Source organism: Brachybacterium sp. Marseille-Q7125 (assembly GCF_023062615.1).
Taxonomy (GTDB): domain Bacteria; phylum Actinomycetota; class Actinomycetes; order Actinomycetales; family Dermabacteraceae; genus Brachybacterium.
Genome location: NZ_JALLAL010000026.1, coordinates 1 through 40,707 on the forward strand (window position 1 = coordinate 1; position 40,707 = coordinate 40,707).

At 71.7% G+C, this 40,707-nt stretch carries 37 protein-coding genes and 1 tRNA gene; 13 read left to right on the top strand and 25 right to left on the bottom strand.

The annotated features are described in order from the left end of the window. Positions 1-213: 213 nt before the first annotated feature. Positions 214-540, bottom strand: coding sequence for a DUF4229 domain-containing protein (locus MU407_RS08040; protein WP_246956632.1), 327 nt, complete (start codon positions 538-540; stop codon positions 214-216). A gap of 162 nt (positions 541-702) precedes the next feature. On the opposite strand from MU407_RS08040, the gene MU407_RS08045 reads away from it, so the two are divergent. Further along, positions 703-1,059 (top strand): PLD nuclease N-terminal domain-containing protein, encoded by a 357-nt coding sequence (locus MU407_RS08045; RefSeq protein WP_102235425.1) that lies wholly within the window; start codon positions 703-705, stop codon positions 1,057-1,059. Between the two features lie 232 nt (positions 1,060-1,291). Here the strand turns inward: MU407_RS08045 and ccsB are convergent, their stop codons facing one another. The 6 genes from ccsB to MU407_RS08075 all read right to left on the bottom strand — a co-directional run bounded on the left by ccsB (position 1,292) and on the right by MU407_RS08075 (position 7,004). After that, positions 1,292-2,494, bottom strand: a complete 1,203-nt coding sequence (ccsB, locus tag MU407_RS08050) for a c-type cytochrome biogenesis protein CcsB (RefSeq protein ID WP_246956633.1) — start codon at positions 2,492-2,494, stop codon at positions 1,292-1,294. Then, positions 2,491-4,242, bottom strand: a complete 1,752-nt coding sequence (locus MU407_RS08055; RefSeq protein WP_246956634.1) for a cytochrome c biogenesis protein ResB — start codon at positions 4,240-4,242, stop codon at positions 2,491-2,493. Before MU407_RS08055 ends, ccsB begins: the two co-directional genes overlap by 4 nt. Beyond that, the gene (locus MU407_RS08060; RefSeq protein ID WP_246956635.1) at positions 4,242-5,072 is read right to left on the bottom strand and encodes a cytochrome c biogenesis protein CcdA; all 831 of its coding nucleotides are present in this window, start codon (positions 5,070-5,072) and stop codon (positions 4,242-4,244) included. The genes MU407_RS08055 and MU407_RS08060 overlap by 1 nt, the downstream gene beginning before the upstream one ends. Next, on the bottom strand, positions 5,069-5,623 hold the full coding sequence (locus MU407_RS08065) for a TlpA disulfide reductase family protein (protein WP_246956656.1): 555 nt from the start codon (positions 5,621-5,623) through the stop codon (positions 5,069-5,071). Before MU407_RS08065 ends, MU407_RS08060 begins: the two co-directional genes overlap by 4 nt. Positions 5,624-5,712: 89 nt before the next feature. After that, positions 5,713-6,360 (bottom strand): histidine phosphatase family protein, encoded by a 648-nt coding sequence (locus MU407_RS08070; protein WP_246956636.1) that lies wholly within the window; start codon positions 6,358-6,360, stop codon positions 5,713-5,715. A gap of 80 nt (positions 6,361-6,440) precedes the next feature. After that, positions 6,441-7,004: a MarR family transcriptional regulator gene (locus tag MU407_RS08075; RefSeq protein WP_246956637.1), complete on the bottom strand. Its 564-nt coding sequence runs from the start codon at positions 7,002-7,004 to the stop codon at positions 6,441-6,443. Positions 7,005-7,150: 146 nt separating this feature from the next. Here MU407_RS08075 and MU407_RS08080 point away from each other — a divergent pair, with 146 nt between their 5' ends. Further along, complete coding sequence (locus tag MU407_RS08080; RefSeq protein WP_246956638.1) at positions 7,151-7,681, top strand: YceI family protein; 531 nt, start codon at positions 7,151-7,153, stop codon at positions 7,679-7,681. A gap of 98 nt (positions 7,682-7,779) precedes the next feature. Further along, positions 7,780-8,085 (top strand): glutaredoxin family protein, encoded by a 306-nt coding sequence (locus tag MU407_RS08085; RefSeq protein WP_102235433.1) that lies wholly within the window; start codon positions 7,780-7,782, stop codon positions 8,083-8,085. 123 nt (positions 8,086-8,208) lie between these two features. Here MU407_RS08085 and MU407_RS08090 read toward each other — a convergent pair whose 3' ends face one another. The 4 genes from MU407_RS08090 to MU407_RS08105 form a co-directional block, all read right to left on the bottom strand. After that, positions 8,209-8,307: an AURKAIP1/COX24 domain-containing protein gene (locus MU407_RS08090; protein ID WP_019174583.1), complete on the bottom strand. Its 99-nt coding sequence runs from the start codon at positions 8,305-8,307 to the stop codon at positions 8,209-8,211. A 135-nt stretch (positions 8,308-8,442) separates the two neighbouring features. Continuing rightward, complete coding sequence (locus MU407_RS08095) at positions 8,443-10,137, bottom strand: dynamin family protein (protein WP_246956639.1); 1,695 nt, start codon at positions 10,135-10,137, stop codon at positions 8,443-8,445. Beyond that, complete coding sequence (locus tag MU407_RS08100) at positions 10,134-11,909, bottom strand: dynamin family protein (protein WP_246956640.1); 1,776 nt, start codon at positions 11,907-11,909, stop codon at positions 10,134-10,136. Before MU407_RS08100 ends, MU407_RS08095 begins: the two co-directional genes overlap by 4 nt. Positions 11,910-11,970: 61 nt before the next feature. Beyond that, positions 11,971-13,245, bottom strand: a complete 1,275-nt coding sequence (locus MU407_RS08105) for an acetoin utilization protein AcuC (protein ID WP_246956641.1) — start codon at positions 13,243-13,245, stop codon at positions 11,971-11,973. A gap of 217 nt (positions 13,246-13,462) precedes the next feature. Between MU407_RS08105 and MU407_RS08110 the strand changes: the two genes are divergently transcribed. Beyond that, positions 13,463-14,818: a potassium transporter TrkG gene (locus MU407_RS08110; RefSeq protein WP_246956657.1), complete on the top strand. Its 1,356-nt coding sequence runs from the start codon at positions 13,463-13,465 to the stop codon at positions 14,816-14,818. 112 nt (positions 14,819-14,930) lie between these two features. Then, positions 14,931-15,596: a TrkA family potassium uptake protein gene (locus tag MU407_RS08115; protein ID WP_246956642.1), complete on the top strand. Its 666-nt coding sequence runs from the start codon at positions 14,931-14,933 to the stop codon at positions 15,594-15,596. A 65-nt stretch (positions 15,597-15,661) separates the two neighbouring features. Here the strand turns inward: MU407_RS08115 and proC are convergent, their stop codons facing one another. From proC to MU407_RS08140, 5 genes are all read right to left on the bottom strand, one after another. After that, complete coding sequence (gene proC / locus MU407_RS08120; protein WP_246956643.1) at positions 15,662-16,516, bottom strand: pyrroline-5-carboxylate reductase; 855 nt, start codon at positions 16,514-16,516, stop codon at positions 15,662-15,664. A gap of 22 nt (positions 16,517-16,538) precedes the next feature. Next, positions 16,539-17,474, bottom strand: a complete 936-nt coding sequence (locus tag MU407_RS08125; protein WP_246956644.1) for a DUF368 domain-containing protein — start codon at positions 17,472-17,474, stop codon at positions 16,539-16,541. Further along, a complete protein-coding gene (locus tag MU407_RS08130; protein ID WP_102235440.1) occupies positions 17,471-17,659 on the bottom strand; it encodes a hypothetical protein in 189 nt (62 codons plus the stop codon). The genes MU407_RS08125 and MU407_RS08130 overlap by 4 nt, the downstream gene beginning before the upstream one ends. Then, positions 17,656-22,254, bottom strand: a complete 4,599-nt coding sequence (locus MU407_RS08135) for a hypothetical protein (protein WP_246956645.1) — start codon at positions 22,252-22,254, stop codon at positions 17,656-17,658. The genes MU407_RS08130 and MU407_RS08135 overlap by 4 nt, the downstream gene beginning before the upstream one ends. Before the next feature lie 87 nt (positions 22,255-22,341). After that, positions 22,342-23,130, bottom strand: a complete 789-nt coding sequence (locus tag MU407_RS08140; protein WP_246956646.1) for a DeoR/GlpR family DNA-binding transcription regulator — start codon at positions 23,128-23,130, stop codon at positions 22,342-22,344. A gap of 246 nt (positions 23,131-23,376) precedes the next feature. Between MU407_RS08140 and MU407_RS08145 the strand changes: the two genes are divergently transcribed. Beyond that, positions 23,377-23,577, top strand: a complete 201-nt coding sequence (locus MU407_RS08145) for an antitoxin (RefSeq protein ID WP_102235557.1) — start codon at positions 23,377-23,379, stop codon at positions 23,575-23,577. Between the two features lie 92 nt (positions 23,578-23,669). Here the strand turns inward: MU407_RS08145 and MU407_RS08150 are convergent, their stop codons facing one another. Both MU407_RS08150 and MU407_RS08155 read right to left on the bottom strand, forming a co-directional pair. After that, on the bottom strand, positions 23,670-24,389 hold the full coding sequence (locus MU407_RS08150) for a copper resistance CopC family protein (RefSeq protein ID WP_246956647.1): 720 nt from the start codon (positions 24,387-24,389) through the stop codon (positions 23,670-23,672). 9 nt (positions 24,390-24,398) lie between these two features. After that, positions 24,399-25,835 carry a nitrilase-related carbon-nitrogen hydrolase gene (locus tag MU407_RS08155; protein WP_246956648.1) on the bottom strand — a complete coding sequence of 479 codons (1,437 nt, stop codon included), beginning with the start codon at positions 25,833-25,835 and terminating at the stop codon, positions 24,399-24,401. Positions 25,836-25,917: 82 nt separating this feature from the next. On the opposite strand from MU407_RS08155, the gene MU407_RS08160 reads away from it, so the two are divergent. Beyond that, positions 25,918-25,993: transfer RNA gene (locus MU407_RS08160), tRNA-Arg, on the top strand. A 261-nt stretch (positions 25,994-26,254) separates the two neighbouring features. Here the strand turns inward: MU407_RS08160 and MU407_RS08165 are convergent. The 5 genes from MU407_RS08165 to MU407_RS08185 form a co-directional block, all read right to left on the bottom strand. Continuing rightward, complete coding sequence (locus MU407_RS08165) at positions 26,255-27,961, bottom strand: AMP-binding protein (protein ID WP_246956649.1); 1,707 nt, start codon at positions 27,959-27,961, stop codon at positions 26,255-26,257. 102 nt (positions 27,962-28,063) lie between these two features. Continuing rightward, positions 28,064-29,755 carry a long-chain-fatty-acid--CoA ligase gene (locus MU407_RS08170; protein ID WP_246956650.1) on the bottom strand — a complete coding sequence of 564 codons (1,692 nt, stop codon included), beginning with the start codon at positions 29,753-29,755 and terminating at the stop codon, positions 28,064-28,066. A gap of 43 nt (positions 29,756-29,798) precedes the next feature. Then, positions 29,799-30,911, bottom strand: a complete 1,113-nt coding sequence (locus tag MU407_RS08175; protein ID WP_199173864.1) for a hemolysin family protein — start codon at positions 30,909-30,911, stop codon at positions 29,799-29,801. Continuing rightward, positions 30,911-32,425: a hemolysin family protein gene (locus MU407_RS08180; RefSeq protein ID WP_199173865.1), complete on the bottom strand. Its 1,515-nt coding sequence runs from the start codon at positions 32,423-32,425 to the stop codon at positions 30,911-30,913. Before MU407_RS08180 ends, MU407_RS08175 begins: the two co-directional genes overlap by 1 nt. A 168-nt stretch (positions 32,426-32,593) precedes the next feature. Next, positions 32,594-32,797, bottom strand: coding sequence for a helix-turn-helix domain-containing protein (locus tag MU407_RS08185; protein ID WP_102235448.1), 204 nt, complete (start codon positions 32,795-32,797; stop codon positions 32,594-32,596). A gap of 144 nt (positions 32,798-32,941) precedes the next feature. On the opposite strand from MU407_RS08185, the gene MU407_RS08190 reads away from it, so the two are divergent. Beyond that, entirely contained in the window at positions 32,942-33,910 is a 969-nt protein-coding gene (locus MU407_RS08190) for a hypothetical protein (protein WP_246956651.1), read from the top strand. Positions 33,911-34,006: 96 nt separating this feature from the next. On the opposite strand, the gene MU407_RS08195 is transcribed toward MU407_RS08190, so the two are convergent. After that, positions 34,007-34,378: a MerR family transcriptional regulator gene (locus tag MU407_RS08195; RefSeq protein WP_246956658.1), complete on the bottom strand. Its 372-nt coding sequence runs from the start codon at positions 34,376-34,378 to the stop codon at positions 34,007-34,009. Between the two features lie 277 nt (positions 34,379-34,655). Between MU407_RS08195 and MU407_RS08200 the strand changes: the two genes are divergently transcribed. From MU407_RS08200 to MU407_RS08220, 5 genes are all read left to right on the top strand, one after another. Beyond that, complete coding sequence (locus tag MU407_RS08200; protein WP_246956652.1) at positions 34,656-36,179, top strand: SulP family inorganic anion transporter; 1,524 nt, start codon at positions 34,656-34,658, stop codon at positions 36,177-36,179. A gap of 25 nt (positions 36,180-36,204) precedes the next feature. Continuing rightward, a complete protein-coding gene (locus MU407_RS08205; protein WP_102235451.1) occupies positions 36,205-36,516 on the top strand; it encodes a hypothetical protein in 312 nt (103 codons plus the stop codon). A 216-nt stretch (positions 36,517-36,732) separates the two neighbouring features. Further along, positions 36,733-37,110, top strand: a complete 378-nt coding sequence (locus MU407_RS08210) for a hypothetical protein (RefSeq protein ID WP_246956653.1) — start codon at positions 36,733-36,735, stop codon at positions 37,108-37,110. Positions 37,111-37,308: 198 nt separating this feature from the next. Further along, entirely contained in the window at positions 37,309-38,472 is a 1,164-nt protein-coding gene (locus tag MU407_RS08215) for a calcium:proton antiporter (protein ID WP_246956654.1), read from the top strand. A 49-nt stretch (positions 38,473-38,521) separates the two neighbouring features. Beyond that, positions 38,522-39,271 carry a dienelactone hydrolase family protein gene (locus tag MU407_RS08220; RefSeq protein WP_102235454.1) on the top strand — a complete coding sequence of 250 codons (750 nt, stop codon included), beginning with the start codon at positions 38,522-38,524 and terminating at the stop codon, positions 39,269-39,271. Between the two features lie 21 nt (positions 39,272-39,292). On the opposite strand, the gene MU407_RS08225 is transcribed toward MU407_RS08220, so the two are convergent. Beyond that, positions 39,293-40,381, bottom strand: coding sequence for a Gfo/Idh/MocA family oxidoreductase (locus MU407_RS08225; RefSeq protein WP_246956655.1), 1,089 nt, complete (start codon positions 40,379-40,381; stop codon positions 39,293-39,295). Positions 40,382-40,707: the final 326 nt, after the last annotated feature.

Here is a 40,707-nt window from a genome sequence, read left to right on the forward strand (position 1 = left end):
GCACCGGAACGCCCGACCACCGCGACCGACACGCGGCGGACCGTCACACCCTCATGCCACAATCAGCTCGCGCACACCGGCAACGACGCCGGACACCGCCGCTCAGCAGCACCATGAAAGATCGAGGCTAAGCAGAAACGGCTACGTTTGCGTGGAAATAGCCCCCGCATTCCCACGAAAACGTAGCGGTCTGCGCACAGGAGGCAGAGCTCTTCAGCGCCCCCGGCTCTCGTCAGCCCGGTCCTCGGCGTCCACCCGGTCCTCGGAGTCCACCCGGTCCTCGGCGTCTAGGAACTCGTCCTCGTACTCGGCGTCCTCATCGCGCTGCTCCTTGCCCGCGGCACGGCGCTCATCGGCCTTCCGCCACTGCTGCGCCGCATCCTCCCGCAGACGCGCGAGGAAGAGGATCGAGATCAGCATCGCCAGCGCCGCCGCGAGCACCGCGGCGAGGGCCAGGCCCACACCGAGCTCGGCCAGAAGCCACCACAGCGCCAGCCACAGGGCAAGGCGGATCACGGCGTAGAGCAGGAACGAACGCATAGGTCGAGGGTATCTGCCGCTGCGGCAAGGAATCTGCGAGCTCGGCGCGGGCCAGCGCATCGGCCGAGCCCACGCCTCACCCACCGCCTCCGCGCCCAGCCCCGCGCACGCCGCCCGGGGCTCTCTGCGCACATCCCCAGGTGCAGTGCCTACACTCGGGACATGCTTCGCGTCGTCCTGCCCGTGCTCTCCGTGGCCCTCACGGTGTTCGCGCTCGCCGACTGCGTCCAGACCCCCGAGGACAAAGTGCGCGGCATCCCGAAGTGGGCGTGGATTCTGCTGGTGGTTCTGCTGCCCTGGGTGGGGCCGATCACCTGGCTGGTCGCGGGCAAGGAACGGGCCGACGGGGGCGGTGGCGGGCATCGGCCGCGCCGCGAAGGGCCCCTGGCTCCCGACGAGGATCCTGACTTCCTGCGCAAGCTCGATGAGGACATCCGCCGCGAGCGCCGCGAACGGATGCGTCAGGAGCAGGAGCGCCGCAAGGACGACGGCGAAGACGGCACGCCCCCCGAGCGCTGACACGCCCGCACCGCTCCGCGCCCCGGGGCTCGCCGTGAAGCACCCCGCACCTCCCGCCCAAGACCGCTACGTTCTCGTGGGAATAGCACGCTCATTCCCACGCAAACGTAGCCGGATCCGCTGACGGGGATGAGGGGCGGCACGAGGCCCCGCACCGGTCAGGAGCGCATCACAAACGCACGCTGAGCGCGCGTCCCTCAGAGCCCCGGCCGGCCTCTGCGCGCCCCGCGGCTCAGAGCCCGGAGTAGGAGTGCAGGCCGTTGATGACGGTGTTGACGATCGTGTAGTTGAAGACCACGGCCACGAAGCCGGCGATCGCGAGCCATGCCGCGCGGGAGCCGCGGAAGCCGCCGGTGGTGCGGGCGTGCAGGTAGGCCGCGTAGATCACCCAGATGATGAAGGTCCACACTTCCTTGGGGTCCCAGCCCCAGAAGCGGCCCCAGGCCTCGCGCGCCCAGATCGACCCGAAGATCAGGGTGAAGGTCCAGCACACGAACGCGACCGAGTGGATGCGGAAGCTCAGGGTCTCCAGCACGGTCGAGGACGGCAGCCGGTCCAGCACATGCCCGAAGCGGCCCCAGTGCTCGGGCATCTCCTGCACGGCCTGCGCCTGCTCCACGAGGGCCCGCTCATGCCGCGCCTGCAGCAGCTGCAGACCCGCGATCACCGCGCCCAGGATCGACAGGGCAGTGGAGATGATCGCCACGCCGATGTGGATGTAGATCCAGTGCGAGTTCTGCAGGCTGGGGGTCAGCTGCGCGGCCGGCACGATCCACACGGTCTGCGCGAGCAGCAGCACCAGCAGCACCGGACCGACGACGAAGGTGCCCAGCGCCCGTAGCTCGACACGCTTGATACTGAAGACCAGGAAGGCGAGAGTCACCACGGCCGTGGACGTGGTCGCAAACTCGTACATGTTCGCCCACGGCACCCGCTGCGTGGCGGTGGCGCGGGTGATCACGCCCAGCAGGTGCATGAGCGTCGCCGCGGACACCAGCAGGAAGGCGAAGCGCTGCGCAGACATCCCCTGCCGCGCACCCGCATCCCCCGACGCAGCACCAGCATCCCCCGACGCAGCACCAGCGCCTGACACGGCCCCAGCGCCCGCCGCAACAACATCGGCGCCGCCCGACACAGCAACCCCGGCATCACGCCCGGCTCCCCCGGCACCGCCAACAGCCATACCACCGCCGACGGCCGCGCTGCCCCCATCGGCCCCGGCCACGGCCACCCCGCTCCCGCGGCCACCGGTACCGGCCGCGACGGTCTCCCGTTCGAGGGCCTCGGCGCGGTCCTGCGCGGCCAGGCGCGCATCCGAGCGGCGCTGCGACGTCCCCGCAAGGTCGGCGGCGAAGCCGATGAGTGCGAGCACGTACAGCACGATCGCGAGCACGACGGCGAGGTTCGAGACCTCGGCGAGCTGCTGGTTGATCACGAGGGATCTCCTCCGGGGGTGTCATCGGCCGCGGGCGCGGGCCGGGAGCCATTCGTCCTATCCTGCTCCTTCGCGAGCGTTGCCGCCAGTGCACGCACGTCATCGGCGAGAGCGGGGTCATCACTGCGGGCCAGACCCGCCACCTCGAGCACCGCTCCCCCATCGCCCGGACGCACCCGCACCCACACGCGGCGGCGCGGGATGAACAGCGAGAGCATCAGCCCGCCGGTGGCGGCGAGCGCGAAGCCGAGGGTCCAGGCCTCGAAGGGGTTGTGGGCGAGGTCGAAGGCGGCGTAGCGGCGCAGACCATCGAAGCTGACGGTGGTGCCGTCGGGCAGCTCGTACTCCTGCCCGGGGTACAGCCGAATCAGCACGGGATTGCCGTCCTCGCCGACCACAGGCGTGAGGGTCTCGAGGTCCACTTCGTACACGTTCTGCGGGATCCCGGAGTCCAGGCCCAGGTCGCCCTGGTGGACGGTGAGGGCGAGCTGCGGATCCAGCGCGTCGGGGTACAGGGAGTGCGGGCCCTTCTCGTCGATCGTGCCGGTGGGCAGGAAGAAGCCGACGACGGCGGTCTGCTCGGGGCGTGCATCGGGCGCTTTGATGACCACCTGCGAGGTGTAGCCGGTATCCCCCATCGGCACGGTGATCACGGGGCCCTCAGCGACGACGGTGCCCTCGGGGTCGGTGACGGTGATCTCGGGCGCGTAGCCGTTGCCCAGCAGGTACATCGACGCGCCGTCCAGGTGCAGGGGCTTGTTGACCTGGACGGTGCGGGAGATCGTCTCGCCGTCCTCCTCGGTCACGACGACGTCGGCCTCGAAGGAGCGCGGTTCGCCGACGGTCCCGGCCTCGCCGGGCTGGACGTAGGTGGCGCGGAAGTCGTCGAGGGTGACGCGGAAGGGCGGCAGGTCTGCGGGGTCGAACCAGGCGCCGGGGGTGAAGGAGTCGTACTGCGTGAGGGAGTTCGAGAAGCTATCGCCTTCGATGATGGTGACCTGGCCGCGATAGGTGGTCAGCTGCCCGCCGGCGATGCACACCAGCACCCCGACCAGGGCGATGTGGAAGATGAGGTTCCCGCTCTCGCGCAGCAGACCGCGTTCGGCGCTCACGGAGCGGGCGCCACCGCGCTCCTCGCGGATCTCGGTGCGGTAGCGGGTCCGACGCAGCCGCGTCTGCGCGGCCTCGATGACCTGCTCGGCCTGCTCAGCGGGCAGCACGGTGCGGGTGTAGCCGGTGAAGCGGCGCAGCCGCGAGGGGGTGCGCGGGGGCCTCGCGCGCAGCTGCTTCAGGTGCACGCCCACGCGCGGGACGATGCAGCCGATCAGGGAGATGAACAGCAGCAGGTAGATCGCGGAGAACCACGGGGAGGAGAACACCTCGAAGAAGCCCAGCGCATCGAGGATCTCGCCCCAGCGGCCGTTCTCGGCCAGGAACTGGTCAGTCAGCGCCGGGTTCACGCCGCGCTGCGGGTACAGCGATCCGGGCACCGCCGCGATCGCCAGCAGCATCAACAAGATCAGGGCGGTCTGCATGCTGGTCAGCTGCCGCCACAGGAACAGCAGGGTGCCGCGCAGTCCGAGCGCGGGGGCGTTCACGCCCGCGCCATCGACCTCCGGCTTGCTGCTCCACTCCTGCGTCGGCTCCGCCGTCTGCGGCCCCGTCGGCTCCGCGGGTCGCTGTCCCGTCGGCCCCTGCGTCTCGTGCTCCCCTGCCCCGCCGGGGGTCTGCTGCTTCTTGCCCGTCATCACACCACCGGTTCAAAGGTCGCGATCATGCCCTGCAGGGCGGCCATCCACTGCGCCCACACCCCGGTCATGAGCAGCACACCGATGGCGATCAGCAGCGCGCCGGAGAGCAGGCCGATGGTCCGACGGTGCCGGGCGAGCTTGCGGCTGAGCCCGAGCGCCCGGTCGAACAGCAGGGCGAACAGCACGAAGGGGATTCCGAGCCCGAGGGAGTAGGCGAGAGCGAGGATGCCACCGCGCAGCGCCGCGCCGCTGCCGCCGCCATCCAGGGACAGCGCCACGATCGCCGCGTAGGTGGGGCCGATGCAGGGCGTCCAGCTGAGGCCGAAGATGAGGCCCATCAGCGGGGCGCCCCACAGGCCTGCGTCAGGCTTGGTGGAGGTCACGGGCCGATTAGCGCCGAGCCCCGGGAACACGCCGAGGAACACCAGGCCCATGAGGATCACGAACGCGCCGGCGATGCGGTTGATCCACACCTGATGCTCCTGCAGCAGGTAGCCGATGGTGCCCGCGAACCCGCCGAGCAGCATGAACACCACGGTGAATCCGGCGACGAACAGCGCGGACCCAGCGACCATGCGCCCGGAGTGCGAGCGGGAGCTGGCGGCGGGCCGACGGGCCCCGGCCCCGACGGTCCCGCTTGCGGCGGTGGCGCTCTGCCCGGCGAGCCCGGAGACGTAGCCGAGGTAGCCGGGCACGACGGGCAGCACGCACGGGGAGAGGAAGGCGACCAGGCCCGCGGCGGCGGCCACGGCGATCGCCAGCAGCAGGGAGCCGGACAGCGCCGTGGCCTGGAACGCGGCGCCGATCCCCTCGTCGGCCAGGATCATTCGTCGATCACCGTGTCGATCATGGTGCGCAGCACGGAGGGGTCGATGGCGCCGGAGATGCGGGCGGCCACGCGGCCGTCGCGGTCGATCACCAGGGTGGAGGGCACGGCGTTGGGGGCGACCTGGCCCCGCAGGGCGTACATGATCTCGGCGCCTTCGTCGGGGATCGACGGGTAGGTGATGCCGTAGGTCTTCTCGAAGGCCTGCGCGGGACCGGCGTCATCGCGCACGTTCACGCCGATCATCACGACGTTCTGCGCGCTGTAGTCCTCGTGGATGGCCTGCAGGTCCGGGGCTTCCTTGCGGCAGGGCGGGCAGGAGGCGTACCAGACGTTCAGCACGAGCACCTCGCCGCGCACATCGGCGGCGGAGAACTCCTCGCCGTCGTAGGTGGTGCCGGTGATGTCGACCGCGTCCCCGCGGTCGGCGGGCGGGATCTCGGTGGCCACGCCGTCGCCGGAGACGTAGCCCGATTCGTAGCGCTCGGAGGTGTCGGAGCCGCACGCGGCCAGCACCGCGCCAAGCGGCAGGGCCAGGCCGGCGGCGAGGATACTGCGCCGCGCAGCGGGCCGGGCCGGGCAGGCAGCGGGCCGGGCTGGATGGGCGAGGTGAGCAGCGGGCCGACGGGTGGGCTGGGGGCTCACGTGAGCTTCCCCCCGGTGGCGTCCACGGCCCCCGCGTACAGGGCGGCGGCGGGCTCGGCGTAGTCCACGCCGGACAGGTGGGGGCCGATGAATCGCAGGCTGGTCACCGAGCACAGGCCGCACTGGCGCCGACGGGGGTCGTGCACGAGCGACTTACCCTCGGCGCTGCGGCGGGTCAGCCAGATCGGCAGCTGGTGCAGCACGAGCACCGCCTCGCGGCCCTCGGCCTCAGCGCGGGCCTGCTGCACGGCGGCGATCACGCGGGTGACCTGCTCGCGGTAGGGCTCACCCCAGGAGGGGCGGAAGGGGTTCAGGAAGTACCGCCAGTTGCGGGGGTCGCTGAAGCGGGCCTCTCCGTGACCCATCCGGTGACCCTCGAAATGGTTGCCGGATTCGATGAGGCGCTGATCGGCGCTGACCTTGAGGCCGTGGGAGGCGGCGATCGGCGCGGCGGTCTGCTGGGCGCGCAGCAGCGGGGAGGCGCGCACGAGGGCGATGTCGTGGCCCTCCAGGTGCTGGGCGGCCAGCCGCGCCATCTGCTCGCCGCGCTCGCTGAGGCGGTACCCGGGCAGGCGGCCGTAGAGGATCTTCTCGGGGTTGTGGACCTCGCCGTGGCGTACGAGGTGAACCGTCGTCGCGGTCATCGGCGCGTTCCTCCTGATCCCGTGCTGCTGCGGCCCGGCCGGGCGCCGAGCTGCCTCACGGTACCAATCGAACCTCCATATCAGCGGTGGAGGTCAGCGGCGGTGGGCGATCCCACGCCCACGGGCGCATCGGGGTCGATCGCACGGCCCAGGATGCGGCCCAGCTCGAGGAAATCGTCGTGGCCGATGACATCCAGCAGGAGCTCACGCACCGAGCGCACGTGCACGGGGGCGGCCCGCTCGAGCAGCTCCCGGCCGGCGGCGGTGAGCTGGGCCTGGCGGCCGCGGCCGTCATCGGCGCAGCGAATCCGTTCCACCAGGCCCCGTCGCTCCATGCGGGAGATGGTGTGGGTCAGGCGCGAGCGGGAGTGGACGACCTGGTCGGCGAGCTCGGACATGCGCAGGAAGCCGCGTTCGGCCTCGGACAGGCGCACGAGGATCTCGTACTCCCCGAGGGCGAGGTCGATCTGCGGATCGGCCTGCAGCGCCTCGGAGAAGCGATCGGACAGTCGCGTGGTGGCGTACAGGAAGATGCGCCAGGCCTCCTGCTCACCGGGGCTCAGCCACAGGTCCTCCGGCGTGGAGGGGCGGTCCGGGGCGGGCTGCTGGGGCGGGGTCTGTTCACCGCTCGGCGTTGACTTCATGACGCACATCACGCTTTCCTGAGTCTGGCTCGTTCTGCAGTTGCCATCCTGCCCGAGATTAGTTTATCTTTCAAGCAAGACGGTGGTGACCCCGGGCCACGAGCCCGGAGCGCCCCGAGAACAATCCATCGATCACGGAGAATCTTATGAGCGACCTGACCCCCGGCACCTGGACCCTGGACCCGACCCACACCTCCGCTGCCTTCACCGTTCGCCACGCGGGCATCTCGAAGGTCCGCGGCCAGTTCACCGAGCCCTCCGGCACGCTCACCGTCGGCGAGGGCGGCAAGGACCTCGCGGTGAACGTCACCCTGCAGACCGCCTCGATCGACACCGGCAACGCTGACCGCGACAACCACCTGCGCAGCGCCGACTTCTTCGACGCCGAGCAGTTCCCCACCGTCACCTTCGTCTCCACGACGATGGAGGACGGGGAGATGACTGGTGACCTCACTCTGCACGGCGTCACCAAGTCCGTGACTGTCGACTACGAGTACGAGGGCGCGGCCACCGACCCCTTCGGCGTCTACCGCGCGGGCTTCACCGGCTCCACCAAGATCTCGCGCAAGGAGTTCGGGCTGACCTGGAACGCCGCTCTCGAGGCCGGGGGCGTGCTGGTCTCCGATGAGGTGCGCATCCAGATCGAGGTGGAGTTCACCGCTCCCACCGCGGCCTGATGAGCACCACCTGATCTGCTCTGTCGCCCCACCGGGGCGCCGACGGGCCGTCCGCATGCTGCGGGCGGCCCGCTCGCATGCCCGCTAGAGTCCCGGCCATGAGCACCGAGCGCCTCCCCCGCCCCACCGACCCCGACGCCCGGGTCCTCTACCTCACGCGCGAGGGCTGCCACCTGTGCGAGGAGGCGCTACCTGTGGTGCGTGCGGAGGCCGATCGCGCCGGGACCACCGTGGAGGTGCGTGATATCGACGCGGACGAGCAGCTGCGCGAGCGCTTCGACTATGACGTGCCGGTGATCATCATCGACGGGCAGATCCACGCGAAGTACCGCGTCGAGGCGGAGGCGCTGCGGGCGGCGCTGCGGCATCGGCCCTGGTGGAAGCGGCTGCTCGGGCGCGGTTGAGCGGAGCGCCCCGCAGCGTGCCCCGTCGGCCCCAGCACCCCGCACACAGCGACGACGAAGGGCTCCTGCCGGATCCGGCAGGAGCCCTTCGTCATGCGCGGCGCGCACAGGGCGCGCCACTGCTCACTTCTTGTTGCGGCGCTGGTGGCGGGTCTTGCGCAGCAGCTTGCGGTGCTTCTTCTTCGACATGCGCTTGCGGCGCTTCTTGACGACAGAGCCCATAGGTGCCTCAGTTCTGCAGGCGGCCGCCTGCGATGGTCAGCGGATCTGGAGTGCGCGGCCCCGCGGACGGCGCACGATGCGCGTGCGGGTCCGGCGCCACGGTCGACCCACGATTCTACACGCCCGCCCCGCACCTCACCCGCGGGCGAGTGCGAGATCTCTCGCAGCGTCGGCGGCGCGGGCGAGCTCGGCATCCACCGGATCCACCACGAGATCCTCCGCGACAGCCCGCACCCGGGCGGTGAGCACGCGGCGGGCGCGGCGCCGGTGCGCCGCCCCGATGAGCGCGGCGATCGCCGCTCCGGCGGTGCCGAGCAGGATCCCGACGGCGATCCCCAGCACGATGAGCACCGTGGGCAGCGGCAGGGGGATCCACAGGCCCTCAACCATCGGCAGTGGCAGCGGGGGCACCCCGAGAGAGATCAGCAGCGTGTTCAGCGCGAGCCAGCCGAGCCCCACCACCCAGGTGAGCAGCGCAAGCCACTGCAGGATGTCCAGGAGCGGCCACCACCAGGAGCGGTCCATGGCGCACAGGTCCGCTTCGGCGACCGCCTGGTCCAGGGCGTCGGGCAGCTCGTCTTCGTAGGTGCGGGCGGCGCGGCGCACGGCGGAGCGCCAGGCGTCCCCGCCGCCGGCGGAGGATTCATCGGCGAAGCGGCGCAGCCCTCCGGAGGCGCGGGCGGCCGCAGCGGCATCGGGGGCGGGCAGGGAGGTGCGTTCGAGGCCTTCGCCGTCGCGTTCCTGTCCGATGCCGAGGCGGCGCAACGGGTCGGCGCGCAGTCCGCGCAGCCAACGCACGGGCGGCCAGCCCACGCGCCGCGCGGCGCGCATGCGGTAGGAGGCGCCAACGGCCTGCGCGACCGGCTCCACGCGGGCCGCGGTCGCGAGGTCGTCGACGAGGGCATCGACGTCGGCGGGGGCAGAGCGTTCGGGCAGCCCGGCGGGGTCGGCGGCCTGCTGCAGCTGCTCGGCGGCCGAGCGCACATCGGCGCGCTGGCGGGCGGCGCTCGCCTCCTGGCTGCGGGCGATGCCGATCAGCAGCTCGCGCAGTTCCTCGAGCCCCTCCCCTGTGGTTGCGGAGACCGCGAGGACCGGGGCCTGGTCGAGTCCGTCGGCCCGGGCGATCAAGCGCAGGGACTCGAGCACGGCCTCGCGTTCGTCCTCGCGCACGAGGTCGATCTGGTTCAGGACCAGCACGGTGACGGCGTCGTGCCCGGCGAAGGGGCGCACGAACTGGTGGTGCAGCACGGCGTCGGCGTACTTCTGCGGATCGGTCACCCACACGAGCACGTCCACCAGGCCCGTCATCCGTTCGGCGATCTGCCGGTTGGCGCTCTCCACAGAGTCGAGGTCCGGCAGGTCCAGCAGGATCAGTCCGGGTGGTGCGGTCTCGGTCTCGCGGCGCAGCAGGCGGCGGCGCGGGGCCCCGGCGCGGGCGAGGGGGCTGTCGGCGTCGAGGTGGTGACGCTGTTCGACCTCGAGCCAGTCCAGCAGGGGGTCGCTGTCGTGTTCACCGAGCACCGCGGCGACGGGCTCGGAGGTGGTGGGGCGGCGCACGGCGGCCCGGGTGATCTCGCGGCCGATGAGGGCGTTGGTGAGGGAGGACTTGCCGGATCCGGTGGCGCCGAACAGGCCGATGACGGTGTGCTCGGCCGAGAGCGCCTGGCGGTGGTCGATGCGCTGGAGGACCTCGCGGGAGCTGTCCACGGCGCCGCTCGGGGCGACACCCTCCAGGGCGTCGGTCGCGGATTCGAGGGCGTCGATGCGTTCGAGCAGGCTCGCACCGCCACGGCGGGAGCGGCGCTCGGTGCTGCTGGGGCGGGCGTTCATGCGTCCTCCCGGATCCGGGCGGCGAGGGAGGCGAGCGCTGCGGCATCCTCGGCGAGCGCGTCACCCGCGCCGGGCTCACCCAGCTCCTCGAGACGGTCCAGGAATGGGCCGGACCGTTCGGCGACCAGGGCATCCAGCCGCGCGGTGAGGCGTTCCCGGGCGATTCTCGCCATCTTCCGCACGGCGTCGTCGCCGAAGATCGTCTCCAGCAGCTTCTGGCCGACGACGGCGGTCGCGGCCCCCGCACCGACCTCCAGGCCGGTGGGGATGAAGGCGGTGGAGGTGAATACGACGACCATGAGCGCGACGCCGACGGCATTGACCCCGAGGGACATGAGGCGGGCCTTGGTGCGCCGGTCGGAGCCTTCCGCGCGCACGAGCTCGAGCACATCGCCCTGCCAGGCGCGGATCGAGGCGGCGACCTGTTCGGCGTAGCCGTCGGGGATGCGCGCGAGGTCCTGGCCTTCGGCGAGGAACCGTCCGGCGGGGGTGGCGCGCCAGGCGGCTTCGGCGCGTTCAGCGCCGCGCGCGGACTCATCGATCACGACGTGCACCAGTCCCGTGCCGAGGGCCTGCTCGGCAGCGACCGCGGGGGCGGGCTTACCGCCGAGGGCCTGGGTGAGGCGGTCGCGGACCCTGCCCACCAGGCCCTCCAGTCCGCGGATGAACTCGCCGGTGCCCACGACGTCCTGCCAGCGGGCCAGCACCTCGCCGCGCAGCAGGGAGCCGTCCCCGAGGGCGTCGTCGATGCGCTCGCGCGCCCCGGAGAACGCCGCGATGGCCTGCTCCTTGAGCTGGGTGCGCTCCTGGTCCTGGGCGGCGGCATGCGCGGCGATTTCCCCGGCGGAGGCGGCCAGGGAGTCGACGGCCCCGGCAAGGGTACGGCGGGCGATGCGGCCGCGAGCCCCGGAGTCGGCGGCGAGGTGGGCGAAGTGGTCCTTCAGCTCGGTGACGAAGCGGGCGGGGAGCATTCCATCGGCCTCGAGCTCGGTCTCGGGGACGAGGAACAGGTGCTCGACGTCGATGCCCTGCTTCTCGAGCATGCCGCGCAGGTCCGCGGCGAGCTCATCGGCCACACCCGGGCGGTCGGGGATGCGGTTCATGACCACGTCGACGGTGACGTCGGTGGCGGCGGCGCTGCGCAGCACCTCCCACGGGACGGCGTCCGCGTAGCGGTTGGCGGTGGTGACGAACAGCCACAGGTCAGCGGCGCGCAGCAGCTGGCGGGCGAGCTCGCGGTTGCCGGTGGCGACGGAGTCGATGTCCGGGGCATCCAGCAGTGCCAGGCCCTGCGGGATCGCGTCCTCGGCGTGGAGTTCGAGGGAGGTGGCGGGGTCGTGGTCGCCGGTGGTGTCGCCCGGGCGGGGCGCTTCCGCGTCCCCCGCCGCCCCGGCGTGCACGCGGGCGAGGCCCGGCAGGATGCGGGTACCGGTGAACCAGGGTTCATCGGCGCTGTGGTGCAGCAGGACGGGCCGACGGGTGGTGGGGCGGATGGCGCCGGAACGGCTCACGGAGCGGCCGACGAGGGCGTTGACGAGCGTGGACTTGCCGGCGCCGGTGGAGCCGCCGATGACCACGAGCAGCGGCGCGTCCAGGGATTCGAGGCGCGGGATGACGTGGTCGGCGAGCTGGGCCTGGGCGGCGCGGGCCTCGTCGCGGGCCTGCTCGGTGCCTTCGAGCGGCAGGGGCAGCTCGAGGGTGCGCAGGTGCTCTGCGAAGGTGTCGAGCACGGCAGGGGTCGCGGTGTCGGCGGCGTCGGTCTGCTCGGTCATGGGGTCCCCCGTTCCGTGAGGCCGCGCCCCAGGGTGGGGCGCAGGCCCATTGTGGCAGGGCTCAGTCCAGGAACGGGTCCAGGCCCCATTCGGGGAAGGCAGCGCGACGTGCGGCCTGGATCATGCGGTCCAGCTCGTCCTCGGGGTCGAATCCGAGCTCCCAGTCCCGCACCTGCAGGGGCTGACCATCGCCCGTCATGACCAGTCCCGGCTCCGGGGACAGGCCGTGCTCTGCGCGGGCGTGCGCCGCCGCGACCAGGTATTCCTCCGGCAGGCGGGCGTCCAGCGGCAGTGCTTCGCCGGTCGCGACGGCGAGCAGCTGCGCCCAGGAGCGCGGGACCACGTCGATCACGGCGTATCCGCCGCCGCCGAGGGCCAGCCAGCGCCCGCCGCAGACGTCGTCGGCCAGCTCCCTCAGCATCTCCATGACGGCCACCTGCGCTTCGAGGGTGACCGTCAGGTCGGCCAGGGGGTCGGCGCGGTGCGTGTCGGCGCCGTGCTGGGTGACCAGCAGGGTGGGGCGGATGGCGCGCACGAGCGCGGGGACGGTCGCGCCGATGGCCCGCACCCACCCGTCGGCCGTGGTGCGTGGGGGCAGCGGGACGTTGATGGCGGAGCCGAGGGCGCCCTGGCCGCCGCGGTCCTGCACGAAGCCGGTGCCGGGGAACAGCTGCTTGCCGGTCTCGTGGAGGGACAGGGTGATGGCGCGCGGCTCATCCCACAGGGCGCGCTCCACGCCGTCGCCGTGGTGGACGTCCACGTCGATGTAGAGCACGCGCTGCTCCCCGGCATCCAGGGCGTGGCGGATCGCGACGGCGGCGTCGTTGTAGACGCAGAAGCCGGAGGAGGTGGCGGGTTTGGCGTGGTGCATCCCGCCGGCGATGTGGACGGCGCGGCGCACCTGCCCGGCGCGGATCGCATCGATCGCGGCGATCGCGCCGCCGACGATGCGGGCGCTCGCGGTGTGCATGCCCGCGAAGGCCGGGACGTCATCACCGCCGATGCCGTAGCGGATCAGCTCGGCACGGTCCGCGGCGGTCAGCGGCGCATCGGCTGCGGAGGCGCGCTGCACGGCGGCGATCAGCTCCCCCTCATGCACCAGGGCGATCTGGTCCTCGCGCGCCACCGGGGCGGGCAGCTCGAGGATGCCGGGTCGGTCCAGCACTCCGGCGCTGCGGGCGAGCGCGCGGGTGAGCTGCAGGCGGATCGGCGCCATCGGATGGTAGGGCCCGAAGTCGTACTCGAGCAGCGCCTCATCCCACACGACCCCCGTGACGCCGGGGTCAGCGGCGGCCGGGGACGGCGCCGAGGTGGTGGGGTGCACAGCAGCGGGCATGCCGTGAAGCGTACCCAGGCCGAGACCTCGCCGTAGACTGCCGCGCGAACAGTGGACCACACCTGCGGGGGTGTGGCTGCCCAGCGCAGGGGCGATAAAGCGCAGGAACGGCACCGTGGGACAGGAGGGGCGGACGATGTCGGATCACCAGCACACGCGGCTGGAGCATCAGCAGCGCCCCACCCGGCAGCGCCTGCCCCGCTCAGCGTCCAACAGGATGAAGCAGCGGCAGCAGGACCGATGGCGCGAATGGACGAAGCTCACCCCGGCCCGGGCGGCGCTGGTCGTGTTCACACTGATGATCGCGGTGTTCACGGCGCTGCTGTCCCTGCCGGCGGCGACGCTCTCCGGCGAGCGCACCGCCTTCGTCGATGCCCTGTTCACGGCGGTCTCCGCCTTCTGCGTAACGGGCCTGACCACCCTGGATACGGCGAGCCACTGGTCCACCTTCGGGCTCGTGGTGCTGATCGCGGCGATGAAGCTGGGCGGCCTGGGGCTGATGACGGTGGCGTCGCTGCTGTCGATCTCGGTGATGCACCGGCTGGGGCTCGCGCAGCGGGTCCACACCGCCAAGGAGACCCGAGCGGAGCGGCTCGCAGAGGTGGGCGGGGTGCTGCGCACCATCCTCATCACCTCGACCGCCTTCGAGATGGCGACGTTCGTGGCGCTGACCCCGTACATGGTGGTCACCGAGCACGGCATCGGCGAGTCGCTGTTCCTGGGGTTCTTCTACGCCATCAGCGCCTTTAACAATGCCGGCTTCGTGCCGGAGCCAGCGGGCACCGAGCAGTATCTGGGTGATCCGTTCTTCACGATCCCGATCGCGCTGGCGGTGATGGTGGGTTCGCTGGGCTTCCCGGTGATCCTGGTGCTGGTCAAGAAGCTGCGCACTCCGCGCCGCTGGTCCCTGCACGCCAAGCTCACGCTGGTCACCACGGGCCTGCTGCTCGTGATCGGGTACGTCGGGTTCCTGGCGATGGAGTGGACGAACCCGGCGACAATCGGCGACCGCTCGGTGGAGGTCAAGCTCATGTCGGGCCTGTTCGCCACGGTGATGCCACGCTCGGGCGGTTTCGCGACCCTGGACATCGGCGCTCTCACCGGGGAGGCGCGGCTGCTCATGGAGCTGCTGATGTTCATCGGCGGCGGTTCGGGATCCACGGCGGGCGGGATCCGGGTGACGACCTTCGCGCTGCTGATCCTGTCGATCTGGGCGGAGATTCGCGGCAACCCCGATGTGGAGGTGTTCGGGCGCCGCATCCCGCATGAGACGATCCGCCAGGCCATCGGGGTGCTGGTGCTCGCCACCGCCGTGGTGTTCGCCGCGACGTTCCTGCTGCTGCGGATGACGCCGTATTCGCTGGATGAGATCCTGTTCGAGTCCCTCAGTGCCTTCGGCACGGTGGGTCTGTCCACGGGTATCACCCCGAATCTGCCGCCGGATGCGAAAGTGGTGCTCATCGCGTGCATGTATGTGGGGCGGCTGGGGCCGATGACCCTGGGAGCGGCCCTCGCGGTGCGCTCCCGGGTGCGGATGGTGCAGCTGCCGCAGGAGCGGCCGATCGTGGGGTGAGCACCTGCCGGGCAGTGCCCCATCGGCCCCGACCGTAGACTGGCCCGGCCCTGATACCCGCCCGCGCGCTGGCGCGGCGCCGCGACCTTTCTTGACATCCTTCGGAGGGACCATGCCCCGCAGTGCCCGCGACAACGGTGTGCTCGTGATCGGACTGGGGCGCTTCGGCGCCTCGATCGCCCTGACCCTCGAGCAGCTGGGGACGCAGGTCCTCGCGATGGACACCAATGAGGAGCTGGTCCAGAAGTACTCCGGGCAGCTCACCCACGTGGTGCGGGCCGATGCCACGCAGCTCGAGGTGCTCGAGCAGGTGGGTGCCGCGGACTTCTCCTACGCCGTGGTGGGCGTGGGCACCACGATCGAGGCGAGCGTGCTGATCACCGCGAACCTCGTGGACCTCGGCAAGCCGGTGATCTGGGCGAAGGCGATCTCCGCCGCGCACGGGAAGATCCTGCAGCGCATCGGCGCGAACCACGTGGTGTACCCAGAGGCCGATGCGGGGCGTCGCGCCGCCCATCTGCTCTCCGGGCGCCTGATGGATTTCATCGAATTCGATGATGACTTCGCGATCGTGAAGATGCGTCCGCCGCGTTCGGTGCAGGGCATGACGCTCGCCGAATCAGACATCCGCCAGAAGTACGGCGTGACGGTGGTGGGCGTCAAGTCACCGGGCAAGGACTTCACCTACGCGGAGCCGCCCACGATGGTCGCGGCGCAAGACATCCTCATCGTCTCCGGGCACACGGACCTCATCGAGCGGTTCTCGCAGGTGGGGTGAGTGTGGGGCCGACGGGGACGGATGCCCCCGGGACCAGGTGACCGACGAGGGCCGGGCGGCTTCGGTCAGTCGCCGGTGAGCTCGCGGGAGCGCTCCATCGACGCGGCCATCGCGGAGGCGATACCGCCGCGCACGCCCTGACGTTCGAACTCGGCGAGAGCCTCGACGGTGGTGCCGCCGGGGCTCGAGACGCCGTTCTTCGCGACGGCGGCGTGGGTGCCGGATTCGATGAGCATGGTGGCGGCGCCGCGGACGGTCTGCTGCACCAGCTGCGAGGCGAGGTCCCGCTTCAGGCCTTCACGCACGGCCTCATCGGTCATCGCCTCGATGAGGGCGAACACGAGGGCGGACAGCGACCCGGCGGCGCCGATGAAGGCGTGGACCTGGTCCTCGGTGATGTCCACGACCACCCCGGCGCGGGAGAACAGGGCGTGCAGGAGGTCGTGCTGCGCAGTGGTGAGGCCTGTGCTCATCAGGCCCACAGCGCCCTCCCCCACGCTGATGGGGGTGTTCGGCATGGCGCGAGCGATGGGCTGCGCCTCCGGGAGGACGCCCGCCATCTGCTCAAGCGTCACGGCGGCGGCGAGCGACAGCACGAGGGTGTCCGCGCCGAGGTGCTCGCGCAGCTCGGTGAGGACGCCCGTGACCTGGTAGGGCTTCACGCCGAGAACGACCACATCGGCCCCCTGCACGCCCTCCTCCCGGGAGGCGGCGGCGGTGGCGCCGAGCTGCTGGGCGGCACGCTCGCTGGAGGCGGGCGTCGAGTTCGCGATGCGCAGCCGCTCCCCCGGCACCCCGGCGGCGAGCATGCTCGTGACCACGGGCCCGCCCATATTCCCCGCGCCGATCACGGCGACGGTCAGGCGCGAGAGGTCCGGGAGGTCGGCAGCGGGGCTGTCAGGGGTGTCGGTAGTGTTCATGCTCCCAGGGTAGGGCTCGCGCTCACGACGCGCTGTGGTTGCCGATCCGGTTCTCGAGCACCACGAGCAGCTGCACCGCGAGCACGCCCGCGACAGCCAGACCCAGCATGAGCAGCCAGTCACCGCCCGGGGCGTGCAGGCCGCCGCCCTCGTCCTGCCAGGGCCACAGGCTCTTCAGCGCGCCGATCATGATCCCGGCAAGCACCACCATGGTGCCGCGGTGGTGGTGGACCAGCAGGTAGCGCATGGCCCGCACGATGACGATCAGGCCGATGACGGCCCACAGCCCGAACCAGGCGATGTACCCCAGATCCCGCTGGTCCACGGCCTGCAGGGTGGGCTGGTAGAGCCCCAGGCTCAGCAAGATGAAGGACCCGGAGATGCCGGGCAGCACGAGCGCGCACACGGCGATCGCGGCGGCCGGGGCGATGATCCACGGGCTCGGATCCAGGGAGGTGACGGGAAGGGAGGTGAAGACCAGTCCGCCGAGGACGCCGAGGGCGAACAGTCCCAGCTCCTTCGCGCGCCAGGCCCCACCGGACAGCCGCATCGGCACCAGCACGGACCCGGCGACGAGGCCGAAGAAGATCGCGCGCATGGTCGCGGGATAGGTCTCCACCAGGTGCGCCATCGGCCCGGCGATCGTGAGGACCGCGAGCGCCATCCCGATCACCAGCGGGATCACGAGGCGCCAGGAGACCCGGGCGAGGCTCTGCCGCATTCCGGCCACCCGATCCGGGCCGAGCACAAGGTTCTTCGCGGCGGACGTGAGGTGGTGACCGGAGGCGATGAGGTCGTCGTAGATCCCGGTGACCAGGGCGACGGTGCCGCCGCTGACGCCGGGCACGGTCTCCACCAGGCCGATCAGCGCGCCGCGCACGAGATTCCCGAGCAGGCTGCGGCGCGGCGCCGGCTGCTCCTCAGGGGCGGTCACGGCGGTGGTGTTCTCGGTGCTCATCGGCCCTTTCCCCAGTGCGGCGGGATCTCCCGGGTGATCCGGGCATCATCGGCGGTCGGTGTGCGGCGCGGGGCGCCAGCCTCATCCTCGTCGGGTTCTGCGGGCCAGTCCATCGGCTTGCCGGTGAGAGAGGAGATCACCACACGGGAGGGCCGACGGGGCCTCTCCCCCGTCGGCCGTGTCACTGCCGCTCCTGGTAGCGGCGGATCGCGGAGGACACCGAGACGTCCAGCAGCACGGAGCGCTGCTCGAAGCCCAGGAAGGCGCGAACTTCGGTGGCCAGGTGCTCTTCGAGGCGGGCGCGGCCGTCGGAGCAGATGTACTCCACCACCGCGTCGAAGTCCTCGCTCGAGTAGAAGGACAGGGGGTGGCCGGCGGGGATCTGCGGGCGCGGCAGGCGGTGGCGGATGGTGCCCACGCCCGACGGGGAGCTCGTGGACTCCTCGGCCTCGACCAGGCGCAGGGCCCGGTCCAGGGCGCGGCGAATCCGCTCGGCCTCGCCGTCGGGGTCGATGAACAGCGCCCAGGACCACACGCGCTCGGTGGCCCAGCCGGCCTCCTCGAGGCGCTGCGCCCGCAGGCGGTCGCGCTCACGCTGGCTAGGGGTGGCGACGTAGTGATCGCCGTCGGTGTCCACCGCGAGCAGCAGGCGGCCGGGCAGGTCCGGGTGTCCGAGCGCCAGCTCGATCCGGTCCTCCCCGGTGCCGAAGTCGCGTTCGATCAGCAGGCCCAGGCGGGCCAGGCGGTCGGCGAGGTCGTGGACGAGGGCGTCGGTCTCGAGCGGCCGCGGGGCGGAGTCCTCGGTGGGAGCCGGTTCCGGGTCCGACGTCGGCGCAGCGTCCGCCACCGGTTCCGCAGCAGGCTGCGCCGCGTCCGCGTCCGCCGGCTCCTCGGCCGCCTCACCCTCGTCCGCGTCCTCCGCGACCGGGCCCGCGGTCTTGCGGGCCAGGACAGCGTCGATCGCGGCATCGAGGTCCGCATCGGACATCGCATCCGGCGCTTCGGCGGGCTCACTGCCCGCTGCGGGGTCGTCGACCGCTTCCGGCTCCGTCCCCGTCGGCTCCTCGTCTTCCGGCGCGGGGGTGGCCTCTTCCACCACGGGTGGCGCCACCTCGGTGTCCTCCCCGGACAGCTGCGCCACCTGCGGCACCACGGGCACATCCGCGCCGCCCTGCAGCACCCACAGCAGGGCTCGCAGGTCGCGGGCGCCGTCGGTGCGCAGCCGGGCGTGGTCCAGCTCCTGCACCGCCAGGCCCGAGACGAGCGTGGTGCGGCCGCGGGCGCGGGTGATCACCGTGGCCAGGGCCTTGCGGCCGCTCGGCGAGGACAGCGGCCCGAAGTTGTGCAGCACGCGACCGTGCGGGGTCTTGCCGAAGCCCAGCGAGATGATCACGTCATCGCGCGTGACGGCGGCGGCCTGCGCGGCGGGCACCACGACGAAGGGCTCGGTCGCGGCGGGGTCGAAGAAATCGCGCAGCGCCGGGATCACCGCGACGGTGTGCATGATCCGCTCCATGAGGCGCCGGGCATGCGGTTCGGTGATGGTCAGCACCGCCAGGGAGCGTTCGGGCCGGGTGCGGGCATGCTCGATGACGAGGTCCGTGACGCGCCGCAGCTCCGCCTCGGTGCTCTCCACGTAGTCCCGGCCCTCGGTGACAGGGCCGCGGGCGTCCTCGACCACCAGCAGGCGGTCCTGTTCGAGGCCGACGGGGCTGGGCACGGTGCGGACCGGGCCCACCAGCCCGCGGCGCTGCGCGAAGGCGCGCATGCCCTCGGTGGCGGGATGCGGGTCCCGCCGCACTTCATGGTGCGGGGCGATGCGCAGCATGTCCTCGAGCACGCTCGCGGATTCCTCGCCGCCGTACTCGAGGACATCGCCCACCACGACGGTCTGGGTGCCGCGCACGATCGAGGGCAGCGCGGCTGCCGTGGGAAGACGGCCCCCGTCGGCCACGATCACCACATCGAAGTGCCGTCCGCGCGGGATGACCTGCGGCACCAGGTACGGGGAGGCGAGCCAGGCGGGCCGGGCCGCGAACAGGATGTCCTCGTACTTCGCGGCGAGGTCGCGGATGGACACCGTGGAGGAGCGGGCGAGCTCCGCGATCGCCGAACGGGAGGTGTCCGGGTAGGCCTTCATCGTCGCCACGCGCGTCTCATCGGCGGCGGCATGCACGCGTGCGGAGGAGGCCGCGAGGTATTCGGCGTCCAGGCGGCGGAACCGTTCGGCCACCTGGGACAGGGAGGTGCCGTCGTACTGGGAGAGGGTCGGCTCGGCGCCCGCGATGAGCTCCAGGACGCTGCGCCACCAGGCGAGCTCCAGCTCATCGGACACCTGCTCGCGCGGGACGCGGCGGGAGCGCAGGTCCTCGACCAGCTCCCCGAGGCCGTCGAAGCTCAGGCGGCGCAGCAGTTCGGTGCGGCGCGGCAGGGTTGCAAGGTCCTCGCGGGTATCGCGAAGTGCGGCGGTGCGGCGCTCGAGCTCCTCCAGCTCCGTGCTCGCGAGGTCGGTGCCCATCTCGGTGCCGTCCAGCAGCACCGCGAGCTCATCGAGGATCCTCTGGGTGTTCTGCGCGGCGCGGTGGACGGCCTCGAGGTCCTTCGGGACGCTGGGGCGGCTGCTGCGCTCCCCGGGGGCGGGGGCGGTGGCCTCCCGCCACTGGGCGTCTACGGCCCGCACTTCCAGCAGGTCGCGGTGCAGGTCCGGGGACAGCGCGGCGGGGCGCTGCAGAGCCTGGGCTTGTTTGCGCAGGCGGCGGCGGGTTCCGAAGCCCATCGTCACACCGTGCTCCTCGCGCCACTGCTTCTCCGCGGTGGCGGCCACGAAATCGGCCACGGGGGCGGAGAACACGGCGGGCTGGAATGTGGCGAGCAGCCCCTGGACGCGGTCCAGCAGGCGCAGGCGCCGCTGCAGCTGCTCGAGGGTAGTGGGCTCGGCGAGCCCGAGCTCGCTGCCGGCGGCGGCGCAGGCGCGGCGCAGCCGCGGGAGGGTCTCCTCATGCAGCTGATCCACGAGCTCTTCGGCGCGGGCGGCTTGGGTGTCGGAACTGATGGGCGCGCCGTACCAGGCGCTGGTCTCCGGGCCCGCGGTCAGCACACCCACCTCAGCGGCCTCGCGCAGGGAGGCGGCGTAGCGCTCCCGCTCGGAGCCGACCATGCTCGCGGCCACGTCGGCGGGCAGACGCACGGCGGTGCGCGGGGCCGGGTGCAGGCGGGTCAGGGCGGCGAGGGCGCTGATCGCTTCATGCGCGGATGCACCCCAGGGCTCCTGCTGGCGGTGCATCGCCTCGACGTGCCCCACCAGGATGTCGCGGCTCTCGGTGAGCTCCGCGGGGGCGGCGTCGGCGTCGGTCAGGCCGTGGGTGCCGGCGCGGCGCAGGCTGCGCAGCAGGGCGGCGGAGGCGTTGCGCTGCAGCGATGGGTCCGGAGAGAGGTCGAAGACCAGTTCATCGAGGTCGCGCTCCTGGGCGGTGCGCACCAGCTGGGCGAGGTTGCGGCGGCGCTGGGAGACGATGAGCACGCTGCGGCCGCGGGCGTTGAGCTCCGCAGCGAGGTCCACCACGAGGTCGAGCCCCGTCGTGCCGGGGGCGACGGGCACGGCGAGGTCCTGCCCGGTGAGGACCTGTTCGAGCACGGAGCGATGCTCGGGGTCCACGGCCGCGACGAGCTCTTCCTCCGGGACGGTTTCCACCTGGGCCTGCTCGCGCTTCTCGCGCAGCGCGGCGGTGGCCTCGGCGTCCCCGGCGAGGGCGGCGATGAGGTCGCTGGCGGCCCAGTCCTCCTGGTCGTGGGCGAGGTCTGCGGCGACGGAACCGGCGGCGTCCATGAGGTTCCCGACCACGAGGGCGTGGCGGATCGTGAAGCCGGGCAGCGGCTGGCCGAGCGAACGGAAGGCGTCGAGCACCGGGGTGGGGTCGAAGCCGTGGGGGCCATCGGTGGTGCCCAGCAGCGCGCGGGCATCGACCGCCACGCCGGAGTCGCGCAGGGCGCGCAGCAGCACGGGGTTCAGGTCCGCGGTGGCGTCGACCTCGAGGTCCACGTCCTCGCGGGCGTTGCCCCGCAGCCGCAGGGTGATGGGGCGCACGAGCACGGGGGCGTGGATCGGTTCGGATCCGTCGGCCGGATGCCAGATCGCCTCGCCGATGCCGAGGTGGCAGGTGGTCAGGCCCACCTCTTCGGCGTGCCGTTCGGCGATCTCGCGGATGGTGCGGGCGTGGGCGCGGGCGTCGGCGAGCGCCCCGACCTCGCGGACCAGGGAGGACAGGCGGGTGGGGCCGCGGCCGGCCAGCAGCTGGGCGAGCCCGGAGGGATGGGAGTGGGTGAGGTCCAGCACCACACCGGCGCCGCGGATCTGGGTGAGGAACGACGGGGCGGTGTCGTCACCGGCGATCTGCTGGGCCCAGCGATCCAGGGCATCGGCCACTCGATCCTCACGGGTCAGGGGGCGGTCCGCAAGGCGCGGGGCGAGCAGCTCCGCCTCGTCCTGCTCGGGGGCGATCCCGGCGCCGACGTCCTCAGCGTGGGGATCCAGCACCACATCGACGTCGCTGTGCGGCCCATCGGCAGCCGTCTCGCCCCGGGGACTCTTCCGGGCGGCGTGACCAGTGCGCTCGGAACGCTCGGTCTCGTCGGCCTGCGCGTTCTCGCGCTCGCGCTGGGCGGCGACCTCGCGGCGTTCCGCAGCGAGGGCGGACAGGGCGTCGTCGCGCCGCGTCGTCGGCTCAGCCGGGGACTCGGCGCGCTTCTCGGCACGCTTCTTGCCGCGCAGGAAACTCCACATGGCGCCTCACGCTACCGGGACAGCGGCCCCCACCAGCGCAGGCGTGCCGGGGGCTGCTTCCGGTCCTCGTCACAGGGCCCCGCGCGCTCACACTTCGTGCAGCCGCACGGAGTTCTCCGCGAGGTGCTCGCGCAGATCCGCGGGGACGGGCCCGGCGAGGACCAGGTCGGTCAGCAGCGCTACGGGGCAGATCCCGGCGAGCGCCCGATGCCCCACCTTGTCGACACTCGCGAGGCCGACGACGCGGCGGGAGTGGCCGATCATCGTGCGGGTCACCCCGGCTTCGGCCTCGGAGTTGCAGGTGAGCCCGGCTCTCACATCGAGCCCGACGGTCCCGACGAACATGGTGTCCAGCCACAGGTCGCGCATGGTCGCGGTGGCCAGCGGACCGGTGAGCTCGAAGGAGTACGGCTCAGCGACACCGCCCAGGACGACGGTGCGCACGTTCGGGCGCAGCACCGCTTCGGTGGCGATGTTCAGCGCGGCGCAGACGATGGTCAGGCCCGGGCGTCCATCGCGGGCGTCGAGGTCGGGGCGGGCGAGGATGCGTCGGGCGGTGGAGCTCGTGCTGCGCCCGCCGTTGACGCCGATGATCTGCCCGGGCTCGACGAGGGCGGCGGCGCAGGTGGCGACGCGTTCACGGGCGGCGGCGGTCTCATCGGCCTTGCGCGGCCCGGCGGCCAGGGAGTAGGCGACGTCGACGGCGATGATTCCGCCGTGAGTGCGGCGGGCCAGCTGGGCGCGCTCCATCTCCACGAAGTCGCGCCGCACCGTGGACTCGCTGACGCCGAGCTCCGCGGCGACCTGCGAGACAGAGAGCTGCCGGGTGGCGGACAGCTGCGTCAGCACATGGTCCCAGCGGGCGCTGCGGGACATGCCGCGGGTGGCTGGTTCTGCGGGGGTTGTGGGGCCGGTGGGGCGTGTGGGGCTGTTCGGGGACGCGGGACTGCTCGCACTCACGCAGCGAGTATTGCTCAGATCATGGTCAGCTGCGGCGCTTCCGCGCAGTTTCGCGCACCCGTGCGGGTCATACCCAGGTCACGTTTGAATCACGAGAGGCCCATCGTTACGGTGACTGCGTCGCCCCGACCGGGGTGGTCACGCGAACGAAAGGACATGATCATGGGCTTCGACGACGCACTGAACAAGGCCAAGGGCTTCGCCGACGACAACCCGGACAAGGTCGAGAAGGGCATCGACACCGCCTCCGATCAGCTCAAGGAGCGCACGGGCGGCAAGCACGACGAGCACATCGACCGCGGCTCCGATGCCGCGAAGGACCACCTGGGCCTCGGCGGCCAGGACAAGAAGCAGGACAAGTGATCCTGTCGGCTCTCTGAGCATTCGACGAAGCCCCCGGCGCTGCGGCGTCGGGGGCTTCGTCATGCGCGGGCTCGCGCCCAGCGGCCCCCAGCTCAGCTGCGGCGGCGCAGGATGCCAAGCGCCGCAGCGATGACTCCGCCCACGAGGACCAGCAGAATCAGCCCCAGGACGGGCACGGACAGGCCCCCGGCATCGGAGGACTCCCCCGCGCCGGGCGTGGACTCCGCCGCCTCAGCACTGGAGCCGCCCGCCTCAGCCCCGTCGGCCGAGTCACCGTCGCCACCGGCAGCGGCGCCGTCGTTGCCGTCGCCGCTGTCAGAGCTTTCGGTGCCCGCAGCCCCGTCGTCCCCCTTGCCGGCCGGAGCTTCCTCACCCTGTTCAACGGTGATGGTGAAGGACCCTTCGATGGGGTGGCCGTCGCCGGAGACGACGCGCCAGGCGACGGTGTGGGTGCCGCGCGGCAGCGGGTCCTCGAGCGCGGCGGTGACGGTGGGGCCCTCGACCTGCGGGGTGATGTCGGCGAGCTGGGTGCCGTCCTCGGTGGTGATCCGTACGACGGGGCTGACGTCCAGCAGGTCGCCGGAGAAGGTGAGGGTGAGCTCCTCGGGGCTGGTCTCGAGGGAGGCGCCGTCCTCGGGATCGGTGCTGATGAGGGTGTCGTGCGCGCGGGCGGGTGCGGGCAGCGCGAGCACGAGCGCCAGCAGCACCGCAAGCAGCAGGCTGAGGGCGAGGGCCAGCCGCGGCCGCCGATCCCCGGCCACGGAGGCCAGCGGTGTCCGGGGGCCGACGAAGCGGATCAGCTGCGGGGTCATTCCTGCAGGTTACGCGAGGTTGCTGGGGATCTCGACAGCGTGCTCGAGCACGGGCAGGGCGCGGCGGGCCTGCGCCACTTCGGCGAGGTCCAGGTCCACCAGCAGCATTCCGGGGTCCGCCCCGAGCTCGGCACGCACAGACCCCAGGGGACCGATGGCGGCGCTGTGACCGATGCCGCGCGGGGCAGTGCCGTCGTAGCCCTCGGGCGCGGACTGGTCGGCGGCGAGAATGATGCTGGTGGAATCCAGGGCGCGGGCGCGCAGCAGCAGCTGGAGCTGCTCACGCTTGCCGGCGCCGGCAGCCCACGCCACGGGCACCAGGATCGCGTGGGCGCCGCGGCGGGCGAGCGCCGTGAACTGCTCGGGGAAGCGGATGTCGTAGCAGGTGGCGATGCCGAAGCAGGTGCCGTCCAGCTCGATCGTGACGAGCTGATCGCCGGGGGCGACGGTGCGGGATTCCCCGCTGCCGAAGGCATCGAACAGGTGGATCTTGCGGTACTCGGCGTGCGGGGTGCCGCCAGGGCCGCGCACCAGCACGGTGTTGTGGACGCGGCCGTCGTGGGCGGGTGTGAAGGATCCGGCGACGATCACGAGCCGATGCTGCTCGGCGAGCTCCTGCAGGAGCGCATCGAACGCCTCGCCGCGCGTCACAGCAGCCTCGTGCAGGTCGGTGCCGAAGGGGGTGAGGACCGCTTCGGGCAGCAGGAGCAGCCGCGCTCCACCCTCGGCGGCGCGGGCGGCGGCCTCCCGGATCCGCTGCTCGGTGAGGTGCGGGTCCTCGCCCACCTCGATCTGCGCGATCGCCACGCGCGGCCCCGCGGCGGCACGGACCTGGCTGAGGCTGCGGGCGGTGTCGATGTCCGCGTCCTCCGCGCCGGTCGCCGCGCGGGTCGTGAGCTCGTCCGAGCCCAGTTCGGCGTATAGGCGCTTCATGCTCATACCCGCCCATCCGCCATCGGCGCCGCGGGTTGCCTCGAGCGCGGCGCGCAGGCGCCCGAGCGGCCAGGCGGCGGCGAGGAACTGGGTGTGGCCTGCAGCATCGATGAGGGCATGCACTCCCCCGGTCCGCGCGCCGTCGGCGAGCTGCGCGAGGGTTTCGGGGCGCAGCAGCGGCATATCTCCGGCGAGCAGCAGCACGGGCGCCGCATCCGGGAGCTCGCGCAGTTCCTCGAGGCCGCGAGCGAGTGCCGCGGCGGGCCCGGAGCGCGGCGGGTCTTCGACCACGAAGGTGGCAACGTGCCGGGCGGCGAGCTGGTCCCCGTCGGCTGCGCGCGGTCCCACCACCACCCGGGGGCCGATGGGGCTCGCGCGCAGCACCCGCTCCAGCGCGCTCGCCCCGGCCACGGCGATGCGGGTCTTCTCCGTGCCGCCCAGGCGGGTCGCGGCGCCGCCGGCGAGGATCACGGTGGCGGTGTGAAGAGCGGACTGCTGTGCTGCGCTGGACATAGGTCGATCCTGCCACGGGCGGTACGATGGTCCCCGGTCCGCGCCCGGTTTGCGCACTGTGTAAGTCGGCGGCGGCCCATCAGCCCTCGTAGCTCAGGGGATAGAGCACCGCTCTCCTAAAGCGGGTGTCGGACGTTCGAATCGTCTCGGGGGCACCAGAGAAGTAGCAGGTCAGGAAGACGCGACGGCTTCCTGGCCTCTCTTCTTTTCGGCGATACTACGCAGCCAATACGCAGTGCTCTCAGCCCGACGCTCGCCGAGGCAGCAGCGACCTTCCCGTCACCGCCGCGCCGTGCCGCGGCCTCGTGGATCGCGCGGATCACCGCCTCCTGCGGCGTGACCCCGTCGGCATCGGTCAAGCATGCGAGGATCCGCTCGTCCTCCGCGGACAAGCTGCAACGTCATCTCCTTAGCCGCCCTCACCCCTCCCGGCGTCGCTTCTCGAACTCCTCGAGCCGCGTCCGCACCTCTCGGCGCAGCACCTTGCCCATCTCGTTGCGGGGTAGCTCGGCGAGCACATGGAATTGTTGCGGCACCTTGTACGCGGCGATGCGCTCCTTGAGGCGCAGGCGCAGCGCCTCGACGTCGGGCAGCACGCCGTCGGGGGTGACGATCGCGGCGATGACCTCCTCGGACCCGTTCTCATCGGCCCAGCCCACCACGGCGCTGTCGTCGATGCCCTCCGCGCGCAGCGCGTCCTCCACCTCGGAGGGGTAGACGTTGAAACCGCCGGTGATGACCATCTCCTTGAGGCGGTCCACGATGCGCAGGAACCCGTTGTCGCCCATGACGGCGATGTCGCCGGTGCGGAACCAGCCGTCGTGGAACGCGGCGGTGGTCTCCTCGGGGCGGTTGCGGTACCCGACGAACACCTGGGGTCCGCGCGCCAGGATCTCCCCCGGCTCGCCGGGCTCCACTTCGCGCGAGGGGTCATCGGGGTCCACCAAGCGCAGGTCCGTATCCGGGAACGGCACGCCGATCGAGCCGGCCTCGCGGGTCTCGTCCACCGGGTTGCCGGCGAGGATCGGGGAGCACTCGGTCATGCCGTAGCCCTCGATCAGCAGGCCGCCGGTGGCGCTCTCCCACGCCTCGATGAGCTCGGGCTTCAGCGGCATCGCCCCGGCGATCCCGGTGCGGATGCCCTGCAGGGACTGGCCGCGCTCGTGCGCTCCCTGCACGACGCGGTCGAACAGCGGTGGCACGGCGATCATCATGGTGGGGGTGCGCCGCCGGATCGCGTCCAAGATCAGCCCGGTCTCCGGCTTGGGGATGAGGTGCAGCATTGCGCCGACGGTCAGCCCGGCGTTCATCGACAGTGAGCAGCCGAAGACGTGGAACAGCGGCAGGCAGGCCATGAAAACTTCCTTGCCGGGCTGCAGCGGCGTCACCCATTCGATGGCCTGCGTCGTGGTCGCGAGGAGGTTCCGATGGGTCAGCGGCACACCCTTGGGGCGGCCAGTGGTTCCGGAGGTGTACAGCAGCAGCGCCACGTCCTCATTCGCGGGCCGGTTCGCGGCGGGGACGGACTCTGCGGCGCCGCGCAGCATGTCCGCGAAGTCAAGCGTCCCCTCCGGGGCGGGCTGAGACAGCTGAGCGCGGGACTGGCGGGCTTTAGCGATGGGCAGGCGCAGCAGCAGGCGCTTCGCCCAGGTCATCTCCTCCAGCAGGTCGATCGCGATGATCGTACGCGGCCGGTGCTCCGCGGGCAGGTCGTGAATGGTCTGCGCGGCGGCATTCCACACGATCGCGACGTCCGCTCGATGGTCGGCGAACAGCGGCGCGAGCTCCTGGGTGGGGTACAGCGGATTGTGCTCGACGACGGTGCCGCCGCAGGCGAGGACCGCGTAGAACGCGACCACGTGCTGCGGGCAGGTGGGCATCAGCAGCGCGACCGTGGACCCGGGACCCACGCCCAGGGCGTGCAGGCTCGATGCGACCTGCTCGACCTGCTCGCCGAGCTGGGCGTAGCTGGTGCGGCGGGCGAAGAAGTCCAGGGCGGGCTTGTCACCGTAGGTGCGCACTGCCTCGTCGAACTCGTCGATCAGCGAGCCGGAAGGATAGTCCAGGCCGCGCCGACGCACCCCGTCGGCGTAGGCGGAGCTCCAGCAGTCCTCGGGCGTGGCCATGGCGGGTCCTCACAGGGGAGATGGACGAGAGGGCGGAGTGGCGGCGGCCGACGCTGGCCACCTGCGCAAAAGGTACTCGATGCGGGCCGACGGGCAGCGGTCTCAGGCCGACTGCCCGGTCAGCTGATCCCGCACCTGCTTGCGCAGCACCTTGCCGAGCAGGGAGCGCGGCAGCTCGGTCACCACATGCACCGCCCGCGGCGCCTTGTAGGCGGCGAGCTGCTCCTTGGCGAAGGCGCGCAGCTCCTCGCGGCTGGGCTCCTGGGCGCCAGGCTCGAGGACGATCACGGCGGTGACCTCCTCTCCCCCGTCGGCCCGAGGGATGCCCACCACGGCCGCTTCGGCGATCGCGGGGTGGGTGAGCAGCACGTGCTCCACTTCGGTGGGTGAGACGTTGAAGCCGCCGGTGATGATGAGCTCCTTGGCCCGGTCCACGATGGTGGTAAAGCCGTCGGCGTCCTGTGTGACCACATCACCGGTGCGCAGCCAGCCGCCGGGCAGCAACGCGGCCGCGGTCTCCTCGGGGTTGTCCCAGTAGCCGCGGAAGACCTGCGGGCCCCGCACGAGCAGTTCACCCTGCTCGCCGCGCTCCACCTCACGGCTGGGATCCTCGGGGTCCACAACCTTCACGTCGGTGGAGGGGAAGGGGATGCCGATGGTGCCGGTGCGGCGCGAGGGCGCGAAGGGGTTGCCGAGCAGCACCGGAGAGGCCTCGGTCATGCCGTAACCCTCCACGAGCAGGCCGCCGGAGACCTCCTCCCAGTCCTCGACGATCCGGTCGGTCAGAGCCATCGCCCCGGAGATGCAGTACGTCGCCGAGGAGATGTCCACGCCGCGTTCCTTGGCGCGGGCGGCGGTGCGCTCGTAGATCGGCGGGACCGCGCAGTACACGGTGGCCGGGGACTTCTTCCACGCATCGAGCACCATGTCCACGTCGAACCGCGGGAACAGCACGATCCGGGCACGTTTGAGAATCCCGAAGGTGAGGTAGAGCGTCATGCCGAAGGCGTGGAACATCGGCAGCAGTGCGTAGATCGTCTCCCGGCCGTCCTGCGCCTCGATCATCCAGGCGGCGCCCTGCAGGGCGTTGGAGTACAGGTTCCGATGGGTGAGCATCGCGCCCTTGGGCCGTCCGGTGGTGCCGGAGGTGTACTGGATGACCGCGAGGTCCTCGAGGCCCGGGCGCGGGTGCTTCCGGGCGATCCGCCCTCCGGCCAGGAGCTTCGACCACGGGACGGTGCCGCGCACCCGGGTGTGCAGGGCGCGGCGCTTCGCCCGCAGGGACGGTACCGGCAGGCTCAGGGCCAGGCGCTTCACCAACGGGAAGGCCTCCAGCAGGTTCACCGAGACGATGTGCCGCACCGTGATGTCCGCGGGCAGGGCCTGGACCTTGTCCACCACGCTGTCCCAGGCGATGACCACTTCGGCGCGGTGGTCCTCGAACAGGTGGCGGATCTCCGGTGCGGTGTACAGCGGGTTGTGCTCCACCACGACGCCGCCGATGCGCAGCACGGCGTAGAACGCGACGAGGTGCTGGGGGCTGTTGGGCAGGATCAGCGCCACCCGGTCCCCCGGCTTCACGCCAAGGTCCAACAGACCCTGGGCGGCGCGCTTGACCTGCTGGCCGAGCTCGCGGTAGCTGGTCGTGGCGCCGAAGAACTCAAGGGCGGTGCGGCGCCCGCCGCGGGAGACGGCGTCCTCGAACATCTCCACGAGCGAAGTGGTGGGCGGAGTGATCTGGGCGGGCACGCCCTGCTGGTAGTGCCGGGTCCAGGGGTGCGTCGGTGTGCTCACGCGCCAATCTTACGCGAGCGTAAGTTGCGTCGGAGGGCGTAGCTCAGCCGGCCTTCCGCTCGGCCGCGAGGCGTTGCTCGACCGAGGGCCAGATCCGCTCCAGCAGGTCCTCGCTCGTGACCACGCCGCGGATGCGGGCGGGCCCGTCATCGGGCACCACGACGGCCAGCAGGCGGCGCTGGGTGCGCATCTGCTCGACGGCTTCCATGATCGTGGTGGATTCGCGCAGCTGCAGTGTCTGGATCGCGAGGTCCGCGGCGGGGGTGGCGGGGTCGGCCAGGAGCGTGTCGCGCACATGCACCATGCGCACCTCACGGTGCCCGTCCGCGGTGCTCGGCCCATCCGCGGTGCCCGGTCTGTCCGCAGTGCTCGGCCCGTCCAGCGGCGGCGGTTCCAGCAGGATGCGGAAGTGGCCGGATCGACGCGCGGCCTCTTGGACGTCGGAGACGGTCGCATCCGGCGCCACCGCGGTGGGCCGGACGGTGCGCGGGGCGATGATGTCTCCGACGCTCGTCTGGTGGAGGCTGATGAGGGTGCGCAGCTGATCACCGGAGGTCTCATCGAGCACGCCCTGGGCGGCGGAGTGCTGGACGAGGGTGGCGAGCATATCGGCGTCGTATCCGCGGGCGACGGCGCGATCCACGGGCTCCTCCCCGGCGAGGGACACCAGGCGGTTGGCCATGTGGTTGATCCAGCTCAGCAGCGGGCGCAGCACGGTGACGATCGTGTTGCCCACCGGGGAGACGAGCTTCGCGGCGGTCTCGGGGTGGGCGATCGCCCAGGACTTCGGGGCCATCTCCCCCACCACGAGGTGCAGGAACGTGACGATGAACAGGGCGATCCCGAAGGAGACCGCGTAGCTGGCGGCGGCGGGCAGGCCGATGGCCTCCAGCACGGGCCCCAGTAGCTGCTGCACCGCGGGTTTGGCGACCGCGCCGAGAGCGAAGGTGGCCCCGGTGATGCCGAGCTGGGCGGCGGCGAGCATCATCGTCAGCTGGTTCTGGGCGCGCAGGGCGGCGCGGGCCGAGCCGGAGGATTCCGCCTCCTCCTCGAGGCGGGAGCTCCGGGCGGCCAGCAGCGCGAACTCGATGATGACGAAGAACGCGGAGATGACGATGATCAGCGCGGACAGGGGCAGGGAGAGGAACCAGGGCATCAGCGAGTCTCCTCCCCGTCGACGGCCACGGATCCGGTGGCGCGCGGCTCGCGGCCCCTATCGCCGTCGGCCTCGCCGGCCTCACCGCGCCCGTCGCCCTCGCCGGCCTCGTCGCGCTCGTCAGTCTCGCGAGCGTCCTCATCGCCGGGCCGTTCGGGCTCGATGAGCTCGGCGCGCAGCACGGAAGGCACGTGGTGGTCGATCTCCTGGACGGTCAGGCGCAGCAGGCGGGCCTCGGGCTCATCGTCCTCGAGGAAATCCTCGCCCTGGGCAGGCAGCTCCACATCGTGCGTCTGCCCCTCTTCCGGGAGGGAGCCGTACTCGGCGATGAGCAGCCCGGCGACGGTCTCGTACTCCCCCTCGGGCAGGTCGGAGCCGATGGCCCGTTCGAGCTCGTCAACGTGCACGTCCCCGTCGAGGATCCAGGTGTTCTCCCCGGCAGCGGTGATCTCTTCGGTCTCCTCCTCGTCATCGTGCTCGTCCACGAGCTCCCCGAAGACCTCCTCGGCGATGTCCTCCATGGACAGCAGTCCGGTGAAGCCGCCGTACTCGTCGATCACGCAGGCCAGGCGTTCGCTGCGGCGGCGCAGCTCGGAGACGGCATCGGGCAGGCTCATGAGCTCCGGCAGCACGCAGGGCTCGCGCATGATCACGGTGACGGGCTCATCGGAGGCGTGCGGGGTGCTCATCACATCGAGCATGTGCACCACGCCGACGGGGTTGTGCTCCTCGTCGATCACGGGGTAGCGGGTGTGCTCGGTGGCCATGAGGGTGCGGACCTCGCCGATGGTGGTTTCGGGGTCCACGACGTCAGCGCGGGTGCGGGGGATCATGGCGTGCTCGACGTCCTGCTCGGGGAAGTCGAGCATGCGGTCGATGGTCAGGAACTCCTCATCGGTGAGGTCCCCGGTCTCGCGGGAGGTGGCGACGATGTGCTCGAGGTCCTCGGCGGTGGCGGAGGAGTCCACGTCCTCCACCGGCTGGATCCGCACGAGCTTCAGGAAGCTGTTGGCGGACCAGTCGAAGAAGTGCACGATCCAGCCGAACAGCAGCAGGTAGATGCGGGTGGGGCGGGCCAGCACGAGCGCGGACTTCATGGGCGCGGCGATCGTGTAGTTCTTGGGGAACAGCTCGCCGAAGATCATCTGCACCACGGTGGAGATGAGCAGCGCGAGGACGGTGCCGACAGTGACGGAGACCGCGGCGGGCACGCCCACATCTCCCAGCAGCGCGCCGAGACCCTCGCCGACGAAGGGCTCGGCCACGAAGCCCACCAGCAGGCCGGTGACGGTGATGCCCAGCTGTGCGCCGGAGAGCATGAAGGAGGTGCGCTCGGTGATCTTCAGGGCGGCCTGCGCGCGGCCGTCACCGCTCTCCGCTGCGGTGCGCAGGCGGTTGCGGTCCACCGACATGTAGGCGAACTCCTGGGCCACGAAGAAGCCGTTGGCCGCGATGAGCGCGAGGATGGCCAGCCCGCCCAGGAGGACGAACCCGATGGCTGTCGTGGTGCTCACCGCCGACCTGCCCGGAAAGGATCGGGTTCGGGGCGTTCAGCGCACTCCATGGGATATGTGGCACCTCGGGGGTCGGCGGCAGGAGCTGGTGGTGCGCGCCCATGGGGCGCCCGCTCAGGCTATCAACGGGCACCCGGGAGGCGGCTGTGATGTCTCGCGCCGACGGGATCAGTCGGCGGCCGCGGCGATCTGCTCGAGCTGGGTGCGGTCGCGCAGGGCAGTCCAGCGTCGCCCGGAGTCGCTCAGGCCCTGTTTCTTCCAGCGGGACATGACGCGGGAGACGGATTCGGCAGTGGACCCGGCGAGACCCGCGAGGTCCGCACGGGACAGCGGCACCTCGAGCAGCACGCCCACTTCAACCCCCCTCACCATCCGGAAACCCGCCACGAATCGCCGGAACAGCCTGCACCTTTTACTTGGGCTTGACTTTCTTGACGGCCACTTGGCACAGTGTGCGCTCGTACGGCACGGCCCCGGGTGGAACCGCCGCCCCCGTGCCGCCCGAAGGGGAACGACATGAGCTCGACCACCACGACGCAGCGCACCCGCCGCGTCCTGACTCTCGCCGCTGCTGCTGCCCTGCTGGGCCTGAGCGCCTGCGGCGGCTCCCCCGAGGAGCCCGCCACGCAGGACCCCGCGCCCGCGCAGGAGCAGGAGGGCGGCACGGGCGAGGACACCGATGACCGCGACGACTCTGACGACTCGGATGACTCTGACAGCTCTGATGACTCCGCCGCAACGGACGATTCGGATGCCGATGATGCGGACGACGACGCCGACGGTGACGACGGGGACGTCGATGATCAGGCCGGCGGTCAGGTCCCGGTCGAGGAGCGCCCCTTTGTGGCGCTGACCGCCGATGTGACTAGCGGCGAGGGCAGCGGTGCGCCATGGGCGGCCGATGATCTCGCGGCGGCGCTGGCTGCCGAGATCGGCGGGGAGGACGCCGAGGGTGCGGCGACCTGCAAGAACGACCTCTCGCTCAGCCCGGGGTCCCGGGTCGTCTGCAGCGCCTACCCGAACACCCCGGACGGTGAGGCCAATACCGAGCAGGTGCCGTGGACGGCCTACACGGTCTCGGTGCCCGTGGACGGCGGGCCGGGCGCGGGCCGGGGCGTGCTGTTCGTGCGCGGCGGCGGCTTCCCCGCGGACGCCGCGGACGATCTGGATATGGACGACGTCATGTTCACCGGCAACCGCACGGGCTCGATGGCCCTCGCGGAGGACATCAGCGCCAAGGACCTGGGGCAGCGCACACTCGATGCTCTGACCTCGGACACTGCCCTGATCGATGCGCGCCAGACAGCGGACTGGAAGAAGGTCACCTGCGAGGACGGCCTGAGTGCGAAGGGCTATGAGGTGGCCGACTGCACGGCGAGCACGGGCGACGGCCGGGAGGTCGATCTCAAGGTCGCCCCGGGCACCTGGGTGGGCTATGACCACGGTCTGCTGATCGGGATCTCGGTCGAGGACGTTGTGGAGTGAGTCCCGCGGATGAGGTGACCTCTGCGTGAGCGCAGCGTGACGGCGCGTCGCACCGAGCGGTGCGGCGCGCCGTTGCTCGTTCAGCCCACCGCCCGTTCAGCCCAGGCGTTCCTGCAGGATCCCGAGGAACTCATCGGCTCGATCCACCTGGGCGGCGAGCTTCTCGCGACGTTCGCGGGCGTCGTCGAGCCGCGCCTCCAGGGCGGCGCGGGCCTGCTGGCGACGCTCCCCATCGGCCGCCTCATCCTCGAGCACATCCAGCAGCTCCAGCAGTTCGCCCATCTCCGCGGTGGAGTAGCCGAGCGCCTTCATCCGTCGGATGGTCATCAAGCGCCGCAGGTCCTCCTCGGTGTAGAGGCGGAAACCTCCCTCAGTGCGACCGGTGGGCGGGATCAGGCCGATGGCCTCGTAGTGCCGCAGTGTGCGGGAGGACAGCCCGGTGCGTTCGGCGAACTGGCCGATGTGCATGTTCATGGGGCTCCTCCTCGAGTCCTCGCGCACCCTCCCGACCCCTCGTATTCGGACAGGTCAGCACCATGTGGGCAAGCGCACGGGGCTGGGCTCTCGGCGCAACCCTAACAAGCGGTTAAGGTGGTGCTGAACCTTCTCATCGCGTCAAGGTTTGCTCTCCCCCGCCACCGTCGGCTCCTGCCGTCGCTGCACCCTGCCCTGACCCGCTTCTCGGTCGCTCCTCTACTTTTCCGCCTGCCGCCGTCGGCCCCGTCTCTTCTCCCAGGAGTCTTCTGTGCCTGCCGCCCCAGCGCCCACCACACCGCCCGCGCACGCCCCCACCCCGGAGGAGCGCCAGAGCGTCCTGGCGGCCCTGCGCCGTCCCGCGTGGCTGAAGACCGAGGTGCTGGCCGGCCTGGTGGTGGCGCTCGCGCTGATCCCGGAGGCGATCGCGTTCTCGATCATCGCGGGCGTGGATCCGCGGGTGGGACTGTTCTCCTCTTTCACCATGGCGGTGACCACGGCGATCCTGGGCGGTCGGCCGGCGATGATCTCCGCCGCGACCGGTGCGGTGGCGCTCGTCATCGCCCCGCTCGTGCGGGATTACGACGTGGACTACATGATCGCCGCGGTGATCCTGGCGGGCGTATTCCAGGTGATCCTCGCGCTGCTGGGCGCGGCAAAGCTCATGCGGTTCATCCCGCGGCAGGTGATGGTCGGCTTCGTCAATGCGCTCGCGATCCTCATCTTCCTCTCGCAGGTGCCGGAGCTGCTGGGGGTGCCGTGGCTGGTGTATCCGCTGCTGGCGCTGAGCCTGCTGATCGTGTTCGGGCTGCCCAAGCTGACCACGGCGGTGCCGGCGCCGCTGGTGGCGATCGTGGTGCTGACGATCATCGTGGTGGCTGCGCGGATCGAGGTGCCGACGGTGGGCGACAAGGGCGAGCTGCCCAGCTCCCTGCCCACCCTGTTCATCCCCGATGTGCCGTTCACGCTCGAGACCCTGCGGATCATCGCGCCATACGCGCTGGGCATGGCGCTCGTGGGGCTCATGGAGTCGCTCATGACGGCGAAGCTCGTGGATGACATCACCGATACCCGCTCGGACAAGACCCGCGAGTCCTGGGGGCAGGGCGTCGCGAACATCGTCAGCGGCTTCTTCGGCGGTATGGGCGGCTGCGCGATGATCGGCCAGACCATGATCAATGTGCGCGCCTCGGGCGCCCGCACGCGCCTGTCCACGTTCCTGGCGGGCGTGTTCCTGCTGATCCTCGTGGTGGCCCTCGGCGACATCGTCGGGCTGATCCCGATGGCCGTGCTCGTGGCAGTCATGATCTTCGTGTCCGTGACCACCTTCGACTGGCATTCGATCCACCCCCGCACCCTCGCCTACATGCCGAAATCCGAGACCACGGTGATGGTGGTGACCGTGGTGGGCACGGTCGCGACCGACAACCTGGCCGTCGGCGTGGTGCTCGGCGTACTGGTGGCGATGGTCGCCTTCGCACAGCGCGTGGCGCACCTGGTGCACGTGGAGCGCACCCTCGAGGAGCGGGCCGACGGGACCGCGGTGGCGCGCTACACCGTGGACGGCGAGCTGTTCTTCGCCTCCTCGAACGACCTGTACATGATGTTCCGCTACGCGGAGGACCCGCAGCACGTGGTGATCGACCTGTCGAACTCCCACCTGTGGGACGCCTCGACGGTGGCGGCCGTGGATGCGATCACGGAGAAGTACCACCGCCACGGCACCGAGGTCGATGTGGTCGGGCTGAACAAGGCCAGTCGACGCATGCGGGTGCGGCTCGCGCACCTGCGGTGAGGCGCACTCCCACTACCCTCCTGGCATGACCTCTTCCCCGTCCGCTCCCCCGCCGCAGCCCCGCTCGACCCCGCAGCGGCGACGCTTCGACGCCACGTGGCTGCCCTTCGGGATGATGATCGGCTTCATCCTGGGCATGGGGATCGGCCTGGTGGTGGTGGACAACCTGTTCCTCGGCGCCCTGGTGGGCCTTGCGGTGGGCGCAGGCCTGGGCATCGCGCTGGGACGGCGCGGCAGCGTCCCGGACAGCGCCGCGGAGGAGGACGCGCTCGATGAGGAGCACCGCCGCGCCCACGGCGACCACGTTGCCCCGCGGCGCCCCGATTCTGGGCGCTGACTAGCGATCTCTGGGCGCTGACCAGCGTTTTCTGGGCGCCGACGTGCGCTCCTCCCTGAGGTCTCCGCGCGGTGCACAGAATCTTCACCCAACCACCGCAGCGATGTCATGAATATTCCTTGCCCCTTGACCCTTTGGCACCGTGTGTCGCGGACCGCCGCGGCTCGGTCCACGACGGGAACGCCGTCTCCGAGTCGCTGAGGAGGGACAACAGCCATGACCACAGCACACATCGCACGACGTTCGCGTGCCGCGCTGGCACTGGCCGCCTCGACCGCGCTGCTGTCACTGGCAGCCTGCGGGACCGACACCGCTGCCCAGCAGGGGGATGCTCCGGCCGAGCAGGCTGAGCAGTCCACAGGCGACGGCGGGCAATCCGACAGCGAGGGCGAGCAGTCAGGGGACGGTGCAGGGACCGGCACGGGTGCGGGCGAGGATGAGGCCGCGGCGGGTCAGGGGGACCCGACGCGCATCGTCCTGGCTGCCGACCTCGAGGGCCAGGGCTCGGTGTGGGACCTCCTCGTCGCACCAGGCACCTACGTCGACAACGACAACGGTCTGCTGGTGGGCATCGGCAGCCCGCACGACATCTGATCCCACGAGACACCGCAGCGCCGTGACGGCGCAGCCCGTCGGCTGCTGACCCCGGCCGGTCAGGTCCCTCACCCGGACCTGACCGGCCGGGGCGTGCTGTCGTACGGTATCCATGGCGACGTCCGCTGGGGGGCGCGCCCGTGCCCGGGACGACCCGCGGCGCGCTGACCGGGGAGGACGGCCTCCGAGGAGGACCGCATGACCCCGCCTGATGCCCCGGGTGCACCGTCTTTTGCTGCGGCGCTGCGCCGCATCCTGGACCGTCCCGCGCTGACGCGGCTGCTCATCGGGTGGGGCGCCGTGCTCGCTCTGGCTCATGCGGCACCCGCTCTCGTCGGCCCTCTGCCGGGCTTGGCGCTCATCGCGCTGTTCGGGGCCGTGGTCGCGGTGATCGTCATCGCCGCCGGCGGCGTGGTCGCGCAGGCGGAGGCGCTCGCGCAGCGGCTGGGCGACCCCTACGGCACGCTCGTGCTGACGCTCTCGATCGTGGTGATCGAGGTGATCCTCATCGCCGCGGTGATGCTGGGGCCAGGGCAGAGCGCCACCATCGCGCGGGACTCGGTGATGGCGGTGTCGATGATCATCATGAACCTGGTGCTGGGGCTGTGCCTGCTGATCGGCGGGCTGCGGCAGGGGCAGCTGGCGCTGCAGCGGGTGGGCACCTCGGCGTACCTCGTGCTGCTGGTGCTGCTGGGGGCGACGGCCTTCGCCCTGCCCGCACAGATCGGGGAGGCGGGGCAGTTCCGGCCGGTGCAGGCGGTGGTAGTCGCGGCGTTGACGATGGGGCTGTACGCGCTGTTCCTGTGGCGGCAGATGGGGGCGCAGGCCGCGGAGTTCCAGGAGGTGGAGTTCCGGGAAGCGGTGGATGCGCCTGCCCGCCCGCCCCTGCGCACCGTCCTGCGGGAGCATCGCGCGGAGCTGCTGCTGCGCACGGGCCTGCTGGTCGCGACGGTGCTGCCAATCGTGCTGCTGGCCGAGCACATGGCGGCGCTGGTGGAGGATGGCCTGTCCCGGCTGGGGGCACCGCACGCGCTCGCCGGGCTGCTGATCGCGATGATCGTGTTCACCCCCGAGTCGCTGACGGCGGTGAGGGCGGTGCTGGGCGGCGAGGTGCAGCGCGTGGCGAACCTGTGCCACGGGGCGCTGGTGTCCACGTACGCCCTCACGATCCCGACGGTGCTGCTGCTGGGGCTCGTGACCGCCGCGCCGGTGGTGCTCGCGGAGTCCGGGGCGAATCTGCTGCTGCTCGGGGTGACGTTCGCCCTCGCGGCGATCTCGGCGGCCTCCCCGCGGGTGACGGCCGTGCACGGGGCGGCGCATCTGATGCTGTTCGCGCTGTACGTGCTGGCGCTGTTCGCCTGAGCGCGGCGCGGCGAGGGGGCGGCGGGAGCGAGGGCGGTAGGCTCGCGATGTGAATGCGACGACGCTGCTGATCCCCACCGATGACGGCGACCTGCCCGGCCTGCTGTGGCTGCCGGAGAACCTCGAGGAGCCGGTGCCCGGTCTCGTGGTGCTGCAGGAGATCTTCGGGCTGTCCGACTATGTGCAGCAGCGCTGCGCCGATCTCGCGGCCCTGGGGTACGCGGTGCTGGCCCCGCAGCTGTTCGCGCGCCTGGACCCGCCGGTGGTGGGGGTGCCCGACGGCGAGGATTTCGAGGCCTGGCTCGGGGAGGGTATGGCGCTGACGCAGGCGCTGCCGTGGGATCGGGCGGAGGCCGATGCGCTTGCGGCGCTCGCGGCGCTGCGGGCCCATGGCGTGGTGGACTCCGAGCGGGTGGGCCTGCTGGGCTTCTGCTACGGCGGCGGCCTGGCCTTCTCCACCGCGGCGGCGGCGATCCGGGAGCAGCGGCCACCGTCGGTCCTGGTCTCCTACTACGGGTCCGCGCTGCCGCAGCTGCTGGAGCACGCGGAGATCGTGGATGTGCCGAGCCTGCATCACTTCGGGACCGCAGATGCGTTCATCGAGATGCCGATGGTGGAGCAGATCCGTGCGGCGGTCACCGCCGACGGCGCGCGCGAGCAGGTCGAGTTCCGCCTCCACGATGGCGCAGGGCATGCCTTCGACAACCCGCATCCGGGGCTGTTCGACGCCGATGCGGCCGAGGCCGCCTGGCAGCAGACGGTGGCGTTCCTCGCGAAGACGCTCCCCAGCCGAGGCTGAGGAGCGTCGCGAGGCTGTTCGTCACAACCCGTCGGCCCTTTCCGCTCCGTCGGCCCTCTCCACCCCGGCGACGGGGACCTCCCGGCCCTCGCGCGCCGAGGCGTAGCAGGCGTCGATCACGCGGGCGCGCCGCAGCGCAAGGGAGCCGTCATGCGCGGCGTGCTCACCCGAGCGGACCGCGGCGAGGAAGTCCGCGATCGCGCCGGCGTGGCCGCGGTCCTCGCCGGGGGCGGGGTGCAGCTCGGCGGGCGTGCCGGCCACCTCGGTCCACACGGTGATCTTCGGGCCGGTGGGCGCGCCCCATTCGATGGTGGCCCCACCCTCGTCGCCGTAGAGGGTGACGTAGCACAGGTCGTGCGGGATCCACTGGGCCCAGGACGCCTCCAGCAGCACGGTCTCCCCGCCCTCGAGACGGAGGAAGGCGGTGGCGAGGTCCTCGACCTCGAAGGGCACGCCCTCCTCCACGGCGGAGACGCCGAAGCCGGAGCCGCCGCGGCCCTTGGGGCCGAATTCGGCGTGGGTGCTCGCGGAGGCCGCGGTGACCTCGGGCTCACCCATGAGGTGCAGGGTCATGTCCAGCATGTGGATGCCGATGTCCATCATGGCGCCGCCGCCGGAGCTCTCCGCCTTGGTGAACCAGGTGCCGAGCCCGGGGATGCCCTGTCGGCGGATCCACCCGGTCTTGGCGTAGTAGATGGAGCCGAGCACACCGGCGTCCACGATGTCCTTGAGCGCCGTGACGTCTCCGCGCCGACGGTGGTTGAAGGAGACGTCCAGCACGCGTCCGGTGCGGCGGGCTGCCTCGACCATCTCCGCGGCGGCGTCCCCGGTCTGCGCCATCGGCTTCTCGGTGAGGACGTGCACGCCTGCCTCGAGTGCGGCGGTCGCCATCGGGGCATGTAGGAACGTGGGGGTGGCGATGGAGACGACGTCGAGCCGGGCTTCGGCGAGCATCTGCTGCCAGTCCTGGTAGAGACCCGGGACGTCATGCTCGGAGCCGAAGCGGTCCAGCAGATGCTGCTCCATGGCGGACAGCGCCACGAGCTCGACGGAGGGATCAGCGGCGTAGGCAGCCAGGTGCTGCTGCCCAGCCCACCCCAGACCGATCACCCCGGCGCGCAGCGGGCGGGGGTCAGCGGGGCCGACGGGGGCTAAGCCAGTGGTGGCGGCGCTGTCGGCGGGGTCGGTACCAGCAGAGGCGGTGCCAGCGGGGGCGGGGGCGGCGGGGGGGGGGGCGGGGGGGGCGGCGGGCGGCGGGGGCCCTCCCGGGTGGGGGCGAGCCGGCGCAGCGGGGGTGTCCCGCCGGCCATCCCCCCTGGTCCGTGCGCGCCGGAGCGTCCCGCCCGGGCTCCCACGGGGGGTCGGTATCCCGGCCCCCCCCCCCCCCTCCCGGGCCCCCGAAACCCCGCCCCCCAACCGCGCCGCCCCGCGCGCCC

Excerpts from the sequence above, each read along its gene's own strand:
- MU407_RS08040 (WP_246956632.1), bottom strand. The coding sequence starts at position 540 with ATGCGTTCGTTCCTGCTCTACGCCGTGATCCGCCTTGCCCTGTGGCTG.
- MU407_RS08045 (WP_102235425.1), top strand. The coding sequence starts at position 703 with ATGCTTCGCGTCGTCCTGCCCGTGCTCTCCGTGGCCCTCACGGTGTTC.
- MU407_RS08055 (WP_246956634.1), bottom strand. The coding sequence starts at position 4,242 with ATGACGGGCAAGAAGCAGCAGACCCCCGGCGGGGCAGGGGAGCACGAG.
- MU407_RS08060 (WP_246956635.1), bottom strand. The coding sequence starts at position 5,072 with ATGATCCTGGCCGACGAGGGGATCGGCGCCGCGTTCCAGGCCACGGCG.
- MU407_RS08070 (WP_246956636.1), bottom strand. The coding sequence starts at position 6,360 with ATGACCGCGACGACGGTTCACCTCGTACGCCACGGCGAGGTCCACAAC.
- MU407_RS08075 (WP_246956637.1), bottom strand. The coding sequence starts at position 7,004 with ATGAAGTCAACGCCGAGCGGTGAACAGACCCCGCCCCAGCAGCCCGCC.
- MU407_RS08080 (WP_246956638.1), top strand. The coding sequence starts at position 7,151 with ATGAGCGACCTGACCCCCGGCACCTGGACCCTGGACCCGACCCACACC.
- MU407_RS08085 (WP_102235433.1), top strand. The coding sequence starts at position 7,780 with ATGAGCACCGAGCGCCTCCCCCGCCCCACCGACCCCGACGCCCGGGTC.
- MU407_RS08090 (WP_019174583.1), bottom strand. The coding sequence starts at position 8,307 with ATGGGCTCTGTCGTCAAGAAGCGCCGCAAGCGCATGTCGAAGAAGAAG.
- MU407_RS08095 (WP_246956639.1), bottom strand. The coding sequence starts at position 10,137 with ATGAACGCCCGCCCCAGCAGCACCGAGCGCCGCTCCCGCCGTGGCGGT.
- MU407_RS08100 (WP_246956640.1), bottom strand. The coding sequence starts at position 11,909 with ATGACCGAGCAGACCGACGCCGCCGACACCGCGACCCCTGCCGTGCTC.
- MU407_RS08105 (WP_246956641.1), bottom strand. The coding sequence starts at position 13,245 with ATGCCCGCTGCTGTGCACCCCACCACCTCGGCGCCGTCCCCGGCCGCC.
- MU407_RS08110 (WP_246956657.1), top strand. The coding sequence starts at position 13,463 with ATGAAGCAGCGGCAGCAGGACCGATGGCGCGAATGGACGAAGCTCACC.
- MU407_RS08115 (WP_246956642.1), top strand. The coding sequence starts at position 14,931 with ATGCCCCGCAGTGCCCGCGACAACGGTGTGCTCGTGATCGGACTGGGG.
- proC (WP_246956643.1), bottom strand. The coding sequence starts at position 16,516 with ATGAACACTACCGACACCCCTGACAGCCCCGCTGCCGACCTCCCGGAC.
- MU407_RS08125 (WP_246956644.1), bottom strand. The coding sequence starts at position 17,474 with ATGAGCACCGAGAACACCACCGCCGTGACCGCCCCTGAGGAGCAGCCG.
- MU407_RS08135 (WP_246956645.1), bottom strand. The coding sequence starts at position 22,254 with ATGTGGAGTTTCCTGCGCGGCAAGAAGCGTGCCGAGAAGCGCGCCGAG.
- MU407_RS08140 (WP_246956646.1), bottom strand. The coding sequence starts at position 23,130 with ATGTCCCGCAGCGCCCGCTGGGACCATGTGCTGACGCAGCTGTCCGCC.
- MU407_RS08145 (WP_102235557.1), top strand. The coding sequence starts at position 23,377 with ATGGGCTTCGACGACGCACTGAACAAGGCCAAGGGCTTCGCCGACGAC.
- MU407_RS08150 (WP_246956647.1), bottom strand. The coding sequence starts at position 24,389 with ATGACCCCGCAGCTGATCCGCTTCGTCGGCCCCCGGACACCGCTGGCC.
- MU407_RS08155 (WP_246956648.1), bottom strand. The coding sequence starts at position 25,835 with ATGTCCAGCGCAGCACAGCAGTCCGCTCTTCACACCGCCACCGTGATC.
- MU407_RS08165 (WP_246956649.1), bottom strand. The coding sequence starts at position 27,961 with ATGGCCACGCCCGAGGACTGCTGGAGCTCCGCCTACGCCGACGGGGTG.
- MU407_RS08175 (WP_199173864.1), bottom strand. The coding sequence starts at position 30,911 with ATGCCCTGGTTCCTCTCCCTGCCCCTGTCCGCGCTGATCATCGTCATC.
- MU407_RS08185 (WP_102235448.1), bottom strand. The coding sequence starts at position 32,797 with ATGGTGAGGGGGGTTGAAGTGGGCGTGCTGCTCGAGGTGCCGCTGTCC.
- MU407_RS08190 (WP_246956651.1), top strand. The coding sequence starts at position 32,942 with ATGAGCTCGACCACCACGACGCAGCGCACCCGCCGCGTCCTGACTCTC.
- MU407_RS08195 (WP_246956658.1), bottom strand. The coding sequence starts at position 34,378 with ATGCACATCGGCCAGTTCGCCGAACGCACCGGGCTGTCCTCCCGCACA.
- MU407_RS08205 (WP_102235451.1), top strand. The coding sequence starts at position 36,205 with ATGACCTCTTCCCCGTCCGCTCCCCCGCCGCAGCCCCGCTCGACCCCG.
- MU407_RS08210 (WP_246956653.1), top strand. The coding sequence starts at position 36,733 with ATGACCACAGCACACATCGCACGACGTTCGCGTGCCGCGCTGGCACTG.
- MU407_RS08215 (WP_246956654.1), top strand. The coding sequence starts at position 37,309 with ATGACCCCGCCTGATGCCCCGGGTGCACCGTCTTTTGCTGCGGCGCTG.